At 49.7% G+C, this 56,764-nt stretch carries 60 protein-coding genes, 1 tRNA gene and 1 riboswitch (1 of these 62 cut by a window edge); of the genes, 31 read left to right on the forward strand and 30 right to left on the reverse strand.

Annotated elements, in window-relative coordinates; translation table 11 throughout:
• Positions 1 to 174 (reverse strand): co-chaperone GroES (locus tag ACJAYR_RS09195; RefSeq protein ID WP_415236391.1); only part of this gene is annotated, 174 nt, incomplete at its 3' end.
• Positions 175 to 462: 288 nt separating this feature from the next.
• Between ACJAYR_RS09195 and argS the strand changes: the two genes are divergently transcribed.
• Positions 463 to 2,232 (forward strand): arginine--tRNA ligase, encoded by a 1,770-nt coding sequence (argS, locus tag ACJAYR_RS09200; protein ID WP_415236332.1) that lies wholly within the window; start codon positions 463 to 465, stop codon positions 2,230 to 2,232.
• 112 nt (positions 2,233 to 2,344) lie between these two features.
• Here argS and ggt read toward each other — a convergent pair whose 3' ends face one another.
• The 3 genes from ggt to ACJAYR_RS09215 form a co-directional block, all read right to left on the reverse strand.
• On the reverse strand, positions 2,345 to 3,934 hold the full coding sequence (ggt, locus tag ACJAYR_RS09205; RefSeq protein ID WP_415236333.1) for a gamma-glutamyltransferase: 1,590 nt from the start codon (positions 3,932 to 3,934) through the stop codon (positions 2,345 to 2,347).
• A 108-nt stretch (positions 3,935 to 4,042) separates the two neighbouring features.
• Complete coding sequence (locus ACJAYR_RS09210) at positions 4,043 to 4,264, reverse strand: DUF4170 domain-containing protein (protein ID WP_169543408.1); 222 nt, start codon at positions 4,262 to 4,264, stop codon at positions 4,043 to 4,045.
• 152 nt (positions 4,265 to 4,416) lie between these two features.
• Positions 4,417 to 4,995, reverse strand: a complete 579-nt coding sequence (locus ACJAYR_RS09215; protein ID WP_415236334.1) for a hypothetical protein — start codon at positions 4,993 to 4,995, stop codon at positions 4,417 to 4,419.
• Between the two features lie 242 nt (positions 4,996 to 5,237).
• Between ACJAYR_RS09215 and ACJAYR_RS09220 the strand changes: the two genes are divergently transcribed.
• Positions 5,238 to 7,010, forward strand: coding sequence for an adenylate/guanylate cyclase domain-containing protein (locus ACJAYR_RS09220; RefSeq protein ID WP_415236335.1), 1,773 nt, complete (start codon positions 5,238 to 5,240; stop codon positions 7,008 to 7,010).
• A gap of 18 nt (positions 7,011 to 7,028) precedes the next feature.
• Here the strand turns inward: ACJAYR_RS09220 and ACJAYR_RS09225 are convergent, their stop codons facing one another.
• Positions 7,029 to 7,841, reverse strand: a complete 813-nt coding sequence (locus ACJAYR_RS09225) for a NifU family protein (protein WP_415236336.1) — start codon at positions 7,839 to 7,841, stop codon at positions 7,029 to 7,031.
• Between the two features lie 106 nt (positions 7,842 to 7,947).
• Here ACJAYR_RS09225 and ACJAYR_RS09230 point away from each other — a divergent pair, with 106 nt between their 5' ends.
• The 7 genes from ACJAYR_RS09230 to folE all read left to right on the forward strand — a co-directional run bounded on the left by ACJAYR_RS09230 (position 7,948) and on the right by folE (position 13,717).
• Positions 7,948 to 8,718: an enoyl-CoA hydratase gene (locus ACJAYR_RS09230; RefSeq protein WP_415236337.1), complete on the forward strand. Its 771-nt coding sequence runs from the start codon at positions 7,948 to 7,950 to the stop codon at positions 8,716 to 8,718.
• 146 nt (positions 8,719 to 8,864) lie between these two features.
• Entirely contained in the window at positions 8,865 to 10,034 is a 1,170-nt protein-coding gene (locus tag ACJAYR_RS09235) for a diguanylate cyclase (RefSeq protein ID WP_415236338.1), read from the forward strand.
• A 12-nt stretch (positions 10,035 to 10,046) separates the two neighbouring features.
• Positions 10,047 to 10,217, forward strand: a complete 171-nt coding sequence (locus ACJAYR_RS09240; RefSeq protein ID WP_169543414.1) for a hypothetical protein — start codon at positions 10,047 to 10,049, stop codon at positions 10,215 to 10,217.
• An 89-nt stretch (positions 10,218 to 10,306) separates the two neighbouring features.
• A riboswitch (SAM riboswitch) is annotated at positions 10,307 to 10,384 on the forward strand.
• A gap of 47 nt (positions 10,385 to 10,431) precedes the next feature.
• Entirely contained in the window at positions 10,432 to 11,622 is a 1,191-nt protein-coding gene (gene metZ, locus ACJAYR_RS09245) for an O-succinylhomoserine sulfhydrylase (RefSeq protein ID WP_169543415.1), read from the forward strand.
• Between the two features lie 127 nt (positions 11,623 to 11,749).
• Complete coding sequence (locus ACJAYR_RS09250; RefSeq protein ID WP_415236339.1) at positions 11,750 to 12,556, forward strand: OmpA family protein; 807 nt, start codon at positions 11,750 to 11,752, stop codon at positions 12,554 to 12,556.
• A 110-nt stretch (positions 12,557 to 12,666) separates the two neighbouring features.
• The gene (gene apaG, locus ACJAYR_RS09255) at positions 12,667 to 13,074 is read left to right on the forward strand and encodes a Co2+/Mg2+ efflux protein ApaG (RefSeq protein ID WP_415236340.1); all 408 of its coding nucleotides are present in this window, start codon (positions 12,667 to 12,669) and stop codon (positions 13,072 to 13,074) included.
• Positions 13,075 to 13,111: 37 nt separating this feature from the next.
• A complete protein-coding gene (folE, locus tag ACJAYR_RS09260) occupies positions 13,112 to 13,717 on the forward strand; it encodes a GTP cyclohydrolase I FolE (protein ID WP_415236341.1) in 606 nt (201 codons plus the stop codon).
• Between the two features lie 19 nt (positions 13,718 to 13,736).
• Here folE and ACJAYR_RS09265 read toward each other — a convergent pair whose 3' ends face one another.
• From ACJAYR_RS09265 to ACJAYR_RS09300, 8 genes are all read right to left on the reverse strand, one after another.
• Entirely contained in the window at positions 13,737 to 16,856 is a 3,120-nt protein-coding gene (locus tag ACJAYR_RS09265) for an efflux RND transporter permease subunit (protein ID WP_415236342.1), read from the reverse strand.
• Positions 16,856 to 18,100 (reverse strand): efflux RND transporter periplasmic adaptor subunit, encoded by a 1,245-nt coding sequence (locus ACJAYR_RS09270; protein WP_415236343.1) that lies wholly within the window; start codon positions 18,098 to 18,100, stop codon positions 16,856 to 16,858. Before ACJAYR_RS09270 ends, ACJAYR_RS09265 begins: the two co-directional genes overlap by 1 nt.
• On the reverse strand, positions 18,101 to 18,775 hold the full coding sequence (locus tag ACJAYR_RS09275; protein WP_415236344.1) for a CerR family C-terminal domain-containing protein: 675 nt from the start codon (positions 18,773 to 18,775) through the stop codon (positions 18,101 to 18,103). It abuts the gene before it with no gap.
• Positions 18,776 to 18,916: 141 nt separating this feature from the next.
• Positions 18,917 to 19,510 carry a hypothetical protein gene (locus ACJAYR_RS09280; RefSeq protein ID WP_415236345.1) on the reverse strand — a complete coding sequence of 198 codons (594 nt, stop codon included), beginning with the start codon at positions 19,508 to 19,510 and terminating at the stop codon, positions 18,917 to 18,919.
• 65 nt (positions 19,511 to 19,575) lie between these two features.
• On the reverse strand, positions 19,576 to 20,502 hold the full coding sequence (locus ACJAYR_RS09285) for an Hsp33 family molecular chaperone HslO (protein WP_415236346.1): 927 nt from the start codon (positions 20,500 to 20,502) through the stop codon (positions 19,576 to 19,578).
• Positions 20,503 to 20,520: 18 nt separating this feature from the next.
• Positions 20,521 to 21,456 carry an ornithine carbamoyltransferase gene (gene argF, locus ACJAYR_RS09290; RefSeq protein WP_415236347.1) on the reverse strand — a complete coding sequence of 312 codons (936 nt, stop codon included), beginning with the start codon at positions 21,454 to 21,456 and terminating at the stop codon, positions 20,521 to 20,523.
• Positions 21,456 to 22,625, reverse strand: coding sequence for an aspartate aminotransferase family protein (locus ACJAYR_RS09295; protein ID WP_415236348.1), 1,170 nt, complete (start codon positions 22,623 to 22,625; stop codon positions 21,456 to 21,458). Before ACJAYR_RS09295 ends, argF begins: the two co-directional genes overlap by 1 nt.
• Before the next feature lie 149 nt (positions 22,626 to 22,774).
• Complete coding sequence (locus ACJAYR_RS09300) at positions 22,775 to 23,611, reverse strand: ABC transporter permease (protein ID WP_415236349.1); 837 nt, start codon at positions 23,609 to 23,611, stop codon at positions 22,775 to 22,777.
• A gap of 116 nt (positions 23,612 to 23,727) precedes the next feature.
• On the opposite strand from ACJAYR_RS09300, the gene arsC reads away from it, so the two are divergent.
• From arsC to ACJAYR_RS09325, 5 genes are all read left to right on the forward strand, one after another.
• Positions 23,728 to 24,075 (forward strand): arsenate reductase (glutaredoxin), encoded by a 348-nt coding sequence (gene arsC / locus ACJAYR_RS09305; RefSeq protein WP_415236350.1) that lies wholly within the window; start codon positions 23,728 to 23,730, stop codon positions 24,073 to 24,075.
• Between the two features lie 17 nt (positions 24,076 to 24,092).
• Positions 24,093 to 25,022 carry a methylmalonyl Co-A mutase-associated GTPase MeaB gene (meaB, locus tag ACJAYR_RS09310; protein WP_415236351.1) on the forward strand — a complete coding sequence of 310 codons (930 nt, stop codon included), beginning with the start codon at positions 24,093 to 24,095 and terminating at the stop codon, positions 25,020 to 25,022.
• Positions 25,023 to 25,149: 127 nt separating this feature from the next.
• A complete protein-coding gene (locus tag ACJAYR_RS09315; protein WP_415236352.1) occupies positions 25,150 to 26,334 on the forward strand; it encodes an acetyl-CoA C-acyltransferase in 1,185 nt (394 codons plus the stop codon).
• 315 nt (positions 26,335 to 26,649) lie between these two features.
• Positions 26,650 to 27,141 carry a hypothetical protein gene (locus ACJAYR_RS09320; protein WP_415236353.1) on the forward strand — a complete coding sequence of 164 codons (492 nt, stop codon included), beginning with the start codon at positions 26,650 to 26,652 and terminating at the stop codon, positions 27,139 to 27,141.
• Between the two features lie 118 nt (positions 27,142 to 27,259).
• Complete coding sequence (locus tag ACJAYR_RS09325) at positions 27,260 to 28,162, forward strand: DMT family transporter (protein WP_415236354.1); 903 nt, start codon at positions 27,260 to 27,262, stop codon at positions 28,160 to 28,162.
• A 66-nt stretch (positions 28,163 to 28,228) separates the two neighbouring features.
• Here ACJAYR_RS09325 and ACJAYR_RS09330 read toward each other — a convergent pair whose 3' ends face one another.
• The 5 genes from ACJAYR_RS09330 to ACJAYR_RS09350 form a co-directional block, all read right to left on the reverse strand.
• Positions 28,229 to 29,101 (reverse strand): 3-hydroxybutyryl-CoA dehydrogenase, encoded by an 873-nt coding sequence (locus ACJAYR_RS09330; protein WP_415236355.1) that lies wholly within the window; start codon positions 29,099 to 29,101, stop codon positions 28,229 to 28,231.
• A 65-nt stretch (positions 29,102 to 29,166) separates the two neighbouring features.
• Entirely contained in the window at positions 29,167 to 30,096 is a 930-nt protein-coding gene (locus ACJAYR_RS09335; protein WP_415236356.1) for an electron transfer flavoprotein subunit alpha/FixB family protein, read from the reverse strand.
• Positions 30,096 to 30,845 (reverse strand): electron transfer flavoprotein subunit beta/FixA family protein, encoded by a 750-nt coding sequence (locus tag ACJAYR_RS09340; protein WP_169543432.1) that lies wholly within the window; start codon positions 30,843 to 30,845, stop codon positions 30,096 to 30,098. The genes ACJAYR_RS09335 and ACJAYR_RS09340 overlap by 1 nt, the downstream gene beginning before the upstream one ends.
• A 199-nt stretch (positions 30,846 to 31,044) precedes the next feature.
• Positions 31,045 to 31,608 (reverse strand): cob(I)yrinic acid a,c-diamide adenosyltransferase, encoded by a 564-nt coding sequence (locus ACJAYR_RS09345; RefSeq protein ID WP_415236357.1) that lies wholly within the window; start codon positions 31,606 to 31,608, stop codon positions 31,045 to 31,047.
• 8 nt (positions 31,609 to 31,616) lie between these two features.
• Positions 31,617 to 31,811 carry a twin transmembrane helix small protein gene (locus ACJAYR_RS09350; RefSeq protein ID WP_415236358.1) on the reverse strand — a complete coding sequence of 65 codons (195 nt, stop codon included), beginning with the start codon at positions 31,809 to 31,811 and terminating at the stop codon, positions 31,617 to 31,619.
• A gap of 70 nt (positions 31,812 to 31,881) precedes the next feature.
• Between ACJAYR_RS09350 and ACJAYR_RS09355 the strand changes: the two genes are divergently transcribed.
• The 4 genes from ACJAYR_RS09355 to ACJAYR_RS09370 are packed head-to-tail and all read left to right on the forward strand — an operon-like array spanning position 31,882 to position 34,714.
• Positions 31,882 to 33,054, forward strand: coding sequence for an NAD(P)/FAD-dependent oxidoreductase (locus ACJAYR_RS09355; RefSeq protein ID WP_415236359.1), 1,173 nt, complete (start codon positions 31,882 to 31,884; stop codon positions 33,052 to 33,054).
• 12 nt (positions 33,055 to 33,066) lie between these two features.
• Positions 33,067 to 33,261, forward strand: coding sequence for a 2-hydroxymuconate tautomerase (locus tag ACJAYR_RS09360; RefSeq protein WP_415236360.1), 195 nt, complete (start codon positions 33,067 to 33,069; stop codon positions 33,259 to 33,261).
• A 32-nt stretch (positions 33,262 to 33,293) separates the two neighbouring features.
• A complete protein-coding gene (locus ACJAYR_RS09365) occupies positions 33,294 to 34,163 on the forward strand; it encodes a YhjD/YihY/BrkB family envelope integrity protein (RefSeq protein ID WP_415236361.1) in 870 nt (289 codons plus the stop codon).
• Positions 34,160 to 34,714, forward strand: a complete 555-nt coding sequence (locus tag ACJAYR_RS09370) for a nucleotidyltransferase family protein (protein ID WP_415236362.1) — start codon at positions 34,160 to 34,162, stop codon at positions 34,712 to 34,714. Before ACJAYR_RS09365 ends, ACJAYR_RS09370 begins: the two co-directional genes overlap by 4 nt.
• A 71-nt stretch (positions 34,715 to 34,785) precedes the next feature.
• Here ACJAYR_RS09370 and ACJAYR_RS09375 read toward each other — a convergent pair whose 3' ends face one another.
• Positions 34,786 to 36,465 carry an acyl-CoA dehydrogenase family protein gene (locus tag ACJAYR_RS09375; RefSeq protein WP_415236363.1) on the reverse strand — a complete coding sequence of 560 codons (1,680 nt, stop codon included), beginning with the start codon at positions 36,463 to 36,465 and terminating at the stop codon, positions 34,786 to 34,788.
• A gap of 58 nt (positions 36,466 to 36,523) precedes the next feature.
• Entirely contained in the window at positions 36,524 to 37,828 is a 1,305-nt protein-coding gene (gene ccrA, locus ACJAYR_RS09380) for a crotonyl-CoA carboxylase/reductase (RefSeq protein WP_169543440.1), read from the reverse strand.
• Between the two features lie 252 nt (positions 37,829 to 38,080).
• On the opposite strand from ccrA, the gene ACJAYR_RS09385 reads away from it, so the two are divergent.
• Positions 38,081 to 40,096, forward strand: coding sequence for a protein meaA (locus ACJAYR_RS09385; RefSeq protein ID WP_415236364.1), 2,016 nt, complete (start codon positions 38,081 to 38,083; stop codon positions 40,094 to 40,096).
• Between the two features lie 46 nt (positions 40,097 to 40,142).
• On the opposite strand, the gene gluQRS is transcribed toward ACJAYR_RS09385, so the two are convergent.
• On the reverse strand, positions 40,143 to 40,994 hold the full coding sequence (gluQRS, locus tag ACJAYR_RS09390; protein ID WP_415236365.1) for a tRNA glutamyl-Q(34) synthetase GluQRS: 852 nt from the start codon (positions 40,992 to 40,994) through the stop codon (positions 40,143 to 40,145).
• Between the two features lie 129 nt (positions 40,995 to 41,123).
• Between gluQRS and ACJAYR_RS09395 the strand changes: the two genes are divergently transcribed.
• From ACJAYR_RS09395 to ACJAYR_RS09410, 4 genes are all read left to right on the forward strand, one after another.
• The gene (locus ACJAYR_RS09395; protein ID WP_415236366.1) at positions 41,124 to 42,404 is read left to right on the forward strand and encodes a S41 family peptidase; all 1,281 of its coding nucleotides are present in this window, start codon (positions 41,124 to 41,126) and stop codon (positions 42,402 to 42,404) included.
• On the forward strand, positions 42,394 to 43,038 hold the full coding sequence (locus tag ACJAYR_RS09400; RefSeq protein ID WP_415236367.1) for a DNA-3-methyladenine glycosylase family protein: 645 nt from the start codon (positions 42,394 to 42,396) through the stop codon (positions 43,036 to 43,038). The genes ACJAYR_RS09395 and ACJAYR_RS09400 overlap by 11 nt, the downstream gene beginning before the upstream one ends.
• 132 nt (positions 43,039 to 43,170) lie before the next feature.
• A complete protein-coding gene (locus ACJAYR_RS09405) occupies positions 43,171 to 43,722 on the forward strand; it encodes an HNH endonuclease (protein ID WP_415236368.1) in 552 nt (183 codons plus the stop codon).
• 97 nt (positions 43,723 to 43,819) lie between these two features.
• Entirely contained in the window at positions 43,820 to 44,548 is a 729-nt protein-coding gene (locus ACJAYR_RS09410; protein ID WP_169543446.1) for a hypothetical protein, read from the forward strand.
• A gap of 20 nt (positions 44,549 to 44,568) precedes the next feature.
• Here ACJAYR_RS09410 and ACJAYR_RS09415 read toward each other — a convergent pair whose 3' ends face one another.
• Genes ACJAYR_RS09415 through ACJAYR_RS09425 form a run of 3 tightly spaced genes read right to left on the reverse strand, consistent with a single transcriptional unit; the run spans position 44,569 to position 46,281 of the window.
• On the reverse strand, positions 44,569 to 45,147 hold the full coding sequence (locus ACJAYR_RS09415) for a demethoxyubiquinone hydroxylase family protein (RefSeq protein WP_415236369.1): 579 nt from the start codon (positions 45,145 to 45,147) through the stop codon (positions 44,569 to 44,571).
• A 45-nt stretch (positions 45,148 to 45,192) separates the two neighbouring features.
• Positions 45,193 to 45,678, reverse strand: a complete 486-nt coding sequence (locus ACJAYR_RS09420; RefSeq protein ID WP_415236370.1) for a disulfide bond formation protein B — start codon at positions 45,676 to 45,678, stop codon at positions 45,193 to 45,195.
• Positions 45,679 to 45,699: 21 nt separating this feature from the next.
• On the reverse strand, positions 45,700 to 46,281 hold the full coding sequence (locus ACJAYR_RS09425) for a YqaA family protein (protein WP_415236371.1): 582 nt from the start codon (positions 46,279 to 46,281) through the stop codon (positions 45,700 to 45,702).
• A gap of 347 nt (positions 46,282 to 46,628) precedes the next feature.
• Here ACJAYR_RS09425 and ACJAYR_RS09430 point away from each other — a divergent pair, with 347 nt between their 5' ends.
• Complete coding sequence (locus ACJAYR_RS09430) at positions 46,629 to 47,339, forward strand: response regulator (RefSeq protein ID WP_415236372.1); 711 nt, start codon at positions 46,629 to 46,631, stop codon at positions 47,337 to 47,339.
• Between the two features lie 90 nt (positions 47,340 to 47,429).
• Positions 47,430 to 47,515: transfer RNA gene (locus tag ACJAYR_RS09435), tRNA-Leu, on the forward strand.
• 140 nt (positions 47,516 to 47,655) lie between these two features.
• On the opposite strand, the gene ACJAYR_RS09440 is transcribed toward ACJAYR_RS09435, so the two are convergent.
• The 6 genes from ACJAYR_RS09440 to ACJAYR_RS09465 form a co-directional block, all read right to left on the reverse strand.
• A complete protein-coding gene (locus ACJAYR_RS09440) occupies positions 47,656 to 48,429 on the reverse strand; it encodes an SDR family NAD(P)-dependent oxidoreductase (RefSeq protein WP_415236373.1) in 774 nt (257 codons plus the stop codon).
• A gap of 30 nt (positions 48,430 to 48,459) precedes the next feature.
• Positions 48,460 to 48,858, reverse strand: a complete 399-nt coding sequence (locus ACJAYR_RS09445; RefSeq protein WP_415236374.1) for a Zn-ribbon domain-containing OB-fold protein — start codon at positions 48,856 to 48,858, stop codon at positions 48,460 to 48,462.
• Positions 48,859 to 48,863: 5 nt separating this feature from the next.
• Entirely contained in the window at positions 48,864 to 50,033 is a 1,170-nt protein-coding gene (locus ACJAYR_RS09450; protein WP_415236375.1) for a thiolase domain-containing protein, read from the reverse strand.
• Positions 50,034 to 50,162: 129 nt separating this feature from the next.
• A complete protein-coding gene (locus ACJAYR_RS09455) occupies positions 50,163 to 50,585 on the reverse strand; it encodes a response regulator (RefSeq protein WP_415236376.1) in 423 nt (140 codons plus the stop codon).
• Positions 50,586 to 50,600: 15 nt separating this feature from the next.
• Positions 50,601 to 51,137, reverse strand: a complete 537-nt coding sequence (hpt, locus tag ACJAYR_RS09460) for a hypoxanthine phosphoribosyltransferase (protein ID WP_415236377.1) — start codon at positions 51,135 to 51,137, stop codon at positions 50,601 to 50,603.
• Between the two features lie 46 nt (positions 51,138 to 51,183).
• Positions 51,184 to 51,906, reverse strand: coding sequence for a DUF3426 domain-containing protein (locus ACJAYR_RS09465; RefSeq protein WP_415236378.1), 723 nt, complete (start codon positions 51,904 to 51,906; stop codon positions 51,184 to 51,186).
• Between the two features lie 125 nt (positions 51,907 to 52,031).
• Between ACJAYR_RS09465 and ftsE the strand changes: the two genes are divergently transcribed.
• The 6 genes from ftsE to ACJAYR_RS09495 form a co-directional block, all read left to right on the forward strand.
• Complete coding sequence (gene ftsE, locus ACJAYR_RS09470) at positions 52,032 to 52,730, forward strand: cell division ATP-binding protein FtsE (RefSeq protein WP_169543456.1); 699 nt, start codon at positions 52,032 to 52,034, stop codon at positions 52,728 to 52,730.
• Positions 52,727 to 53,614, forward strand: coding sequence for a cell division protein FtsX (locus ACJAYR_RS09475; protein ID WP_415236379.1), 888 nt, complete (start codon positions 52,727 to 52,729; stop codon positions 53,612 to 53,614). The genes ftsE and ACJAYR_RS09475 overlap by 4 nt, the downstream gene beginning before the upstream one ends.
• A gap of 1 nt (position 53,615) precedes the next feature.
• Entirely contained in the window at positions 53,616 to 54,167 is a 552-nt protein-coding gene (locus ACJAYR_RS09480; RefSeq protein ID WP_415236380.1) for a D-glycero-alpha-D-manno-heptose-1,7-bisphosphate 7-phosphatase, read from the forward strand.
• On the forward strand, positions 54,164 to 54,772 hold the full coding sequence (locus tag ACJAYR_RS09485; protein ID WP_415236381.1) for a YdcF family protein: 609 nt from the start codon (positions 54,164 to 54,166) through the stop codon (positions 54,770 to 54,772). Before ACJAYR_RS09480 ends, ACJAYR_RS09485 begins: the two co-directional genes overlap by 4 nt.
• 53 nt (positions 54,773 to 54,825) lie before the next feature.
• Positions 54,826 to 55,497, forward strand: coding sequence for a lysophospholipid acyltransferase family protein (locus ACJAYR_RS09490; RefSeq protein WP_415236382.1), 672 nt, complete (start codon positions 54,826 to 54,828; stop codon positions 55,495 to 55,497).
• 104 nt (positions 55,498 to 55,601) lie between these two features.
• Positions 55,602 to 56,764, forward strand: partial view of an adenosylcobalamin-dependent ribonucleoside-diphosphate reductase gene (locus ACJAYR_RS09495; protein WP_415236383.1) — the 5' portion only. 1,159 nt of this gene lie beyond the right edge of the window; the window shows 1,163 of its 2,322 coding nt (coding positions 1–1,163); its start codon is at positions 55,602 to 55,604; its stop codon lies off the right edge, out of view.

Consider the following 56,764-nt stretch of genomic DNA (forward strand, 5'->3'; position numbering starts at 1 on the left):
GTCAAGAGCACGGATAGAACCGTCTTCTTTAACAGTGCCGCTACCAACAGCGATGACTTCACCTTCCATTGGTTTTTCCTGAGCGCTATCCACGAGGATAATACCACCAGAGGTTTTCTCTTCGCTTTCTAAGCGCTTGATCAGCACACGGTCGTGCAGTGGACGAAATGACATAAAAGCCTCTCCCTAAATTTTGAGGTCAAATCAATTTTCAGCTTTGTTTTAGCACTCACCATTGGAGAGTGCTAACAAATTACCTACCCGATTTATGCAATGGATGCCGGAGAGTCAAGGGATGGGGTAAAAAAACCCGGGAAATTTTTCTCAAACGACTATTTGAGCCGCCTATTTCCTTGGCCTTCAAACATTTTTACAGTAGATAATACCAGCTCGTTTGAAGTCCAAACCATGAGGCCCTGTTATAGGGCCCTTAACAAACAGTGTAAATCGAAAGATAGTCCTGTGACCACATCACTTCTTAATCAGCTTAGCGCCCTCGTGGGCGACGTTTTTTCTGCGCAAGGCCTGGAGGCTTCGCTTGGTCGGGTCGTTATTTCTCAGCGCCGGGAACTTGGTCAATTCCAATGCAACGGGGCACTGGCGGCCGCGAAAGCTGCAAAGAAGAACCCGCGGGACATTGCACAAGGGATTGTGGCTGGCCTTGAAGAAACAGGACATTTTTCTGACTTATCTCTGGCAGGCCCAGGCTTCATCAATATGCGCCTGACAGACGAATATCTGTCCCGCCATTTTGCAGCACTGTCCTCAGACCCCTATTTTGGTGCCCGGGCAGACCATACACCTGAAAAAGTTATTCTGGATTTTGGCGGCCCCAATGTGGCCAAAGCCATGCATGTGGGTCATCTGCGTGCAACCATCATCGGTGAAAGCCTGCGTCGTCTGCGTGTTTTCCTTGGCGATTCTGTTGTTAGTGACGTTCATTTCGGGGACTGGGGCCTTCCAATGGGCTTGCTGATCAAGGAAATCGAGCGGGCAAAACCGGACCTTCCGTATTTTGACGCCGACAATAAAGGCCCGTTTCCAGAAACGTCACCGGTCACAGTCGACGAATTGCAGGAACTTTACCCCGCGGCCTCCAGCCGTAGTAAAGAGGATCCTGCATTTTTGGAAGCGGCGCGCGCCGCGACTTATGAATTGCAACAGGGGCATGCAGGATACCGGGCTCTTTGGCAACATATGCTGAATGTCTCCGTAGCTGAGACCAAGATCGACTTTGATTTGCTGGGCGCGTATTTTTCTGAATGGAAAGGCGAAGCGGACACCAACGAACATATCCCTGCCATGCTGGAACGACTGAAGAACCAGGGGCTGTCCGAAGTTTCGGATGGCGCCGTCGTTGTCCGTATCGACGAAGACAACGACAAAAAGGACATGCCCCCGCTTATTCTGCAAAAGTCAGATGGGGCTGTCATGTATGGCACAACCGATCTTGCAACCATTGAAATGCGGGAAGCGGATCATCAGCCGAACACAATTCTGTATGTTGTGGACGCCCGACAAAGTCTTCATTTCGAGCAGGTCTTTCGGGCCGCCCGCAAATGCAAGAGTGTCAACGAAAACGCCCATCTTGAGCATGTCGGTTTTGGGACGGTAAATGGGAAAGACGGCAAACCGCTAAAAACCCGCGATGGCGGCGTTGTTCGGTTGCGCAATCTGATTGAAGACGCCATTGCAGAAGCCCGCAAGGTGGTCGTGGATGCCGGTATGGGCGACAAATTTGATGCTGCAACCCTGGATGACATTGCAACCAAAGTTGGTATCGCCGCAATCAAGTTTGCGGACCTGTCGAACCAGCGAATGTCCAACTATGTCTTCGATCTGGAACGCTTTACAAAATTTGAAGGGAAAACGGGCCCTTACCAGATGTACGCTGCGGTTCGGATCAAATCGATGCTGCGTAAAGCCACAGAACAGGGCCTTAATCCGGGCGATCTCAAAATCACAGCGGATGCAGAGCGCAATCTTATTCTCGCTCTGTCTCAACTACCGGAAGCCACAGAAGCAGCGGCCGAGAAGAATGCCCCGCACATTCTTTGTGATCATGTTTATACGCTGACCCAGGAATTCAACAGCTTCTATCATGACTGTCATGTGCTGGGAGAAGAAGACCCGACCGTTCGGGCATCTCGCCTGACCCTTTGCTCGATCACGTTGCAGCAGATCGAAGCCGTTTTATCTCTTCTGGGAATTGATGTACCGGAACGGATGTAACCGTGATCCGCTGCTTGTCCTAAGACCATCTTCGTCGCACACAAAAAAGGCCTGGCGACTTTTCGCACAGGCCTTTTTTAAACTTCATGACTATCCGGGAGACCTGAAGACCTTAATAGGCTAAGGCACAACCGTCTTTACGGGGTTCAGATGCTGCGGACAAAACACCGGATGCTGAATTCATTGCGATCATTTGACCGCCCCCCATAGCGATTTCTGGGATCTTAATCTCATATCCCATATCCGAAAGTTCCGCCAAAACGGTCTCCTCGACGGTTTCTTCGATCTCCAACACCCCTTCGTTATAAAATGCTCTGGGGCAATCGATTGCTTCCTGCACATCCATTCCGAAATCATACAGATTCGACAGAACATGCGCGTGGCCAACCGGCTGATACGCACCGCCCATAACGCCATAACACAAGCTTGGGACACCTTTTGTTGTTACCATTCCGGGAATGATCGTATGCAACGGCCGTTTGCCCGGCGCAACACAGTTCGGATGATTTTTATCCACAACAAAGCCGGCACCTCTGTTTTGGAAAATCACACCCGTTTCAGCGCACGCAATACCGGATCCGAATGGATGGAACAGCGAGTTAATAAAAGAAACGGCCGTCCCGTCCTTATCCACCACACTCAAATAAACAGTGTCTTTATGCTTATCAAAAGCGCCAGCCCCACCCGGATCACCGGCTTTTCCAACCTCGATAAAACCGCAGAGATGGTCCGTGAACTCTTCCGATAACAGCATCTCGACAGGAACCTCAGCATGTGCCGGGTCGGCCACATATATATCCCGCGCCAGATAGGCTAGACGTGCGGCCTCCGCCTGCAAATGAAGTCGCTTGGATCCAACGGGATCAAGATCTGCCACATCATACCGTTTCAGGATATTCAGCATAATCAGCGCCGTTATTCCCTGTCCGCTTGGCGGAATCTGCCAGACTGTATTGCCCTGAAATTCTGTATTGATCAGATCCACATAATCGGCAGAAGTTTTACCAAAATCATCAACCGTGTGCTGCGCCCCCGCCGCATTCAGACAGGCGACCATTTTTTCAGCAATCGCCCCGTCATAAAAGGCCGAACGTCCCTGCTTGGCGATCGCCTTCAGGGTTTTGGCAAGTTCAGGCAAATGCCATTTAGTGCCCGCATTCGGGGCTTTTCCATTTTTCAGATAGAGTGACGCTGCCGCTTTATTAGCTGTCAGTTTGTCTGCCGCGCTTTGCCAGTCATAGGCTGTCCGTTGGGTTACAATGAAACCGTTCTCGGCACAATCAATGGCAGGTGCCAACAGATCGGCGAAATCCATTGACCCGTATTGCTCATGCAACCGGGTCCAGGCGTCAATCGCCCCCGGCACCGTCACAGCGTGAGGACTGGTCAGTGTAATTTCATCAATGCCCTGCCCAAGAAGTAAATCGGCATCAAGACCGGCTGGCGCTTTACCTGAACCATTCAGCCCTTCAATTTTTCCAGAACCCTTCGGTGCAATCAATGCAAAACAATCACCCCCAATGCCGGTTTGCATTGGGTCAACCACGCATTGCACCGCACAGGCGGCGATCGCCGCATCCATGGCATTACCGCCTGCCTTCAGAATAGACAGGCCGACCTGTGATGCATGCTGGCTGGAAGATGCGATTGCACCATTTAGTCCGTATGTTACGGAGCGTCCGGGATAAGAAAAATTTCGCACGGGTACCTACCTTGAACAATGTTTTTTCAAACAATAATCCAGTTAGACTGATTGTTCCAATTAAGAATTAAAATTTTTCCAGAATTAGCAGGAACACCCAATGCAATCCTACCAGACCCGTACAATCACATATTTGGTAAACGCGTCATCCACATTCATTTGACTGGCGGCCCGCCATGCACCCAGCGCCTCTTCATGGCTTTCGTAAAAGCCTTTCACATCCATTTTTGAAGGATCGATAAAATCACGCCCTCTGGTGTCGGTCACTTTTCCACCGAAAACAACAAAAAGCTCTTTTTTCGAAACGTTCGCTGACGGCAATTCAGTCATTTCTAATGCTCGCTATAAAATAAATTTGTCCCTGACCGTGGCTCGTTCAAAGCCCTCTGCAAAGTAAAATTAGATATAAAGGTTTCTTCTGAAATTTTGATTAATGCTCTTAACCCTATGCCGTAGCGTTTGCAAGGCCCTTTAAGCGCTGCCTATTCCTTCGCTGCAAAGGCCCCAAAACTCAGAACACCAACAGACAGCAAGATATGATACACATTCAAAGATTGCATCTGTGCCAAAGACGAAATCCAGTGGCTGGCAAGACCGGCCCCCGCAAACGCGACAACGCCAAGAACCAGAAAGACACCAGATCCGGGCCGCATGAACATGCGATATAACGCGCACAAGCCAAGAATACCGACCAGCGCGTACTGACCTTCTTTTGGTAAAGCCCATTTATCAAACAACAGAATGCCGATCAGCACACAAACCGAGATCAAAACGATCCACCAGCCGGCGGCATGAAACTGTCTGGCGAACACACCCCCCAAGGCGGCAAGGGCAAAACAGGCCAAGCCGATCGACCCCGCGAAGGCAGACAATTCAGTGTGATAAGATTTAAAGCCTGCGATCCCACCGTAAACCAACGCACCAAGGCCTGCGGCTGCGCCAATAAGAACCACCCCGACCGCCCAAAAAAGGTTCATCGGGAAATAGGTGCGGCGCATCAGGAACAGAGCAACCAAGGATGAAAGAACGAGAACAAGCTCGAATATGACCAATGTATTCATGGTTCATACATACCCAGAAGAAACAACAATGTCCAACATCTCCGTTTGCAACATTCAAGCACCCCAAGAATGGCCTTCGAACTCATGAAATGAAGCAGCCATCACATGTTGTACAATAGACCTTATTGGCAAAAGGTATTAAACTGCAAACAATACAGGGATGAAGGAACGGCAGTATAGGCCGAACGTTCCGAAGCGGGAGCAAAAAAATTTCAGTTGATCAACAAAAACGCCGCAGTCGGGTGACCATTGCCTCTGCTCTGGCCATGAGTTTTGGCCCCCTCATTTGTATTGCAATTTTAGCAGTTCTTGGTGTCAGCCTGATTACAGGCCTCACCAACACGCGTGACCTTTTGTTGGAAAAAGTAACCGCTGAAATGTCCGCGGTTCGATCCAACCTGACCAATCTCCTGGATCCGGTAGAATTACAGGTGCGCTATTTGTCTGATCTGATTTACAGCGGCCAGATCAATATTCACGAGGAAAAAAGCTTTGATGAAGCCTTGCTGGCCGGATTGGCCGGGAGCCGGAAAATCAAGGGCCTGATCTTTGTTTACCCAAATTTTAAAGTAAAAATTGCAGACAGAAGCACGCGTAAAGTCACAAACTTTAACAAAGCCAATGACCCGGTTGCCAACGCAACGATGAACGAAATGTCCCACGACACCGTCGGGTCATGGGCAAAACTGATTTTTACACCGGAAACAAGAGAAACAGTTCTGAGCTTCAGACAGCCAATCGTCAAGGAAGGTGTCTTTATTGGTGTTCTGATCGCGGCTATTCCCGTGTCTTCTGTGAATGACATCGTGAAAACAGATGGCCTTGCCCTCGACGAGGATCGTTTTATTCTTTACGGGCGCGATCATGTACTGACGCAAAAGAACCTGAGCTATGATACGACGATGCTTGTAACGGAAGGCACTGTGCCCCGGTTAGACGAAATTGCCGATCCTATTCTGTCGTCCATATGGACCGCGCCCCGCACCCCGTTTCGCCTGTTTGGGGATAAGCTGGATTTTGAAGGCCATTTCACAAATCTGAACGGCGAACGCTATCAATTCTTTTATGCAACCTTGGAGGGCTATACGGATCGCCCACTGATCATTGGCTATCGCGTCAAATATGAAGAAGCCACCCGCGAAATCAGGCGTCTCGCTTATGCCGGAATGGTGGGTCTGGCGATCCTGATAATTGGTATCATTATTTCGGTCGTTATCGGCCGTAAAATATCGCAGCCGATCCGCGCCCTTTCCCACGCTTCCAGAAAAATATCTGACCTAGATTTTCGCAACGTGAAAACCCTGCCATCCAGTCGATTGAAAGAGCTGGACGAGGCTAGCGAGGCCTATAACACAATGTTACGGGGCTTAAGCTGGTTTGAAAACTACGTACCCAAGAGTTTAGTGCGTAAATTGATGGAAACTGGTGATGCCCATTCGGAAAGTCGCTCCGTTACCGTAATGTTCACTGATATTGTCAGCTTCACCCCCCTTGCGGAAAGAATGAGCTCTGAAGAAGTCGCCGACATGCTCAATCATCATTTCGAGCTGGTAACCCGCTGCATCGAAGACGAAGGCGGGACGGTGGACAAGTTTATCGGGGATGCTGTCATGGCATTTTGGGGCGCCCCCGAAAATCAGACTGACCACGCGGCAAGAGCCTGCAGGGCGGCCAAGGCAATTCGTGAAGCCATTATGGCGGACAACAAAATACGCCTGGGAAAAGGCCTCGACCCCATCCGGATGCGTATTGGTATTCACTCCGGGACACTCGTTGTCGGAAATATTGGCTCATCAGGCCGGATAAACTATACCGTAGTGGGGGATACCGTAAATATTTCCCAGCGTATCGAACAGCTCGGCAAAACCCTTTGTAGTGATGACGGTCAGGAAGTGACGATCCTGTTGTCAGAAACGACAATGAACCAAAGCAATGATTGCCTGGCGCTCGAAAGCGTAGGCAGTCATCCGATGAAAGGGCGTAATCAAAGCATTGTTTTGTATAAGGCTTCGTAATCTGTCGGGCTGAAAAAATCAGCCCGGCTGATAATACGGGTTTGTCCCGCCGGCATGATCCGTTACATCCAGAACTTCTTCAATGCTGGGGATCAGACTCTTGATCTCGGTGGCAACACCCTGTTTCAGTGTAACGTCAGCCATCCCGCAGCCCTGACATCCGCCTTCCAGGCGGACATAAGCTTTGCTGTCCTGAACATCCACCAGCGTGATATGACCACCATGGGCCGCAATAGACGGATTGATTTTAGCCTGCAAAAGTTCCCGAATGGCTTTGCCTTCATCAGTCTGCAAACCGGGGCGCGGAAGCGCTTCACGGTGATCCAGGATCGCCTGGATTTCCGGCACATAATGTTTCAGCATGTTTGTGATACCGTTCAACATGCCAAATGCGGATCCCTGCAGCTTCAAATACAGATTGCCGTCTTTGTAGCTGTGAAATTCAACGTCGCCTCCGGATTGGGTTACCGCTGGAACAATCCGGGTGGCCAGCAGATCTTTTACCTGTGTGATAATTTCTACATCGAACTCACCGGCAGGCTCTGAGGTAATCAGGGCTTCTTTTCCACTTTGATAGTGAGCAACAATCGCTGAAAAAATTTCGGTCCGGCACTGATCCCAGTCCGCAGCCTCTGTTTTTGTCAGCACAATACTGTCCGGTTGCAGCTCAACACCCTCAATACCATCAACCGTATAAAGGCGTTCTGCAAGAGGGGAGCGCTCGGCGGCTTCCTCTCGGGACACACGCACGGGTCCTGATTGGGACACTGCTTCTCCGGGGAAAAATACCATTTCAGCCAATGTATCACCGGCTTTTGTCTGTATAAACATTGCTTCTTCTCTATTTTCTTTACACGCGTTAGGGTACCACAAACACGCCCTGAATTTGTGGTGTCTACCTAATATATAATGCCAAATAATAAAAAAGGAGAGAAGAATGGCAGAATTTGTGACTACGGTACGTTCAGAAACTGATCGAGGAGCCGTCTACACGGTTACAATCGACAATCAAAAAAAGCTCAATACGCTGAATTCTGACATTCTAGCCGCTCTCAAATCGAGTTTTGAAGATTTGAAAACCAAGGAAGATCTGGCCGTTGTTATTTTAACGGGCGCGGGGGAGAAATCCTTTATCGGCGGAGCCAACATTTATGAAATGGCAACCCTCAACCCTGATACGGCCCGAACTTTTATAACAAACCTCCATCATGTTTGTTCCGCCATCCGCGATATTCCCGCCCCTGTTATCGCCCGCATCAATGGACTTTGCCTTGGGGCGGGTATGGAGATCGCAGCGATTTGCGACCTTGTGGTTGCCATCGACAGTGCTGAATTTGCCATGCCCGAAGTACGGGTCGGCATCCCTTCTGTCATTGAAGCGGCCGTTCTACCGCAAATTCTGGGCGCAAGCCTGGCCCGCGATCTTGTGATGACGGCCCGCCCGATGTTTGCCAAAGAAGCCCATCGTGCGGGTCTTGTTCACAGACTTGCAACCCCGGAAAATCTCGACGAGGTAACACAGACTGTTGTGGACGATCTGCTCGCCGGAGGGCGCAACGCGCTGCGCCTTCAAAAAGCTCTGTGCAACGCGTGGGAAAATCTGCCAACCGACAAAGCAATCCAGCTCGGGATCGATCATTTTTCCGATGCCTATACCGGGCCCGAACCGCAGGAAATGATGAACGCGTTTATCAATCGAAAACGATAAACAGGTTCCTGTCGTCTTCTTTCCTTGCACCTTCGAGGGGAGAATTAACCAAAATCCTGTTTTTTGGTACGCTTTTCGGAAAATTTTTGGTACTACTTTATCCCCATAGGGTAATTTTCTTATCCTGTGGGGGGATTTTAAGCGCAATGTTTGGTTTTCTGTACAGTGCTTTAGCGGGTAAGCACCATACGCCATTATCTGATGAAAAAATTGCAAACCTGCTTTCAAGTCAAGGACATAGTCCTTTGCTGGGTCGGTATCGGGCAACTGTCATTTTGTCTCGGATCCGGATCATTGCTCTCGTCGCAGCCGCCCTTTATATCGGCGGTATTGCCATCGACGGAACGGCCTTCGATGGGGACCATTTTGAACTGCTTGTCATTTTTCGCGTAACTGGGGCCCTCCTTCTTATCGCTTTGGTCTTCGCCATCCGAAAAAGCGAAACAATGGCTTCTGCCTATCGGGCCCTCGCCCTGTTTTTCTCGATAAACCTGGTATTCCAGGCGCTAAGTCAGCCACTTATCCTGCCCCAATATATAGCGTCAATCGATAGCCTGCCAACCGCAGGTTATGCACTCTTTCCTTTCTTAGTTATCTGCTGCCTTGCAATCTTTCCGCTAACTGCCAAAGAAGGCTTTATGGCGGCTCTTCTTTGTTTTTTGGGGGAGTTGATTGCGATCAGCTTGATGCCCAATCAGGTGAACCCTGCCCCAGGGCTGGGCGTATTGGCGTCTTTGATCATTGCAAGCGCCATCTGTGCGTTTTCTGCAATCAGCCAGTTGGCCTATATGGTATCCCTGATAGAGCAGGCGTCCGTTGATGTTCTGACCCATTGTTTTAGCCGCAACAGCGGTGAAGAAATTCTGGAGGTCCAATTCAGGATCGCCCGGCGCCAAAAAACGCCGTTATCAGTGATTTTCATGGATCTGGATGACTTTAAAGAAGTAAATGATCATCACGGCCATGATGCAGGCGACAGAGTTCTTTCTGCCGCATCCGCCGCCCTACGACGAAACTTACGGGATTCTGATATTCTTATTCGGTGGGGCGGTGAAGAATTCCTGATGCTGCTTCCCCATACGGATGCAAAAGGGGCAACCAACGCGATCCGACGCATGCGCACCAACGGGCTTGGAACCCGACCCGATGGCCGCAAACTAACGGCCAGTATTGGTATCGCGGAATTGCAGGAATCAGAAGCGGAAACCTGGATGGATCTTGTCGATCTGGCGGATGAGCAGATGTATTGTGCGAAAACCAGTGGAAAAAATGACTATTCTGTTTACCAGCCCCGTAAGAAAGTGGCCCTCGCCTGAGAGACTTCGTAAATGTTATTAAAGCTCCTGCTGTTGGCGTTCATCGCCCTGTTTATCGGCCGCATTCTTTTTGCCAAGAAGTTGAAAGAAATGGGAAAAGCGGCTGACCGTACACTCAATCTTTGCATTATTGCGATTGCGATCTATCTGGCTTTACAGGCAGTGCTTTTTTATACCTTTTAAAATACCTCTACTATTCAGGCACAACTTCATCGGTTTTTTTGAAACCTGTCCCGGCAGCAGGCTTGACAAAAATCTGTGTATTTTATATCCATCTCACTCGTGGTGATTTGTGCCGACCGGCTTGCGGCCACGTTAAATGAACGCTAAAAGGTCGGGGCTCGTAGGAACCCTGACTGATGGTCGGGGTTTTTTTATGCCTCGAGGATCTGACTAAATGACAAAAGATACGCCCAAAAAACCTCAGCTGGGGGTTGCAACCAAACTGGTTCATGGTGGAACCAACCGTTCTCAATTCAAGGAAACATCAGAAGCCATCTTTATGAATTCCGGCTTCGTATACGATAGCGCCGAAGAGGCCGCGGGACGTTTCAAAGGCGAGAATGAAGGCTTCATTTATTCCCGGTACGCCAATCCAACTGTCAATATGTTTGAAGAGCGGATCTGCATTTTAGAAGGGGCTGAAGCCGCAAGAAGCACATCAAGCGGTATGGCTGCCGTCAATGGCGCCTTGATGAGTTTCCTGAAAACAGGCGATCATGTGGTGGCGCCCAAAGCCATGTTTGGGTCCTGCATTTATATCATTGAGCAAATTCTGCCCCGCTTTGGTATTCATTACACCTTGGTTGACGGTACTGATATTGATCAATGGCGTAACGCGATCACCAGCAAGACGGCAGCGCTATTTTTGGAAACACCCTCCAATCCAACGTTGGAAATCGTCGATATTGCGGCCGTATCCGAGCTTGCCAAAAAAGTCGGTGCCAAGGTTATTGTGGATAATGTTTTTGCGACACCAGTTTTCCAGAAACCGCTCACCTTAGGGGCCGATATCGTTGTCTATTCTGCAACCAAACATATTGACGGACAGGGACGGGCGCTTGGCGGCGCTATTCTTGGAAGCGAAGAATTTGTTGAAGAGACATTGGCACCGTATTTGAAACATACGGGCCCTGCCCTCAGTCCGTTTAATGCCTGGAACCTTTTAAAAGGGATGGAAACACTGGACTTAAGGGTCAATAAGGCCACCGACAATGCGGAAGCCGTCGCCGATTTCCTAGCCGGTCAGGACACTATAAAAATGGTCCGTTATCCGGGTCAGGAAGGCCATCCCCAGCGGGCGCTGGCCAAACAACAAATGAAACGGGGAAGTACCCTTGTCAGCTTTGAGCTTAAAGGCGGACAGGAAGAAGCCTTCGCGTTTCTCAACCGCTTAAACATTATTGAAATCAGCAATAATCTGGGCGACTCCAAAAGTTTGATCACCCATCCAACAACGACAACCCATTCCAGTGTTTCAGATGAGTTGAAACAACAGTTGGGCATCACGGAAAGCCTTGTGCGCCTGTCCGTCGGGTTGGAGGATGCAAATGATCTTATTCAGGACTTGGAAGCCGCACTCGCCTGATCAGGTGCTATCGGAAAGGTCGGAAATCCGACCTTTTCCCGCCACATTTTTTCATATCCCCACCTGATTTATGCCAAACATTACACCAAATTCTTTTTTATTCTTTTCCTAATAAAGGAGAAAGAACATGAAGAATATCCGCCACACCAATACTGTTTTGGTTCTCAGCATAACGCTTTCCGGCCTGCTAGCCGCATGCGGCACCGGCCCCGGTCCCTATAACGCGCTGAAAGAGAGCGACAGCTATCCGGGGTCCTTTTCAAAGGCGCTGGCTCAGGAATATCAAGCCTTTGCCCAGTCTGAAATCGAACAATATGACTGGCCCGATCAGTACTATATTGCGCAAAAAGGCCTTAAGGCGGTGTCAGGCACCCAGCCGCTACCAGAGAACCTGGAAAACTGGCGCTTATCAGAGGATGATAAAGCGTTTATGATCCGGTACCGGAATGATCTTGTCCACTGGCTGAATACCGACGCCCGAACAAAAGCTCCTCTCCGTTCAGCACGGGCGCAGGCGCGATTTGACTGCTGGGTTGAACAAAAAGAAGAAAACTGGCAAACCGCTGACATAAAAGCCTGCCAAAATGACTTGCAGCGAGCCTTGCCCAAAATCTCTAAAGTTCACTTTGCGTTCGACAGTAGTCTGCTCAACCAAAAATCACGCACGGCCCTTGAAGCAGTTGCCAGTGACTGGCGCAAAAATCCTGGTGATCTCATTATTCTACAGGGTCACACGGACCAGATGGGCAGTGTGCCATACAACTACAAACTGTCTCGAAAACGCGTTATTGCGGTAAAGAAGCAGCTTGTCAAAGCTGGCATTCCCGAGCAGCGTATTCAGATGGAAATTTGGGGGAAATCACGTCCACGGCAAGAAGAAGGCCGTCGCCTCAACAATGAAATGAACCGTCGGGTTGAAATTCTGAAACTTTAGGATCCGCTGGCTTTTTTTGACCCTTTTGTTTTTTCCGTGTAGGTATGATCCATAGCACTGTTAGACCCGTATTAATTCCATGATCGGGTTGTTTGGGAAAGGATGGTTTCATGAACTGGGAAACTGCCTATAAAAAAACAACTAAAAATATCGAGGTATCGGTTCAGCCCATTTTTCTGAGTGATCGCTCCGAACCGGAAGATGAACTATTCGTGTGGGCTTACAAAGTGCATATTCAAAATAACAGCGATCAACAGGTAACACTGCGTCAACGCTGCTGGCACATTACGGACGCTTATGGAAACACCGAAGTGGTTCGTGGGGAAGGCGTAATCGGGGAACAACCCGTACTGGAACCCGGCCAGTCTTTTGAATATACAAGTGGGACACCTCTTTCAACACCATCTGGTATCATGGTAGGTACTTATGATATGGAGGTTGAAGGCGGGGGCTGGATTTCGGTGGAAATCCCGGCCTTTTCACTGGACAGCCCTCACGAGTCGTCACGGCTCAATTAATGTTGTTAATTTCAACATCCTAACTTGATGGAATAGTATGGAAAAGAATATCCCGGCCCTCGTTGGCACCGACAACAAGCCAACAAAAGAAGAAGCAGAAGAAGCGGTCAGAACCCTTATTCGGTGGGCTGGCGATGACCCGAAACGTGAAGGTTTGCTTGGCACCCCGGACCGGGTAACGCGGTCTTATCTTGAATTCTTTGCCGGCTATGAAGAAGACCCGGCCGCTTATCTGGAACGCACCTTTGAAGAGGTCGCCGGATATGATGAAATGATCATCCTCAAAGACATTCGTATGGAAAGCTATTGCGAGCATCATATGGTGCCCATCATTGGTGTCGCCCATGTTGCCTATATGCCTGACAACCGCGTTGTTGGTATTTCCAAGCTGGCTCGGGTCGTGGATGCCTTTTCAAAACGCCTGCAAATACAGGAAAAGCTCACCCAGCAGATCGCTGACACCATTGATAAGGCGCTAAAACCAAAAGGGGTCGCGGTTATCATCGAAAGTGCCCATCAATGCATGACCACGCGCGGCGTTCATAAAGACGGCGTGACCATGATCACCAGTTCCATGCTGGGTTCTTTCCGAAAATCAGACATTACGCGCAAGGAATTGCTGGCGTTTATTGACCGACGGTAATGTGCCGCTGAACCGGAAATCAAACTTCGGCCGGCTGGTTCTTTTTGCCCGTTACGAAGTTTGACATCCGCCTGAAATCGTCTTGAATAACCAGCAAGGCGGGCACAAGAAACAAAACCAGAAATGTTGCGATCATTAACCCAAAGACCAGTGTAATGGCCATTGGGATCAAAAACTGCGCCTGCAGGCTTGTTTCAAACAACAGCGGTGTCAAACCGCCAATTGTTGTAAGAGACGTCAGCAGAACAGCCCGAAGCCTGTCGCAGGTACCATCAATTACCGCCGCCCGATATTTTTCTCCCCGGCTCAGACGTTCATCGACCACACTCACCAGAATAATCGAATTATTCACTAGGATCCCGGAAAGACCCAGCAAGGCAATCAACGACAGGATCGTCAGATTGTAGCCAAGCAGGTAATGCCCGGCAATCGCCCCAACAACACCAAAGGGGATGATCGACATCACCACAACAGGCCGCCAATAGGACGCGAAGACCCAAGCGAGGATCAGATAGATAGCGGTCAGGCCGATCATGGCGCCCAACCGCATATCTGCAAGGGTTTCGGCCTGTTCTTCTGATTTACCAGCAAACCGGTATTTCAATCCATATTTTTGAGCTATAGCAGTCAGGCCATCTTTTGGCAGGACAGCCAACACCTCGTCAGAGGAGGTTGTATCTTCATCAATTTCAGCTGTAATTGCCACTTCTCTGACACCATTTTCCCGTTTAATACGGGCGTATCCCTGTTCGGTATAGGTCGTGACAACTTCAGACAGGGGCACTTCAGAACCATCAGCGCTGCGCAGGTAGAAATTCTGCAATGCGTCCGCTGCAACCTGTTCGCGAGGATACTGAACACGGACCGTTACTTCTTCTTCACCGCGGGCAAATTTGCGGGCGACCACCCCTTCAAAAGCAGCGCGAACCTGAAGGGATATGTCTTCGGTCGTAAAGCCCAAAGACCGTCCCTGGGGTGTCAATTTCAAAATGACTTCCTGTTTACCGTTCGGCAAATCGTCTTCAATATCCGACACGCCCTGATATCGTTTCAGCAGTTCTTTGACCTCCAGCGCGGCGGTCTTGAGATCGTTCGTATTTGTGCCTTTCAGACGTATATCCAGTTCACGGCCGGGAGGACCGCCAATACGTTCAGTCAGTGCAATCCGTTCAAGGCCTGCAGCTGGAACAATCTCGGCGCGCCAGGCGTCGATAAATTCAGCTGTGCGCACACTTCGCTGGTCTGCAGGAACAAGTTCGATCTGCATCCCGGCCCGATGATCTCCGGAAACAGAGGTGAACTGGCTACCGACGCTTATTCCAATTTTTGCAAAGGAAGATACGATCAGGCCGCCTTTTCCGTCCGTCAGATCCTGTTCAACCTTCAGTAACGCACGGTTCATTTCCGAAATCATATCTTCCGTCGCATCCCGCTGTACACCCGGCGAGAACACGATATTGGCGTTCACCACATCCGCCTCAGGTGACGGGAAAAAATTAAACCCGATGCGGCCCCCTGCCAGAAGGCCAAATGCAACGAAGAGCAACGCGACAGCCATTGCAAGTGTCGCATAACGCCAACTGACAACGGTACTAACGGTTCTTCGAAACAGGTGGGTCTGGAAATAGGTGAATTTCGTATCAAACCAGATCCGGGCTCGACTGTCGGCTCCTTTATGGCGCAGCGCGCCCCGCATATGCCCCGGCAAGACGAAAAAGCATTCGATCAAGCTGGCGGCAAGGACAGCGACAACGACCGCAGGGATGGCTGAAATAATCTGACCAATGACATCTCCGATCATGAAAATAGGCAGAAAAGCTGCAATCGTCGTTAAGCTGGATGCAAATACAGGCGCCAACATTCGAAGCGCCCCTTTTTCCGCTGCTTCCAGCGGCCGCAACCCCTGCGCCTTCAGATAACTGCTATGCTCGCCCACCACGATCGCATCATCCACGATAATGCCCAAACTCATGATAATGGCGAACAGGCTGATCATATTGATGGACTGGCCAGTAAATAACATCACGCCTGCCGTCGCGAGGATGGCAACCGGAATACCAACAGCAACCCACAGGGCAACCCGGATATTCAGGAAAATAAACAAGACCACCAGAACCAGCGCCAGCCCCCCCAGACCGTTATTCAGCAACAGGCGGATCCTGTCTTCAATAAGGTTCGCCTGCACATCATATTGAGTAATGGTGAGTTGTTCGGGCCATCTCTTTCGTTCGGTCTCGATATACTCGCTCACGATTTTGGATGCATCTAACGCATCTGTCGACTGGGAGCGCTGAATAAAAATCTCAACAGCCTGCTGACCATTCAGCAAGCCAGTTTTCCCCGTTTCAGAAAACGCGTCCGTCAGGACCGCAATATCCCGCAAATATACAGTTTGTCCGCTGGGGGTCGCCTTGATCTCAAGCTGCCCCATAGATGGCGCATCATTCTTTTGCTCAAGGGATCGTAACTGGCGTTCATACTGCCCGCCCATCGTTCCAAGCGGAACATCTTTTGAATTATTGCGGATAACCGTCGCGATATCGCTTAGGGTAAGATCATACCGGCGCAGCGCCCGGTCATCGACCGTCACCCAAATTTCCTCATCTCGGGCGCCAAAAAGGCTGATTTTGTCAATCCCCCGATCCAGCAAATCGTCCCTGATCGTTTTGGCAATCGCTTTTAACGACGCTTCAGAATAGGGTCCGGAAACGGACAGCCGGGAAATCGGATCATAGATCACAATTCTTTTCGTAACGGGCGTTTCAATGGTTTCAGGAAAAGTCGTTATCTGCGAGACGCCCTGCTCAACGTCAGAAAGGGCCTCCTGCATATCGGTGCCCGCTTCGAACTCGACAACAACTGTACTATTCCCTTCAACCGAGAAGGACTGAACTTTCTTCACCCCATTGAGAAAACGCACTTCGGGCAACAGGGCCGTTGTAATATTGGTATCAACGTCTTCTGCGCTTGCCCCGGGCCATGCAATCGAAACACTGACGATTTCAGTCCCAAAATCAGGAAAAAACTGGGTGTTTAATCGCATCAGGGAAAAGCCGCCGACGACGATCATCATGATCATCAACAGATTTGCAGCGTTCTTGTGCTTTACAAAAAGCGAGACGAGGCGCGCGAGGTCCATTAGCGCACCTCGACCTTGAGGCCCGGGCCAATTTCCGCAAAGCGTGTTGTAATCAACTGTTCACCGTCTTTCAGGTCCCCAGTGACCAGAAGGGTCGCACCATTATTGTAGACAATCTCGACGGTGCGCTCTTCAATTCGTCCGTCAACAATCACATATACTTTTTTGCCCTCATAGACGGCATGCTCAGGTAACTGAAGGGCGTTTGGATATTTTTCACCGCTTAAGATCACATCAACGAAGGCGCCGGGGCGCACCTTATTGGTTCCGCCATTTGGTTGCAATACAGCATATAACTGAAGTCCGCCGGTGCTCGCGCTGATCTCTGATCCGATGCGGGCGATCCGGCCGTCAAACAAATGATCTTTGTCACCCGCAACCCATTTTACAGTGACAGGCCGTCCGATCACGCCTTCTTTTGACGCCTGCAAAAGACCAAATTGCCGGTCGGACAAATGAAACTGGGCTTCAAGACTACTTGCATCAATTAGCCGCGCAACTTTATCGCGCGCGTCCACGCGCTTGCCAAGTTCCACCTCGATCTGGTCCACATATCCCCTGAAAGGTGCGCGAAGTTCTGTGTTCTTCAAATCCCGCTCGGCCCTTTTGATACCGATTTCCAGACGGGCCAGCACCGCTTTCTGCTGGCCGATGCGGGCCCGCTGGATATCCAGCTGGGCCGCCCTCTGTTCAACTGTCTGGCGTTGGCGACTAAGGGCGTTCTTGGCGTCGTCCAATGATTTAACCGAAATATTCCCCTTTTTTCTAAGGGCCTCAGATCGTTCAAGGTTTCGAAGTTCCAGCGCCAAAATCTCTTTATCACGAACAAGAGATGCCTTCTCTGAACGCTCCACCGCCTGCAATTCCTCCAGTCGGGATCGCGCTTCGAGGGCACTCGCTTTTTTTTCGGCTAGACTGGCATCATATTCGAATGGATCGATTTCGATCAAAAGATCCCCTTTTTCAAGGATCGACCCTTCTTTCAATTTATCACTCACGCGGATAATTTCACCTGCAACAAGCGAGCGCAATTCTACTTCGCGCGACGCCATCAATGTTCCAAACAGCGAAATACGAGGCGCCAGAGTTTCCCGTTTTACGGTTTTAACGGCAACATTCCAGACACGTTCTTTCACCGGAACTGGCTTTTCTTCAACTTTCGTATGTTTTAGATACGAATACGCACCGAAGCCGACTGCCAAAATCAAGACAGGAAGAACGATTTTAAACTTGCCACTTAGCATCTACAGGCCCTCTTGTGCAGTCATGGGCGGGAGTCCCAACATCCGAAACACCATATCAACGGTTTCTCGTTTCAAAATCGCGATTTCCGGTTCTTTAAACCCCTCCCAGCCCAACCGGTGGGAAAGCAGAGGTTCGTTCAAAGAATATTGAAGGCACAAACTGATCAGGGAATGACTGACCAGTTTGACAGACACACTGTCTTCAGGTTCCTTTTTTATCACAGAGACCAGGCGTCCAGCCAGATCATGCATAATGTCGATATGACCGGACATGACCTTTTCAAAACATGGTCCAACGCTTTGGATTTCACGCAGCATCAAACGCATCTTCCATCTTGGGTTCAGATTGGATGTGATCGCATCGATCAGCAGACAGACAAATGTTTTTAGTATTTGGCGTTGCAGGTCGGGATTATCCTTGGCCGCGGCGAGACCCGCATCCAAAAAATTCTTAAAGCCGTTCCGCACTGGGGCCAAATCGTTAATCAGATTGGAACAAACAGCGTCATACAGGCCTTCTTTACTACCAAAATGATAGGAAATCGCAGATAGATTAACCGACGCGGCCCGCGCAAGTTCGCGTGTTGAAACGGCGTCAAAGGGACGATCCGCAAATAACGGACCAGCCATTTCGATCAGGCGGGCAGCGGCCGGTTGTTTTTTTGTTGCTTGCATAATTAGGTCAATCGTTTGATCTATTTCAACATACATATAAAGGGCCCACTAAAAAATCAAGTTTTCTAAGGGCCCTTATATGTACGAACGGAATAGTGATCAGATGTGTGACGCCAGTCACACCGACCCGCAGAGCATGATCTAACGCAGGAACGGTGTTAGAAAATTCCGGATATTTTTTTCCATTTCCTTGTCGAAATCTTGCATAATTATTTCTGTTTGATTGAAATAAAGGCGGTCACGTTCGTTCAAGGTTGCCTCTTCCGAAATGGATTTCTCGCGGCGGGCTTGCGCCAGTGCCAATCCTTTTGACCCGTTTATTGTGACCACCTGCAACTCAACATTTACGTTAAACTCATACGAAACCACCTGATCTTTCGTAAAAAGACCGGTTAAACCTGTTGTTTTTGGCAATTCTTTTTCAACAACACTGGCATCTTTGATAGTTAAGACAGCGTACGCATTGCTATTGCCTACGGCGCGCAGCCGGTCTTGCGACCAGCGCTGGATGGACTTGTCCAATTTTACTGGCAGCTCATGCTCAACATGCGGCGCTTTCAGCGGTGAGCGAAACTCATTGATCACCCGAATTTCACCAACATCCAGCTTGATAGGCGCCAGATGCTGAAACGTAATATCCGCATATTGCTGTTTTTCAGGAACCGACACACAAGAGACCAAAATCGCCCCCAGGACGCTCACGACAACAATACGAAAAACAGAAATTATGGCCATTATGTACCTCTTGGTCCTGAACTCACTTTAATCATTAATCAGTGTGAAGAAGAAAAAAGGCAATCCTATGATCCCTGATCGGCCCCAACAATATCAGACACTTTAAAGACATATTGCGCACTACAGAACTGACAATCGGTTTTAATAACGCCGTCATCCGCAAGATCTTCGACTTCGGTTGCACCGAAAGTCTGCAAGGTTCGGAAAAACCGCTCTTCACTACAACTGCATTTATCCTGCAAAATCTGGGGATCATGGAGCCAGACACCATCCTCATGAAACAACCGATAAAGAAGCTCTGGTGATCGCATATTCCGATCCGTCAATTCCTCAGACTGAACCGTACTCACAAGGGCCTCTGCATTTCGCCAGGCTTCATCATGGGCATCCTGATTAAAGATACGGCCATCTTCATTCGGAAGGCGCTGAATCATTAACCCGCCGGCCCGCCATTTACCATCGCGTTTTTCAACACTCGAAATAAGCTTTGTTTCCAGTTGCTCGGATTTATCAAAATAGTCTTCCATACACTGAGAGAGACTTTCCCCTTCCAGCGCGACAATCCCCTGATAGCGTTGATCCGTATCTTTTGCATCGATTGTAAAGGCGATATATCCCTTGCCCAGATACTGTTTGACCAGATCCGTTGACGGGACCCCTTCTGCCACTGCAAGCTTGTCAGGATCGAAGGCTGCATATCCGCGTAAATGACCAGGCGTGGTCATATCTGATGCCAGCATTGTAATGGCGCCGTCACTTTTCGTCTGAACCGTAAAAATACCCTCAAATTTCAGCGCCCCGCCAAGGACCGCTGACAAAACAAGCGCTTCCCCCAAAAACCGGGCAACGACCTCAGGGTAGTCGTGCCTGTTCAATATATCATCGACACATTTTCCAAGCCGGACGAGACGCCCGCGAACACCCGCTTCAGCCATCTGAAAAGGCTGAATGAGATCATCCGTTAAAATGACTGTATCCTGTTTGTCAGACATTGGTAGATCCTACCTGTACTATTCGCCGATTTTACCGAGGCACCAACGCAGCACGGCCTTTTGGGCGTGCAAACGATTTTCGGCTTCATCAAAAATTACCGATTGCGGACCATCCATCACAGCCGCAGTAGCCTCCTCCTCGCGATGCGCAGGGAGGCAATGCATGAATATGGCGTCTGTTGCCGCTTTTTCCATCAATTTTTCATCAATCTGAAAAGGCGCGAGCATATTGTGGCGATCGCCCGCATCATCCCCCATGGAAACCCAGGTATCTGTAACCAGACAATCTGCCCCTGCGGCAGCTTCTTCGGCGCTTTGAGTTACATAAACCGAAGCCCCCATTTCCTTGGCCCAGTCCAGCGCCCGTTGATCTGGTGTCAGCTCTTTCGGGCAGGCGATGCGAAATTCAAAGTCAAACTGGCCGGCCGCATGGATCCACGAAGTGACCATGTTATTGCCATCCCCGCTCCACGCCACAACCTTATTGGTAATCGGCCCTTTATGTTCTTCAAACGTCATAACATCGGCCATCAACTGGCAAGGATGACTGTTGTTGCTCAGACCATTAATGATCGGGATAGACGCATTCTCAGCCAATTCAATCAGTTTTGAATGATTGTCTGTTCGCAACATGATCGCATCTACAAAGCGGGACAGAACCTGTGCTGTATCCGCAATGGATTCGCCGCGTCCCAATTGCATGTCTGCGCTGTTCAGAACCATCGTGTCCCCGCCCAGCTGACGCATGGCCATATCGAAGGAAACACGGGTCCGTGTTGATGGAAACTCAAAAATCGCTGCCAGCGTATGCCCTTCAAGGGAACGTCCGGTATCTGCTGTGCCTTTAGGAAAACCCGCCCGCGCTTTTTTAACGGCGATGCCGTCATCAATCATCGCCCGCAGGTCACTTTTCGATACTTCATGCAAATCCAGAAAATGTGTTGGGTTCGTCATTAGGCCAGCTCCTCACAGGATTTTTCCAGTGCCGCAATAAATTCGTTTATCTGTTTTTCTTCAATGATGAGCGGAGGCAGCAATCGCACAACATTATCCCCCGCCTTTGCGGTTAGAACGCCGTGTTTTTGCAGCATGTTGATAAGTGTTCCGTTTTCAACCTTGCATTTCAGCCCCAAATGCAAACCGACCCCTCGCAACTCTTCCAGAACTGTTGGGAAACGATCGACCACACCGCTGAGGGACTGCTTCAGATGGCCTGAAATCCGGTTTACATGTTCCAGAAATCCATCTTCTGTCATGACATCGAAAACCGTCGTTGCCACGGCCATAGCAAGCGGATTCCCGCCATAGGTTGACCCATGACTGCCAACCGTCATGCATTTGGCGACTTTTTCCACCGCCAGGCAGGCTCCGACAGGGAACCCGTTCCCCAAGGCTTTGGCTGATGTCATGATATCCGGCTCAACGCCTGTTTGTTCGTATGCAAAAAGCGTCCCTGTCCTGCCCATGCCTGTTTGAATTTCGTCAAACATCAAAAGCAGTCCCTGCTCATCGCAAAGAGTGCGTAATGCTTTCAAAAAGGCAGGGTCCACAACTTTAATGCCACCTTCCCCGAGGATCGGCTCAATGATGATCCCGGCGGTCTCTGGCGTGATCGCAGCTTTAACCGCTTCGATATCACCAAGCTCGACATGATCATAACCGTCGGCAACCGGACCAAACCCTTCAAGCAGTTTGTCCTGCCCTGCGGCGGCGATCGTTGCCAGGGTGCGCCCATGAAAAGATTGATTAAAACCGATCACCCGGAATTTTTCAGGCTGCCCATTTGTGCTGAAATATTTACGGATCATTTTCAGACCGCATTCATTTGCTTCAGCCCCCGAGTTACAGAAATAGACGGCATCTGCAAAAGTCGCATCCACCATTTTCTGAGCCAGAATTTTCTGTTCCGGAATGGTAAACAGGTTTGCAACATGCATTAGCTTAGTTGCCTGTTCCTGAACTGTCTTGACGATCGCCGGATGGGCATGTCCCAGTGACGTAACCGCAATTCCGGCGTAAAAATCGAGATATCGTCGGCCATCATTTCCGATCAAGTACGCGCCCTCTCCTTTTTCAAAGGAAAGTTCTGCAGGGGCATAGTTTGATAACAAAGCGGGAATCATGTGCCTTCTCCACGACAAATCGACAAAATGTCATTTAGTGAATGGCTCCGAATCATCCTATTTGATGAATTGCCGGAGCCCAGAAAGCGCGGAAGTATTGACAGGCGGATCAATCCTGTCAATCAAACTCTGCTTTTGAAGGGCGTTTTCTATGCTTTTAGTTTAAAACCTTTGCGAAAAAGCAACCAAACGACAGCGTAGAGAAATAAATCCAGCAATCCGACGATTATTGCGCCTTGCACAAGAGAGCTGTCGGATGTGCCGATAAATCCATAGCGGAAACCATCAATCATGTAGAAAAAGGGATTAATATGACTGAGATCGTACCAGATGCCGCTCAATCGCTCGACCGAATAGAATGTCCCTGACAGAAATGAGAGCGGCATAATCACAAAATTTGTCACCGCAGCAATATGATCGAATTTGTCTGAAATGATGCCACCAATGATGCCAAGCAATGACAGCATCAAACCCGCTGCAATCAGGAAATACAAAATGGCTGGCAGGGAATGGATTTGAAGATCGATAAAGAACCACATGCACACGGTCACAACCAGCCCGACAACCATTCCCCGGGCAAGGCCGGACAACGCATAGGCAAGTGTCAGCTCAGAAGCCGAAAGCGGTGGCATCAAGACATCCACAATATTCCCTTGCACTTTAGCAATCACCAGTGAAGAAGATGTATTCGCAAAAGCATTTTGTATGACCGACATCATAATGAGGCCTGGCGCCAGGAAATTGGCAAAACTGACGGCGCCGTCATAGCGTTCGCCATTACCAAAAGCGAGCGTGAAGATGGCCAGAAACAGCATAGTGGTCATCATTGGAGCAAAAACGGTTTGCAGGGGAACCTTGAGGAACCGTTTAATTTCCTTCGAAAGGAGCGTATAAAGACCCAGCCAGTTTAAAAAAGCGGCGCGACCTGTTACCGGCCGATCAGCATTTGAAAGGGTGGTCTGATTTTCTGTTGTGCGGATTGTCATGGGCCTTTAAATATTCCCTATAGACAAAAGGTGCAAGCTATCCTTGTCACAGTTTTTGTGAAAATTGGAACAATCAAGCATATAGACACCATCATTACGACAGGTTGGAGAAGGTTATGTCCGTTAAAATATTACACAATCCAAGATGCAGCAAATCCCGCCAAACACTCGAACTTATTCGGGAAAAAGGGATTGAGCCGCTGGTCATCGAATATTTAAAAACCCCGCCAACCAAACAGGAATTGACTGAAATTCTGTCAAAGCTTGGTATTAAACCCCGGGATTTAATGCGCAAAGGGGAAGCCGAATACAAAGAAAACAGCCTTTCAGATCCCTCTCTTAGCGATGATCAGCTTATTGACGCAATGGTCGCAGTTCCCAAATTGATTGAGCGCCCCATTGTTCTTAACGGGGACAAAGTGCGCATTGGTCGCCCGCCTGAATCTGTCCTTGAAATTCTATAAAAGAAACGGCTCAGACATTGGCGGACACAACAGACGATCTCGTCATCGGCCTGCGAGCAGGTAACCGGGCGGCCCTGGCACGCGCCATAACCCTTGTTGAAAATAACGGCAAGGGAACCGGCGACCTGCTGCAAAAGCTGGCGCCCTCTCTTGGACACTCGATGGTTGTTGGCTTCACCGGGGCCCCGGGGGCTGGCAAATCGACGTTGGTTGGCGCGTATGTCAGGGAATTGCGAAGCCGGGGGAAATCTGTTGGTGTGATTGCGGTCGACCCGTCCAGCCCGTTAAGCGGCGGCGCCGTTCTTGGCGATCGCATTCGGATGAGTGAACACGCGACCGATCCCGACGTTTTTGTGCGTAGCCTCGCTTCTCGCGGACATTTAGGAGGTCTGAGCCGATCAGCGTCCCATGTGATCGACATAATGGATTCTTTCGGCAAGGACGTTATTGTTCTGGAGACTGTGGGAGCAGGTCAGTCTGAGGTTGAGGTGGCCGATATTGCCGATGTCAAAGTGGTGGTTTGCGCGCCCGGCCTTGGAGATGATGTTCAAGCGATTAAAGCCGGTATTCTGGAGATTGCGGATATTCTTGTGGTCAACAAAGCGGATAATCCGCTGGCAGAGCGCACCGCCCGCCAGCTTGAAGCCCGGACGACCGGTGCGTTAAGCCGCAAAATCCCGGTCCTTAAAACGATTGCCGTGGAAAATCAGGGACTGGACCTATTATCGGAAGCGATTGAAACACAGCACCATTTACGAGATCACGCTCAGAAAGAAAAAGACCGGCCTCGCAAACTGCTTAAAACCACGACACTGGAATTTCTGTCGTCAAAACTGGACGAAGACAATCAAGCTCTTGATTTAATATCAGAAAAACTTGTGCGGGGGGAAATCAGCTTTGAAGAAGCGGCCCGTCAGTGCCTCGAAATAGCCTCCAAACAAGTGTGATCTACGCCTCTTTATGCGCATTTCTCAACTTCCAGCTTTTCATTGCAGCGCACAATATATAAGCTGTCGCACAAGCCAGGGCGCAAACACCCCGGAATGATAATAAAACATAAAGAGGAGATTTCTCATGGCAGAAGCCGTCATCGTTTCCACAGCAAGAACCCCCATTGGTAAAGCCTATCGCGGCGCCTTCAACAACACCCATGGCGCAGATCTGGGTGGCCATGTGATCAAGCATGCCGTCGAACGGGCTGGAATTGATCCCGCTGAAGTAGAAGACGTCTTAATGGGCGTTGCCAATCCAGAAGGCGCAGCAGGTGGCAATATTGCCCGGCAGGCCCTTTTGCGCGCCGGCCTTCCAATCACAACATCCGGTGCAACCGTCAATCGCTTTTGCTCCTCAGGATTGCAAACAATCTCAATGGCCGCTCAGCGCGTAATTGCAGACGGGGTTCCGGTAATGGTTGCCGGTGGTCTGGAAAGCATCAGCCTTGTTCAAAACGAACATATGAACCAGTTCCGCTATCAAAATGAATGGCTGGTCGCGAATAAACCTGCCATTTACGACCCAATGCTGAAAACAGCTGAAACTGTTGCAACACGGTATGGCATTTCTCGCGAAGCGCAGGACGAATATGGTTACCAAAGCCAGATGCGAACCGCAGCCGGCCAGGAAGCCGGCCGCTTCGACAAAGAAATCGTGCCAATGACCACCAAAAAACTGTTGGTCAACAAGGAAACTGGCGAAACACTTGAAGAAGAAGTGACCCTGACCAAAGACGAAGGCAATCGCCCAGAAACAACACTGGAAGGCTTGCAGAGCCTGAAACCTGTTATGGGTGAGGACTGCTTTATCACCGCCGGTAACGCAAGTCAGCTTTCTGACGGCGCTTCCGCCTGTGTTGTGATGGACTCAAAACTTGCCCAACAGCGCAATATCGAGCCACTCGGCACTTACCGCGGACTTGTCGTCGCTGGCTGTGAACCAGATGAAATGGGAATTGGTCCTGTCTACGCTATTCCAAAATTGCTGGAACGCAACGGTCTGAAAATGGATGACATTGGTCTTTGGGAACTCAACGAAGCCTTTGCTGTTCAGGTTCTGTATTGCCGTGACAAACTGGGCATTCCAAACGAACTGCTGAACGTTGATGGCGGCGCAATTTCCATCGGCCATCCCTACGGTATGTCCGGTGCCCGCATGACAGGCCACGCCTTGATTGAAGGAAAACGCCGCGGCGCAAAATATGTTGTGACAACAATGTGTATTGGCGGCGGAATGGGCGCAGCAGCCTTGTTTGAAGTCAACTAAGCAACGCACCAACCCATAAAACCGGCCCCGTTAAAAGGGCCGGTTTTTTGTGCCTTCACAGGAAATAATCGATCCTTGCGTCATCATAGGGTCGCCTGTTTTTGAACGCTTATCCCCTTCAGAAAAATTGCTTTAATGGCGGACATGCCCACTGATCGGCCCATGCCCTTTTGGGTAGGTAACAAACAAATCTTTGACGGCAAGGATCCTTCCTTCATTTTCCTAAAAACGCCAAAAAAATTTTAGTCGCTTGCCGGACCTTCCCCTTTTGTATTTCTTTATAGTTTTTTCATTATATTAGAGTACCTTAGCACGATGGCACAGGATTTTGAGGATACAGAAGGGGAGCTTGACCTGATCCCTTCTGATTTGGACGAGGCAACCCATGCGGAAATGCTGGCGCTTTACCGGGAAAGTACGCGAACCATGCTGTTTGCAAAAACCCGGCAATGGCGGACGCTGGGGGCGGCGTGCCTGTCCCATGCTGCGTTGGTAACAATCGGACATTTACTCGCCAAAGAAACTTTTCATCATCAGGCATTGGTCATTCTCTCATTTTTGATTTCTGCCATCAGTGTGTGCATTTTGGTCATCTATCAATTTTGGCAGCATACTGAAATGCAAAAGCTGCGCCGGATAACAGGTTTTCTATCCAGTTATTTTCAACATATCCGGCATATAAAATCCCGGAGTGAAGCAAACATTCACCGGTATATCCTGCTGGTAATCATGATTATTTCCATCGTCGTGTCGAATACGATTGCGTATATTGCCTACCTGCCATTACTGTCTGTTGGCACCCCGTAGCATCAGTATTTGGTAAATTTTTCTTTGTATCACTTCCCCATTACGCCCTATGACAAGAACCGTCAGGCGCTCTCCTTCTGCTGGTAAAACGCCTAATAATAAAAAACAGGGATCATGAATGCGCCCCGCACCAACAAAAAAAACGCTTGGCTATCTTGCCGCTTTCACAATTGTATTTCTTTGGTCCGGATGGATCGTGACCAGCCGTTTCGGCGCAACCTCGGCTCTTACCATTTATGATATTACCGCCATGCGATACGGCATATCCGGACTGATCGTTCTTCCGATCGCTTTTTATTTTAAGCCATGGCGAGGTTTGACAATCCGGCGGATTGCCGCCGTTTCTTTGTTCTCCGGCTTTCCTTACACACTCGTGGTCTATCAAGCCTTCACATTGGCCCCCGCCGCCCATGGTGGGGTCTTTATGAACGGGGTTCTGCCGGCCATTACGGTGGGGCTTGGCTGGCTTTGGTTTAAAGATAAGCCGCACCGGGTTCAAATAGGAGGAACCGTCTTGATCATCATCGGGGCCTCGGTGACATTGTTTGGCAGCGATACCAATCAAATGGATACCAGTTGGCAGGGCGACCTGCTGTTTATGCTCGGGGGCTTATGCTTCGCCCTTTACATGGTAATGACCCGGCTTTGGTCGCTTACGGCTACCCAGGTTCTATTCTGCTCCTCGGTTGTGAACGGGGTAATTTTTACGCCCCTCTGGTTTTTCTTCCTGCCAAGTGGGCTTTCCGAAGCAAGTGCTCTGGATATTGGTTTGCAGGCCCTGTATCAGGGAATATTGGCAACATTGTTCGGTATGGTCATCGTGGCCTTTGCTGTCCGTCATATCGGTGCGCCGCCAACCGCTGCTTTTATGTCAGGCGTGCCTGCCATTGCGGCCTTTCTCGGGGTTCTTCTATTGGGGGAAGAATTTGGCCTGATGGGCTGGATCAGTATTCTCATTCTGACGCCCGGAGTGTTGATGACAGCCCTTTGGAACAGCCATACACCCACACAGAAAACCTGAATAAGTCCAATAAAAAGCCCCGGCAAACTGTCCGGGGCAATCCATCATTTTTAATCTGTGAAGTCCCTAGCGAGTAGGTGTCGGAACATCGGTCGTGTAATCGTAAAAACCACGGCCGGTTTTTTGGCCCAGCCAACCTGCTTCAACATATTTCACAAGAAGCGGGCAAGGACGGTATTTCGTATCCGCCAACCCTTCATACAGAACCTGCATGATCGAGAGGCACACATCCAGACCGATAAAGTCCGCCAATTGTAACGGCCCCATTGGGTGATTTGCACCCAGACGCATCCCGGAATCAATTGCCTGAACAGATCCCACACCTTCATACAGTGTATAAATCGCCTCGTTGATCATCGGAAGAAGGATCCGGTTCACAATAAAGGCAGGGAAATCTTCTGCCGGTGTTGGGGTTTTGCCCAGTTTAGCCGTCAATTCGCGAATGATCGAAAAAGTTTCCTCACTTGTCGCAATTCCGCGAATAAGTTCGACAAGTTTCATGACCGGCACAGGGTTCATGAAATGCATGCCCATGAACTGCGCCGGACGATCAGTGACCGCGGCAAGCCGGGTCACTGAAATCGAGGATGTATTGGTCGCGATAATTGCCTCTGGCTTCAGCTGCGGTCCGAGAGGAGCAAGAATGGCTTTCTTGATTTCCTCATTTTCGGTGGCCGCTTCGATGACCAGATCAATTTCCGAAAGATATGTATCGTCCAAGACCGGAGATATCCGACCGAGCGCCGCTAGCATATCTCCTTCATCAAGCTTACCGCGGGCAACCTGCCGCTGCATATTCTCTTCAATAACCTTCAGACCTTTGTCCAGTTGATCCTGGGAAATGTCTTTCAAGAATACGTCGAGACCAGCAATGGCCATCACATGGGCAATACCATTGCCCATCTGACCCGCTCCGATAACGCCTACTTTTTTAATCATGCTTGCTGTCCTGTCACATCCAATTCAAACGGATCATGCGCCGGAATTATCGCTATTACAACCCATTAAAGGGCTTCTTCCAATTCAGGCAGAGCCTTGAAGAGATCTGCAACAAGACCATAATCAGCCACCTGGAAAATAGGGGCTTCTTCGTCTTTGTTGATCGCAACGATCACTTTACTGTCTTTCATACCGGCCAAATGCTGGATCGCACCGGAAATACCAACAGCAATATACAGCTCAGGCGCCACAACTTTACCGGTCTGACCAACCTGATAGTCATTGGGAACAAACCCGGCATCAACCGCGGCGCGACTTGCACCAACAGCAGCACCCAGTTTATCTGCAACAGCTTCGATCAATGGGAAGTTATCGCCAGACTGCATACCCCGACCACCAGAGATCACGATCTTGGCAGCGGTCAGTTCAGGGCGCTCGGATTTAGAAAGCTCTGCACCCACAAATGTGGCAAGACCACTATCTGCTGCAGCTGAACCATTTTCAACCGTTGCAGACCCACCTTCAGCAGCCGCAGCAGCGAAAGCAGTTGTCCGGACGGTAATTACCTTCTTGGCATCGGATGACTGAACCGTCGCCATCGCGTTACCCGCGTAGATCGGACGGACAAAAGTGTCAGCAGAGACAACGGCTGTGATTTCTGAAATCTGAGCCACGTCCAACAAAGCTGCAACACGCGGCAAAATATTTTTGCCGGATGTGGTTGCAGGGGCAACAACAGCATCGTAATCAGCGGCAAGGCTAACGATCAGATCAGCTGTATTTTCTGCAAGCGCATTTGCGTATGCAGCGTCGTCAACAAGAACAACCTTTGCAACACCCGCAACTTTCGCAGCTTCGTCTGCAACAGCAGCACATCCACTACCGGCAACCAAAATATGCACATCGCCGCCCAATTCAGCGGCAGCTGTAACAGCGTTCAGGGTCGCCGCGCCCAATGCGGCGTTATCATGATCCGCAAATACAAGAACAGTCATTAGATAACTCCCGCTTCATTTTTGAGTTTCTCTACCAGTTCAGCAACGCTTTCGACCATAACACCGGCTTCGCGTTTTGCTGGCTCTTCGACTTTCAGTGTCGTCAACCGCAGGCCAACATCTACACCAAGATCCGCAACTGATTTTTCATCAATCGGTTTTTTCTTGGCTTTCATGATGTTTGGAAGAGAGGCATAACGAGGCTCGTTCAGGCGCAGATCTGTCGTAACAACAGCAGGCATCTTCAGATCAACGGTTTGCAGACCGCCATCAATTTCCCGGGTTACCTTGACAGAGCCTTCGCCCAGATCAACTTCAGATGCAAACGTGCCCTGAGACCAACCGAGAAGCGCGGACAGCATCTGACCGGTCTGGTTGCTATCATCATCGATAGCCTGTTTACCAACAATAATAAGATCGGGTTTTTCTTCCTCGGCAACCGCTTTGATCAGCTTGGCAACACCGAGAGGTTCAACCTCATCATCGGTTTTCACCAGGATACCGCGATCAGCACCCATCGCAAGTGCGGTGCGAATGGTTTCCTGAGCCGCTTGCGGGCCAACAGAAACGGCAATAACTTCAGTTGCTTTGCCAGCTTCTTTTAAACGGAGGGCTTCTTCAACGGCAATTTCGTCGAAGGGATTCATAGACATTTTAACGTTTGCTAGGTCTACACCTGTGTTGTCCGCTTTAACACGGATCTTCACATTGTAGTCTACGACACGCTTTACAGCGACGAGAACTTTCATGGATCGGTTATCTCCCAAGCCAAATTTACCCTTCGGTCCTGTTAGTCTTTCACAAACCAACATCCGTTAAGGGGGGGTTTTACGGTTATTTCGGCGGTGCACAATAATTAGCAAATGACAATCTGTCAAATTACTGACGCTGCCTTTTTATTCATTGGCCCCGACAGTACTTTTAACGGACATTTCAAGCCTGTAAAGACTATCTATTTTCTCCCGGAACCCAAAGAACGTCCTTTGTCCCTTTTTCATTGTTATAGCGGGCCAAAACAAACAAAAGATCAGAAAGTCTATTCACATAACCTATTGAAATACTGTTTATATTTTCAATTTCTGAAAGTGAAACCATTCTACGCTCTGCCCTGCGACAAACTGTCCGGGCATGATGAAGATGCGCTGAAAGCGCCGATCCTCCGGGAAGAATAAACGAATTCAGAGGGGCCAAGTCGGAATTTAGCGAATCAATTTCCTGCTCAAGCCGATCGATCTGGACCTGAACCATCCGCAGAGGTGGATATTTGGGATTCTCGACTTCAGGGGTGCAAAGGTCCGCCCCCAAATCAAACAAATCATTCTGAATTCGGCTCAACAACCGATCCATGTCGCCATCCGCGTGAAGGCGTGCAAGGCCAATGACAGCGTTAAGTTCATCCACATCACCGTAGGCATCCACGCGAACGCTATCTTTGGTAACACGCTCACCAGAGCCGAGAGACGTTTGCCCCTTGTCCCCACCGCGGGTATAAATTTTCGTAAGTTTCACCATTTTATTTTTTATCCACCGGACGATTTCAGCCAAATGCTGATCATGATGAGAAGGATCGCCAGCGCCTGAAACGCAATTCTCCAGCGCATCAAAATATTACTGGTGCTTCGATTGTTATCTTTCTTGCGGCCAAGGTTTAGTATACCCAGCAGAACAACAAGTGCGGTGGCAGCGAAGGCTGCGATTATAAAATAGTCAAGCATAGGGGTTCGAATAGCATATTATCCGGCCCCGACCAAGAACAACGCAGACAAAAAGGACAGCGGTCACAGAATGAAGTTTGATATTGTTATTATTGGCGGCGGGGTTATCGGATCAGCGATTGCGTATTTTCTATCTGCTCAGGCCCCAGCTTCTGTTAAAATAGCCGTGATCGAAAAAGACCCGAGCTATCAGGAAGGCTCCACAGCCCGCTCTGCCGGTGGTATTCGCCAGCAATTCTCCACGCCGGAAAATATTCGAATTTCGCAATTTGCGACCCAATTTCTCCGCACCATCAACGACCATCTGAGTGTAAATGACGATCCTGTCGATGTGTCTTTTCAGGAAAAAGGGTACCTTTTTCTGGCGCAGGATCATCAAATTCCAGTTCTATATGGCAACCATCAGGTCCAAACCCGTGAAAATGTACCTGTTCAACTGCTTGATCCGGAAGACCTTGCCCGCGTCTATCCGTGGATGACGGTATCCGATCTGGCCGGAGGATCGATCAGCGCAGAAGGAGAGGGCTGGCTTGATGCCTATAGTTTAAATCAGGCATTTCGTAAAAAAGCGATCTCTCAAGGGGTCCAGTATATCCGGGATACGGCACAGGGTTTACTGCGTCAGGGCCAGAAAATTGACGCGGTGCTGCTTGAAAATACTGGGGCCGTTCACTGTGGAACTGTTGTAAATGCTGCAGGCCCTCATGCTGCCACGATTGCCGAATGGGCAGGCATATCGTTAAATGTACGGCCTAGAAAACGGTTCATCTATTCTTTTACCTGCCGAACAGTGATTGAAAACTGCCCCCTGACAATTGATCCAAGCGGCGTTTATTTCCGCCCAGAAGGTCATCAGTTTATTACAGGCTGCTCACCCGCGCCGGAAAACGATCCTGATTGTCTGGATTTCAACATCGATTATGGCTGGTTTGAAGAACATATCTGGCCCATTCTGGCGCACCGGGTACCCGCCTTTGAAGCCATTAAACTGGAGAATGCCTGGGCCGGACATTATGCCTATAATATATTGGATCAAAATGCCGTCCTCGGCCGTCACCCTGACGTTCAGAATTTTATCTTTGCCAATGGGTTTTCCGGCCATGGGTTGCAACAGGCCCCTGCTGTAGGGCGCGCCCTCTCGGAACTTATTTTACATGGCCAGTACCAAACACTTAATCTTGACCGTTTTTCCTATCAACGTATGGTAGAAGAAAAACCGCTTTCTGAAATAAACGTCGTTTAAAGGATACCTTCAATGCCCATGATCCGCGTTGAAATGTTTGCTGGCCGGTCTGCCGAACAGAAAAAGACATTGATAAAATCACTCACTAAGGCAACATCAGAAGCAATCGGTGTTTCCGTAGCCAGCATTGATGTCGTGATTACAGAAGTCGCAAAAGAAAACTGGGGATTAGGCGGCGAACCTGCCAACGAAAAATTCCCGGACTGACCATCTAAACCAGCAGGGATTTTATTGAGGAAATGGGAAAAGAATTTTTAAACCTCATGCTCTCAATCGCTCGGCATTTTTCAAACCAAAACTGCCCCCGGATGGCAACTGCGCTCAGCTTTCAAACTCTTCTTGCCATTGCCCCGGTTGGTATTCTTGCGCTGTCGATGCTGACTTATGTGGATGCCTATTACAGTTTTCAGGAAGACCTGATTTTTTTCCTGTTTGAAAATTTACTGCCGGGTGCCATTTCTCAAGTCCATGACTTTTTACAGGATCTGATCCTGAACGCACAAAACCTGACCTATCTGGGTATCGCGGGTCTATCCATCACCGCCTTTTTGCTGCTTTCGAGCATTGAAACCGTTTTTTCGCAAATATGGCAGGTCAAAACAACACGGAACGTCTTTAAACGTTTTCTGGCCTATATGCTGATTACACTCCTTGGACCGATCGCACTGTCCACGAGCCTGACCCTCGCCAAATGGATCGCAACCCTGACGCAGGAAGCAAGTGGTGTGGACTTTACCTATCTGGTTTCCTATTTCCGTTTTCTGGTACCCTTTCTTGTTATTTTCATTGCCTTGTTTTTACTTTACCGGTTGGTTCCGGCAAGCAAAGTCAAATGGCGCCATGCCGCAATAGGCGCGGCGATCGCAGCGGCCCTGTTCATCCTGGGGAAGCATTTTTTTCGCCTCTACCTTCTATATTTTCCAAGTTATGAAGTCATCTACGGGGCGTTAGCCATTCTGCCCTTATTCCTGATATGGCTTTATTTCAGTTGGGCAATTGTCCTGCTAGGGGCCAGTGTAACCGCAGTACTTGGCTTTAATTATACCGGAAAAATGACCAAAAAAGGCGACACAGTCGATGTGGACAAACTTCCAAAAGCCAATTCATGACCCACGCCGAAACCCTGCGGAGCCTGATCCGCACAGATCCCCTTTGCATGACGGTTCTGAAAAATGCGCGTCAATTGACGCTAGCGGACTGGGCGATCGGTGCGGGTTTTATTCGAAACCGTGTTTGGGACCACCTGTATCACAAGGGCACGAGCCTTCCTGGTGATATTGATTTTTTATATTTTGACGCGTCTGATCTTTCTCCTGCCGCCGATAAGACAATTGAAAAAAGGATCCTGGCACAGGCTCCTGATTTTCCGTGGTCCGTCAAAAATCAGGCTCGTATGCACCTTAAAAATAAAGACGCGCCCTACAAAAATACGGCAAACGCAATTGCCCACTGGCTGGAAACCCCAACCGCTATTGCTGTCCGGCTTGAAACAGACGATCGCCTTACTATTCTGGCGCCGTTTGGGTTGGAAGATCTGTTCTCGGGAACTGTCAGGCCAACGCCTTCAGGACAGAAGAAAGCCGATCAGTATTCAGCGCGTCTTAAGGGGAAAAACTGGCAGGCCCGTTGGCCGGACCTTACCATCATCAAAGCGGCCTGAAGATCAGGCAGGAAAGACTTAATTTGAAAACTGGATATGGCCAACAGATTGGCCATATCCAGAAACAAGTATCAGTTCGCACCTTCAAGAAGACGGCGCGCAATAACCTGGGCCTGAATTTCGCCAGCCCCTTCAAAAATGTTCAGGATCCGGGCATCACAGAGAACCCGACTGATCGGATATTCCAATGCAAAACCGTTCCCGCCGTGAACCTGCAAGGCGTTATCGGCCGCCTGCCACGCGACACGCGCGCCCAGAAGCTTTGCCATTCCGGCTTCCAGATCACACCGCCGACCCTCGTCTTTCGCACGGGCCGACGCATAGGTTAATTGACGCGCCATCATGATCTCAACAGCCATCCAGGCCAGCTTACCTGCCACCCGGGGAAACTCAATAATCGGGCGGGAGAACTGAATACGGTCCAGCGAATAGCGAAGACCAAGCTCCATGGCGTTCTGGGCAACTCCCAGCGCACGCGCGGCAGTTTGAATACGGGCGCTTTCGAACGTCTGCATCAACTGCTTAAAGCCATTACCTTCCTCTTCGCCCAGAAGATTTTCTGCCTTTACCTCGAAGTTATCGAAGCCAAGTTCATATTCCTTCATTCCGCGATATCCAAGGACTTCAATTTCGCCTCCGGTCATCCCTTCCGTTGGAAAGTCCTCGTCTTCGGTCATATGCTGTTTTTCAGCAAGGAACATGGACAAGCCTTTATATCCGGGCTCATTGGGATTGGACCGCGCCAGCAACGTCATAACATCTGCACGGGCCGCGTGGGTGATCCAGGTTTTGTTACCGGTGATTTTATACACATCCCCGTCCTTCACGGCGCGGGTCCGCAAAGAGGCAAGGTCAGATCCCGTATTCGGTTCCGTGAAAACCGCTGTTGGCAAGATCTGACCGGTTGCGATCTGAGGCAGCCATTTGGATTTCTGTGCATCTGTACCGCCAGTCAGAATAAGTTCTGCCGCAATTTCAGAACGCGTACCCAAAGAACCCACACCGATGTAACCGCGTGACAATTCTTCCGACACCACACACATGGACATTTTTCCAAGGCCCAGGCCGTCATATTCTTCAGGCACGGTTAGTCCAAAAACACCCAGCTCGGACATCTGATCGACAACGCTGCGCGGAATAAGTTCATCTTTAAGATGCCATTCATGGGCGTAAGGAATAACCTCTTCATCCGCAAATCGGCGGAACTGATCCCGGATCATGGAATAGGTCTCGTCCAGACATGGATTTCCGAAATGGCCCGTATCCATCCCATCGGCGATCAAGCTTGCAATACGTTCCCGAACGGCAGGTGTATATCCTTCGGCCATTAAGGTCTTTACTGCGGCGGTTTTGAACGCGTCCACATGCTCAGATGCAACCCCCAAATCAAGAGGGCGAATAATTTCACCCAGCGTCATTGGGATACCACCTTCAAGCTGGTGAAGATATTCGGCAAAACCGGCCTGAAGCATCAACTGCTCCAATTCCCCAAGCTTGCCTTCCGCATTGAGCGCGCGCGACCATTTTAAGGTTTCTTTCAATGTCTCGACATAGGTAACAAGCCAGGCAAGACCATGGGTCGCATACTGGTTTTGTTCAACCAACTTGGCACTAATTCGGCCGTTTTCACCGCGGGTAAAAGAGGCGACAGACTGAATGGCTTGCTGTTTTAAAGTTTCAGCCGCATTCAAGGCCTGAGCGCATAGGTCATCCAACCCATCCAGAATGAGGGGCGTGTTCTGATCAGTCATAATATTCCAGTTACTGTTTTTCTTATTGTTTCATCTACCAAGAGAAACTGGAACGCCCTTAGGCGTTCCCTGCTTCGATTGCATCCTCAATGGTCCGCATACCAGGATACTTGGCAGATACCAGAACAGCCATGTTACCCGGTTTATGCTCGTTCTTCATCATTTTTGTATGTGCCCGCGGAATATCTTCCCACGCAAAAACTTCAGACATACAAGGATCGATACGCCGCTCAATAACCATGTTGTTGGCTTGTGCTGCCTGTTTCAGGTTCGCAAAGTGGCTACCCTGAATACGTTTCTGACGCATCCAGACAAACCGAGCATCCATTGTCAGATTGAAACCGGTTGTGCCTGCACAGAAGACAACCATGCCGCCCCGCTTCACAACATTACAGGATACTGGGAAGGTTTTCTCGCCAGGATGCTCAAAAACAAAATCAACATCGTTGCCTTTGCCTGTAATTTCCCAAATGGCTTTACCAAATTCACGGGTCTTTTTCATATAAGCGCCGAAACCGTCACCGTTCACTTCTGGAAGCTGCCCCCAGCAATCAAAATCATTCCGGTTAATAACGCCCTTGGCCCCCAAAGACATCACAAAGTCACGCTTTGATTCGTCTGAAATAACACCAATTGCATTTGCCCCTGCCGCGGCGCAAATCTGAATAGCCATGGATCCAAGGCCGCCAGACGCGCCCCAAACCAGAACATTGTGACCCGGACGCAGAATGTGAGGCCGATGGCCAAACAACATCCGATAAGCTGTTGCCAATGTCAGTGTGTAACAGGCGCTTTCTTCCCATGTCAGATGTTTTGGACGCGGCATCAACTGCCGATCCTGCACACGGGCGAACTGGGCGAATGAGCCATCGGGTGTTTCATATCCCCAGATCCGCTGGCTCGGTGAGAACATCGGATCGCCGCCGTTACATTCTTCGTCGTCACCATCATCCTGATTACAATGGACAACAACCTCATCACCGATCTTGAACCGGGTTACCTTGCTGCCAACCGCATAGACAACACCAGACGCATCAGAGCCAGCAATATGGTATGGCTGTTTGTGAACATCAAAAACAGAGATCGGCTCGCCGAGCGCAGCCCAGACACCGTTATAGTTGACCCCTGCCGCCATCACGAGGACCAGCACATCATGGCTGTCCAGTTCTGGCGTATCCACGACTTCTTCCAACATGGCGTCTTCAGGCTCGCCGTGACGATCCCGGCGAATTGCCCAGGCATACATTTTTGATGGAACATGTCCCAGCGGTGGAATTTCACCGACTTCATAAAGATCTTTCAACGGAGCCTCCGCATTTTTTTCGGAAGGTGAACTTGTTTTGGCAACTTCTTTAGCAGACATCACAACTTATCCTCAAACTAGTGTCAGCGCGCATAAGCGGTCCCAACTTTACGTCTTCGACGAAAACAATTCCGCAACGCATCATTTTTTTTCTCGCCAGATCTGCCTCCAGCGTCAATAATGGGGATGATTACTGACCTTAAGCGCGTTAGCAAGTTTTTTTTGCACTGCAAAACAAAGTTATGTTATTGCTTATGAAGTACCAAAAAAGAAACAAGCGTCCATTTTATTGAGTGAAGACGAAAGAATATTATGAGCGAAACTACGCCTACTCCCTCGGGAAACGCTCCGGAAGCCAAAAAAGACCGGCCATGGCTCTTTAGAACCTATTCAGGTCACTCCTCGGCCGAAGCCTCCAATGAGTTATATAAAACAAATCTCGGCAAAGGCCAGACAGGTCTTTCTGTTGCGTTCGATTTGCCCACCCAAACCGGATATGATTCGGATCATATCCTGGCAAAAGGGGAAGTAGGCAAGGTCGGCGTCCCCATCTGTCATCTGGGAGATATGCGCACCCTGTTTGACGGGATCCCGCTCGAAAAAATGAACACATCCATGACCATTAATGCCACTTCTGCTTGGTTATTGGCGCTTTATGTTGCCGTTGCTGAAGAGCAGGGTGCGGACAGAAGTGCTCTGCAAGGGACCGTTCAAAACGACATTATTAAAGAATATCTGTCCCGCGGGACGTACATTTTTCCGCCTGCGCCCAGTATGAAACTGATCACCGATGTTGTCAGTTTCACCTATCAGGATATGCCGAAATGGAACCCGACAAATGTCTGTTCCTATCACTTGCAGGAAGCTGGAGCGACACCGGTTCAGGAACTCTCCTTCGCACTTGCAACAGCGATTTCGGTTCTCGATGCTGTCCGTGATTCCGGACAGATCAGCGCGGCCGATTTTCCAGCGGCGACGGGCAGGATCAGTTTCTTTGTTAATGCCGGAATTCGGTTTATTACCGAAATGTGTAAAATGCGCGCGTTCGTTGATCTATGGGATGAGATCCTGCTCGAACGGTATCATGTGGAAAACGAAAAATTCCGGCGGTTCCGCTATGGTGTCCAGGTGAACTCACTCGGTCTGACCGAGCAGCAGCCGGAAAATAACGTTTATCGCATCCTTCTGGAAATGCTCGCGGTTGTCTTGTCCAAAAAAGCACGGGCCCGCGCCGTTCAGTTGCCTGCCTGGAACGAAGCCCTTGGATTACCCAGACCTTGGGATCAGCAATGGTCTCTTCGCCTGCAGCAGATTGTTGCTTTTGAAACGGACCTTCTGGAATATGGCGACATCTTTGAGGGCTCTGTTGAAATCGACAAAAAGGTTGAGGCCTTGAAAGCGGAAACACGCGAAGAACTTGCACGTATCGAAAAGATGGGCGGCGCCGTCAGTGCGGTGGAATCAGGATATCTAAAAGAATCACTGGTGCAATCCAACACCAACCGCGTTCAGTCGGTTATTTCAGGTGACATCCCGGTAATCGGCGTGAATAAATTTACGGAAAGCACCCCTTCTCCCCTTACGCAGGAAGGGGATGGCGGCATCATGACGGTCGATCCGAAAGTAGAAGCCGAACAGATCGCGCGCTTGCAGGAATGGAAGGCAAAACGCAATCAGGCTGAAGTCGACGACGCCCTTAGAGCGCTCAAAAATGCTGCGGTAAACGGCGACAATATTATGCCTGTCTCCATTGAAGCGGCAAAAGCAGGCGTCACAACCGGCGAATGGTCTGAGGCTTTAAGATCAATTTATGGCGAATATCGGGCACCAACCGGTGTCAGCGGGGCTATTTCAAATGCGGCAGGGGATGCCATTGACGCTGTGCGCGCTGAAGTATCCAAGGCAGCCGAGCAATTGGGTCGCCCCTTGAAAATTCTGGTCGGCAAACCGGGCTTGGATGGGCATTCAAATGGCGCCGAACAGATTGCGGTTGCCGCACGGGATAGCGGCATGGAAGTAGTCTATGAAGGCATTCGCCTGACCCCGGAACAAATTGTCAACGCCGCGCTTGAAGAATCGGTTCACCTCGTGGGCCTTTCCATCCTGTCCGGTTCCCACATTTCACTAGCCTGTGATGTGGTGGAACGCCTGAAAGAAGCGGGTTTATCGAACCTGCCGGTTGTCGTGGGCGGCATTATTCCACCCGAAGACGCTGCAGAATTAAAGTCTCGAGGCGTTGCTGCGGTCTACACCCCAAAAGACTTTGATATGCTCGGCATCATGTCAGACATGGTTGGCATCATTCTGTCCCATGACGAAACCGCATAAAAACGGTCAACAAGTATAGTCGGACCGGCTCTTAAAGGTCGGTCCGTTATTTGGTATTAAAGCCCGCCAATTTTCGAACTTCTGCCGGCGAATAGCCATTTTCCCGCATGGAACGAATGGTGGCATCTTTATCCCGCTTGGAAAGCCTGCGTCCCTTCATATCAGACACCAACCCGTGATGCAGATAATCAGGGGTCGGTAATTCGAGGAGATGTTGCAACAAACGGTGAAGATGAGTGGCTTCAAATAGATCCTGCCCGCGAACAACCAAAGTCACACCTTGCAAGGCATCATCCAGCGTTACGGCAAGATGATAGCTGGTTGGCGTTTCTTTGCGGGCAAGCACGACATCCCCGAATTTTTCCGGCTGGCATTCAATGACCCCTTTGTCCATTTCCCGGAAGGTCAGGTGACGGGCGCCCGGCTCTTCTAATGCCTTTTGCATATCCAGCCGCAATGCATAGGGTTTTTCTTCAGCGAAATACGCCTGCCGTTCAGCCTCTGACAAGCCCTTACAGGTCTGAGGGTAAATCGGTCCGTCCGGCCCATGCGGCGCAGAATCACTTTGAGCGATTTCCGCAGCGATTTCCTTGCGCGTACAAAAACAGGGGTAAATCAACCCTCTTTCGTGCAACCTTTCCAAAACGGCTGCATAGTCCTCCATATGATCACTTTGCCTGCGGACCGGTTCTTCCCAGGTTAACCCTAGCCATTTAAGATCTTCCAGAAGGGCGGTTTCGAACTCATGGCGGCATCGAACCCTGTCGATATCCTCAATTCTGAGTAAAAAATGACCCTCTGTCTCAACGGCTTTCTGATAGGCCAAAGACGCCGAATAGGCGTGTCCTATATGCAGATATCCGGAAGGGCTGGGCGCAAATCGAGTGACTATATTCATGGGCCTAACTTACGGTAAGAATTGGAAATTAACAGAAAAAATCGCATTTGGCAGGTTGTTTTCCTTGCCACTGGGCCTGGCAGTGATTAGCTTAGTTTAACGAATTGTTAATAATGTAAACTGTGATTGATGCTGAAGAAACCTCTCGCCTTTTTGAGTTTAGTTCTGTTTCTCGCTGCCTGCGCCTTGCCGTCTTCCGAAGACAAGGCGATTATCAGCGCGCTCGATCGCTATGAAAAAGCTTATTTTCAAATTATCGGAAAATCAGACAACTGGCCCGAAGAGCGGGACACGATCTCGACAGCTTTGCAGCGGATCAATCTTCAGTATGTGGATGCCGTTGATACAGATATTTTGATCGATGAAGCAATAAACGGGCTTCAGGATACGAATTCATCCATTGAATCACCAACAGAACGCGCCTTGACCGCATTGACCGCTGCGCTCGACAAAAATTCAGGATATATGACCCCTGCGGCCTATAAGCGATATCAGGAGAATCTGGATGGGCATTTTACCGGATTTGGATTTCGGATTGAAATGCGGGACAACCGGATCACTGTTATCACACCGTTGGAGGGGTCCTCAGCGAAAGAAGCGGGAATCTTACCGGATGATGTCATCACTCACCTCAATGGTGAAGATTTATCGAAATACAGCTTTCAGGAAGCCATCGCCAAAATGCGGGGGCCGGAGGGAAGCCATGCTGTTCTCACAATCGAACGCCCGGGTGTAGACACCCCTATCAAACTTGGATTGGTGCGCCGTCCAATCGACATCACAGTCGTCGAATATAAAGTTGATGGGACGGTCGGCTACATCCGTATTCACACATTCAACCGCAAAACAGCGGACAAAGTCGATGAAGCCCTGACCCATTTCAGCGAAAAGCTGGGCACGAAACTTTGCGGCGTCATTCTGGACATGCGCAACAATCCAGGCGGGCTGGTAAACGCTGCCGTTGATGTTGCCGACCAGTTCCTTGAAGAAGGCAATATTTTTGCGGCCATCAACCGGGGACGGAGTTTTTCAACAGAAAATGCGCATGCCGGTGACAGGATAAATGGCCGTCCGATTTTGGTCATGCTGAATAAAGGCTCCGCCTCAGCTGCAGAGATTGTCGCCGGCGCGTTACAAAGTCAGGATCGCGCGAAAATCTTTGGTCAGACAAGTTATGGCAAAGGCACCATGCAAACATTGTATGATCTGGACAATGGCGGCGGTCTGAGACTGACAACAGGCCGTTTTACCGCAGGGGGCGGCATCTCTTTCAACGGAACAGGCCTTAATCCCGATATCCCGGACGACGTTGTCAAAGGCGAAAGCACCCTGGCACCAATTGCCCGGGCCGGGAAAGCGTTGGCCTGCGCGGTCTCCGTCCAAACAGCCGCCGCAATGAATGCCCAATAACCTCCTTCTTTTTCCTGAAGAACACCATCTAATCAGTGGTTTGGATCATATCGCGCGGCAAGACCCTGATTTTGCCTTGGCCCTTCAGCAGATTACCCCCATTCCACCCCGCACTAAGCCGGCTGGCTTCGAAACGCTGGTTCGGATTATTGTCGAACAGCAAGTCTCACTGGCCAGTGCCGCCGCGATTTGGAAACGCCTGAAAGCCGCCATTGACCCTTTCACTCCTGCCGTTGCACTGACCTTTGACGAAACCGCCCTTCGCGCGCTGGGGCTAAGTAAACAAAAAGCAGTCTATACCCGTGCCCTTGCTGAAGAGATTGTAGGCGGGCAGCTCATTTTAGAAAAACTCCATACCCTGAGTGACGCAAAAGCGATGGAGATGCTCATGCAGGTCAATGGGATTGGTCGCTGGACAGCGGAAGTATATTTGATTGCCTGCCTCCAGAGGCAGGACATCTGGCCCGCAGGGGATGTGGCCCTCAAAATTGCCATGCATCATCTCAAAACCCTGCCGGAAAGACCTTCTGTCAAAGAAATGGATGAGTTAGCGGCCCCCTTGCGCCCATACCGCACGCTCGCAGCCCGCATTTTATGGCGATATTATGCAGATGTGGTCAAAAAGAAACCCTGACGCTTTGTTGAGGGCATCGACATACAGTAGGGTCACAAATATTTAACACAAAATGCTGTATTAGTATTTGATTTTTCACACAAAACGCGCCACACTTACTTCTAGAGACCATCGCAATGAAGGCCTTCTGAAATGCTCGCAAGTGCAGAAAAATTTCCGGCACTCGTTTTAAATGCCGACTACAGACCACTGAGTTACTTTCCTCTTTCTTTGTGGTCATGGCAAGATGCACTCAAATCCGTTTTTTTAAATCGAGTAGACATCGTTTCAGAATATGACCGGGTGGTTCATTCACCCAGCTTCGAAATGCGCCTGCCAAGCGTTATTTGCCTAAAACGGTACATTCAGCAGGATAAACGCCCCGCCTTTACCCGATTTAATCTTTTTCTCAGAGATGGCTTTCGCTGCCAATATTGTGGCTCTCTTGACGATTTGACGTTTGATCATGTTCTACCGCGCCGGCTTGGCGGTCAGACAAGTTGGGAAAATATTACAACGGCATGTGCGCCTTGCAACATGCGCAAAGGAGGGCGCCTCACCAGAGAAGCTCATATGTTCCCCGAAGTAAAACCCTACATCCCGACAATGCAACTTCTGAATGAAAAAGGACGTGGTTTTCCGCCCAATTACTTACACGAAAGCTGGCGGGATTTTCTGTATTGGGATGCTGAACTGGAAGAATAGAAGAAACGCCCAATTCTCCTCTCTTGCTATTGGCCGTTCAGATGGTTAAATAACAGGAGTTGATGTTCCCGTTTTTTTTCACCAGATGTGATGGACTATGAGTTACGGATTAGGCCTTTCCGAGAAAAAGAGAGCGCGCGAGCGTCGCAATCGTTTTCTCAAAACAGTATTTTATCTTGCACTGCTGAGTGCTGCAGGGGCGTATGGCTATTTTGAAGGCCAGGCGCAGGCAGATCGGCGTGTTGCAAATGTAGAAGACCAGGTTAAGGTTTTATCGCTGAAAAATCAGCGCCTGACTGACCAGACAAGAGACGCGCTGGAAAAACAGAACTCGGCACTTGCAGAAGCCCGGGGCTGGCGCCATAAATTCGAACAGGAAATTCCAACAGGAGCGACCCTCGAAATTCTGGAACTTGTCAAACAGCGGGTGGATGAAGGACTGGATCCGGAACGCCTGATCACATTGATCGGTCTAGCCCAAAATCAACAAAACTGCGATCCAACGCCAGAAACCAAACGATTTATTGTCAATACGCCCATCTATACACAAATCGGCAATTCGATCAGCCTTGCAGACGGCTCCATTACGGTCACTGGCAACGGCATTTCCACTCTTAATGCGGAAGGTAAGCCAGAGGCATGGTACGATCCTGCCAAACCGGTTAGCATTACGTTCACGAAGATTGGCGGAAAATCCGAAAAGGTCGAAGGCGTCCTGCCTATTCACAAAAGTGTTGTGTTTGGCGGTAAGGAATATCGCTTTAGCATTCTAAGCGGCAAACAGAGTTTCGCCAGTATTTCGGCGACGCGCTGCGATTTTCCATAGGGCTTGGATACGACGAAATCTTATACCCGTGAAGACAGCCAAATCGCGAGTTTTGAGCCTGTTTTCACCGCCGTCGTCAGCAGTTCATAACCAGGGGCCTCATGGGCCCCTTTTTCCCGGGCGATGTCCCGGTGCTCAATTTCTTCATCGCGAAACTTTTTGATCGTTTCCTTCAGTTCGGCTTCGTCGTCCCCCAATTGCTCAAGTTGGTGTTGATAATGTTCGTCAATCACCTCTTCGACCGCCTCAGTACACGCCATTGCCGCTTCTTTTCCAAGCAAGGCAGTTCCTGCACCAAGGGCGAAGCCTGCCACATTCCAAAAAGGGGTCAGCACGGTTGGGCGAACCCGCCGATCTGCAAGAAGTTGTTCAAATTTCTCCCTGTGAACCTCTTCCTGTTCTTTCATATGTTGAATGGTTTCGGCTTCTTCTGAATTTTTCAGAACCGCATATTGCCCTTCATAAATTCGAACGGCGCCAAACTCTCCTGCATGATCAACCCGGATAATCCGCTCTATCAATTCTTCGGCACGCAGATCTCCTGGTTGACGACCCGCAGCCGTCTTGGAAGAACCTGCTTTACTGGAGGATGTTGTCATACTAAATCCCTCACTCATAAAAAGAGAATACGGAAGCCATCTTCATCACGCACGATTATTGAATAAGGCCTTGATCATAAAAATCATTAAAAGAGCCGCAAAAAGAGCATTATAGCCTGCCATTGACACGCCGAAAAGCTCCCAGGCGATTTCATCGCATTTGACGACCGGTGCCGACATGATTTGCGCCCGTAACTCCGCCATGCTGGAAGTCACTGATGTATCTGCAGCACACCCATCAAAGCCTTCCCACCAGCCTTGTTCAACGCCCACATGAAACGCACCGATTGCCGACGTTGCAAAAAATCCAAGGGCCGCCAACCCGTCGAACACAGCCCGAAAGCCGAACTTACGGCTCAACATCAAACCGGCGCCAGACACAACAATCACGGCGGCATAGGGCCAGCGTTGATACAGGCACAGGACACAAGGGTGAAGGCCAAACCCAAACTGTGCGACAAAGGCCGTTGCCAACGCCCCCACGCTCGCAAGCAAAGCAATATGCAAAGACTTTAGATAAAGACCGATCAATGTGTTTTCCTCACCCAGATTTCACACAACATATTTAAGGACGACAAAGGATCCAAACAACAGGACGAAAAAAAGAATGGTCAAAAGGCCCAGATATTTCTCAATGAACATTTGGATAGGTTCACCAAAATATCGCAGCAGCCCTGCAACCAGAAAAAACCGTGCACTTCTTGAGAGAACCGATGCCGCGATAAACACTGCCAAATTAAGCTGGACAGCCCCGCTGGCAATCGTAATCACTTTGTAGGGAAACGGTGTCAGGCCGAAAAAAGCAACAATCCATCCCCCCCATTCCGTATATCCATCACGAAAGCCCGCAAATTTTTCTTCATACCCGTAAAACCCGATGATCGCCTCTCCGACCAGTTCGAAAAAATAGTAGCCGATCAGATAGCCCAGAAGGCCGCCCAGAACAGAACAGACTGTGCAAATCATTGCAATCCGCCAAGCCTGCGCCCGGTTCGCCAGAACCATCGGGATCAGCATAACGTCAGGGGGAATCGGAAAAAGAGAGCTTTCAATGAAGGCAACGCCACCAATAAACGTTTTCGCCCGCGGTCTGGCCGCCAGCGACATCGTAAAGTCGTATAATCTTCTAAGCATTAAAAACGGATCACTCTCTTTGGCGGTATGGTCTAGGCATTGTAGAAGATGCCTGACAGATTTCACTCTATTTTACGATATTCCGGTTTTTTATCAGCCCGCCTCCTTTTTTTGGCGTGCGCCACCTCGCACTTAACAGGATCTTAATGATTTTTCCAGTTAGGTGAGAGAGGCAACAAAAATACTGGAATTTTTGTATTTTTTCTTGTTACTTAAAACGCTATGAAAGATGCCCAATATAGTAAAGCAATCTAATTTGTTGATCTTGTAACTTTTTTATTACATCATGGCATATGTGATTGGATAACTCGTCAGTTGTTTAAATAATTAGGGAAACACCGGCAACTATGAAACAGAAAATTCTGGTCGTAGATGACGAGCCTGAACTACGACAGGTATTACGAACCACGCTGGAAAAAGAAAACTACGAAGTTGCCGAGGCAGGCGACGCCGAAGAAATGCGGCAGGTCTTCGCCTCTGATGATTTTGATCTGGTTATTCTGGATCTGATGTTACCGGGTGAAGATGGCCTGAGCCTTACTCGTTATCTCAAAGAGCGTTCGGACGTGGGTGTCATTATCCTGACGGGCAAAGGGGAAAGCGTTGACTTGATCATCGGCCTGGAAATGGGTGCCGACGATTATGTGGCCAAACCCTATAACAGGCGAGAGCTTCTAGCCCGCATAAAAAGTGTCATGCGGCGCAGCAACAGACAGGCTGAGGTTGCTGCTGCCGGAAGTGTCAAATCTCAGATTGTCTTTTCCGGATGGTGCCTTGATCTTCCGCACCATAAGCTGGCCTCTCCTGAAGGGGATGACATCCCTTTGACAATGGCCGAATTTCAGCTTCTTCGGGTCCTTTTGGAAAATCCGGGCCAACCGGTCGACCGAGAAAAGCTCAGCTTGAAAATTTTCAACAAAGAACTGAAAGAAAACAGCCGTAACATTGATGCGCTGGTCCGCCGTCTTCGACTGAAACTGGAGGCCGACGAAAACCAACCTCAGATGATCAAATCGGTTCGTGGTTCCGGCTATACTATTTTGACAACATTGGCGTGATTTTCCGCGAAATGCATAGAAAATAAATTTCACGCATTTGCTCTATTGACCCGCGAGTTTTCATCGCTATAGTGCTGCTACTTCCACACAGCCCCTGTGGCGGAATTGGTAGACGCGACAGATTCAAAATCTGTTGTCCTTAGGGCGTGCCTGTTCGAGTCAGGCCAGGGGCACCATCCACTTCGTGGATCATTTCCAAAGACCAATATGTGTAAAAATGCAAATGCGCACGGCGCATCAATATGCTTTTGCACGACGCTATAAGGGATATCTGCCCTGATCAAATAATGTGGGACTGACGCGCCCCACACTCAATTCAAAAGCCGATATGCAAGCCGCCATCAATCGAAATATGCTGGCCAGTAATATAGCTTGCCGCATCGCTTAGCATGAATACAACGGACTTCGCGACCTCTTCAGGATCTGAAAAGCGCTGAAGAACAATTTGTTTCATATAGGCATCGCGAAATTTTTCGGACCGGACAACCTCTGTCATTTCAGTTGAAACAACGCCAAAACAGGCGCTGTTAACCCGAATGCCGTGCCGCCCCCATTCTTTTGCGGCCGCCATGGTCATTCCCAGAACACCCGATTTGGCTGCAGCATAGTTGATCTGGCCAACGGCCCCGCGGCGCCCTGCAACAGACGATACATTCACAATTGCGGCAGGGGCTGTATCACCGTCCTTGATCCGCTCCAACATATGACGGCCCACTGTTTGCAGGCACAAATAAACACCCGTCAAATTAACGTCGATAACCTGATCCCAATATTCCTTGGACATCTTCTCAATCATCGCCGTTCGAATAATACCAGCATTGTTGACCAAGCCGGTAATGGCGCCATATTTTTCGGCAGCCTGCCGAACGGTCGCCTCGACAAAGGCGGGGTCCGTGACACTGCCGACATAGGCCGTCGCTTTTTCCGAACCAAGTCTGTCGGCAAGCGCGCGGAGTTCGTCTTCTTTAACGTCCAGTAAAACAACGTTACCGCCAAGTTCAACAATTAGTTCTGAGACCGCAGCCCCGACCCCCTGTCCAGCGCCGGTAACAAGAACGGTCTGGCCCTGCATGCTCATTGGATTTTTCATGACATTTTCCTTTTTTTATTATCGTCACATTCAAAGGGGTGTGAATGTCGGCACAGGCGGCCCGTCCCCTTCTGTTTCAGAAAAGACAAGCTTAACCGGCTGGCCGATTTCCAGTCCATCCAGATCACAATCAACCAGATTGGTCATCATTGAAATATCCGCTTCATCAAGCGTCACATACGCGATAGCATACGGCACGGGAACCCGTCTCATCACACTATAGGAATAGATAACCCCGGTCCCTTTGCTGGGACGATATTCCGTATCATCGCTGCCGCAATGCGGGCAAATTGTCCGTGGATAATGGTGCGCAGACTGACATCCATTACAATACCGGATCAATAAAACGCCCTCTCGTGCGGCTTGCCAATATGCGTCAGTTTCAGGATCAACATGCGGCGCAGCAATTGTTCTTTTTTGGTCTACCATGATGCTTACTCCCGCTCCAGAATTAGGGTTGCGCTGCCGTGTCTTGTTCCCAGCGACCCGCCAGTTCCCTGAGCAACGGCCAGATCACAATTGGGCACCTGAACGGCAGGATGCGCTTCTCCGCGAAGCTGGCGAACCGCCTCAACGACCTTTGTCATTCCGCCGCGATTGGCCGGGTGGTTGTTGCAAAGTCCACCGCCATCCGTGTTAAACGGTAATTTTCCAACGCCAGAAATCAAATTGCCATCAGCAACGAACTTTCCGCCCTCTCCCTTTGCACAGAAACCCAAGTCTTCCAGCTGCATCAGAACAGTGATCGTAAAACTGTCATAGATGGAGGCATATTTTATATCTGCAGGGGTAACACCCGCTTCTTCAAACGCCGCAGCGCCCGACCAGGCGGCTCCGGAATAGGTTAAATCAATACGGCCGCCGTTCTGATGTTTCGGCGCTTCGCCCGCCCCTTTCAATTTAACCAATGGCCGGTTCAGGGATTTGGCAATTTCTGGCGCGACAACAACCAAAGCGCCACCGCCGTCACTGATCACACAGCAATCCAGACGGTGCAAAGGATCGGAAATCATTGGTGAATTGACCACCTCTTCAACGGTCACCACCTTTTGCAACATGGCATTTGGATTGTGCTGCGCATGATGCGACGCGGCCACTTTAATCCAGGCAAGTTGCTCGCTTGTCGTTCCAAACTCATGCATATGCCGCTTGGCACACATGCCATACATATTTGAAATCGTTGGAGAAAACGGAAATTCAAAAGCGACATCAGGCGCAGACATTCCGTAATTGCGCGGAGCCGTCCCCGTCGCCATCCCTTCCGCCCGGGGTCGCCCGGCCAGCGTTATCAGGGCGACCTTGCATTTTCCAAGGGCAATGGCTTCCGCCGCATGGGAGACGTGAATAAGATACGAAGACCCACCGGTTTCGGTACTATCCATATGACGCAGCTTCAGGCCCATATAGTCGGCAAGCGACAGGGGCCCGAGGCCGGGGGCGTCACCTGCGCAGAAATATCCGTCTACATCGTCTTTTGTAAGACCCGCATCCGCAAGAGCCCCTTGGGCGCATTCAGCATGTAGTTGGGCAAGTGATTTATCGACGGCCTTTCGTGTCGGATGCTCGAAAGCACCCGCAATATAGGCCTGACCATTTAAAGACATGGCACATCATCCCTTTCTCTCATTTATTGTTGTTTATTGACGCTAGGGAATCGCGTTTTCATGCATTAGCGGTATCAAAACCACTGTCATTTATCAATAGTTTATTCGGTTATTCGAACCGGTCAGCCCTTAACCTTTATGGTCTGGAAGCCCCAGATCTTTTGTGGAAACCGGAGAGGACGCCTGTTCTGATCCTTGCAACGCTTCTTCTACTTTTTTGCAAATCTCATCCAGCGTAAACGGTTTCGGGACCACATCATAAATCAGATCTTCAAGATTATAGGCCCGCTGACGCTCCGCCGCATAGCCGGTCATAAGAAGGATCTTAAGATCAGGCTGTTCTTTTGCCACCTTCAGGGATAGTGCAATCCCATCCATAATCGGCATCACGATATCGGTCAGCAATAAATCAAACGGCTCTTCTTCCTGCAACGCATGAAGCGCCTCTGCCCCATCCCGCACGGACACCACCTGGTGCCCGTGATGGGTCAATGCACGTTCGACAAATTCCCGCAATGAGGCTTCGTCATCTGCAACAAGTATCCGTGCCATCGAATGCTTAAACCTTCATTTATCCAGGATATGGCCAATATACGGCAATTCCCGGTAATAATGCGCGTAATCCAGACCGTAGCCAATAACAAAAAGATCGGGACAGTCAAAACCCACAAAATCGGCTTCGAAATCGACGACCCGTTTACCTTTTTTATCCAGCATCAAGCAGGTTTTTACAGTTTCCGCACCACGAGACATCAGTTCGTCCCGTGCAAATTCCATAGTCCGACCGGATTCCAGAATATCATCAATCAACAGAACTTTCCGTCCTTTGACCGTGTCCATAATATCGCGTGTGATGACAACTGTACCGCTACTGATTGTTTTATCACCATAGGACGACAGGGCCATAAAATCGATTTGGGGGCGGACACCTGCATGATGCAGGGACCGGATCAGATCCGCTGCAAAAACAAAGCTTCCCTTCAGAACCGCAATAACCAGAATGTCCTGACCCAGATCAGACGCAATCTGTTCAGCCAGTTCTTCATTTCGTTTTGCGATCTGTGCACTTGAAAACAGGGTTTCAATATTTGGCTCAGAAGCCATTTTATTCTCCAACTCAGGTTCGGCGATTAGCCTTCATAAATTCAGTTTATTGCGCAGCTTCTGGTTTCTTTGGAACCACAAGATCCGCTTTAACGCGTTTGGCCTCTTCAGGGGGCTGGTTCATACTGGATGAGAATTCCACTGTTCCCCAGGGCGCAATTTCTTTTTCGTCAAGTTCTTTGCTCCAGCTGTAAACATGCTGTTTTTTTGCGTCGAGCAATTGAATGGCAACTCGGGGAAGCGGTCGCACCGTTCCGGTAACATTCACAATCTTTCCCGTAACGGTCAGGCGAACAACCCCTTTTTCAAGGATTGACTTGGATGTTACTTCCCGAATTTCCAAACCAAGCTTATTCGAGGTTTGCACATCAATTTTAAGCATCTGATACAATTTTGCAGACGCCGGCAGGAACTTCACAACGTAATCACGGCCATAAAATGCCCCGGCGCCAATCCCGCCCAGAATCACCAGGAACAAAAGCCAGCCGATCCAGTTTCTTTTTTTCCGGGGCGGTGCCTCCGTCGTCCGGCGACGGGAAGACGACGCCGACATCTCGCGAATACTCATCTCGGGAGTGGGCGCGGCTCCTTCTTCAACAGTGTCCGTATTTTCGACACTCTCTTCTGTTAGCACTTTCGGGACATCAGCGGGAGGATACTCCCGCCATTTATGACCACATTTGGCGCATTTGACTGTTCGGCCGTCTGGTCCGACAGAAGCCGCGTCGATCAAATAACGCGTTGAACAGGAAGAACAAGTTAATATCATGAGCAGGAAACATTCAGTCCACGGGTTAAACGTACTTTTTTATAGGCATTTGATTGAACATGCACAAGACTGGCTGATAAATCTACGTTAGTTTATTGTTCAATTGTGTTTTTGGGGAGGCTTTATTGATCAGATTTGAAAATGTCGGCATGAGATACGGCATGGGGCCGGAGGTTCTTAGGGATATTAATCTTCATCTGGGACCTGGCTCGTTTCATTTTCTGACCGGCCCCACCGGTGCTGGCAAAAGCTCTTTGCTCAAACTTCTTGCTCTTTCCCATCGACCAAGCCGCGGGTTGCTGACATTGTTTGGACAGGAAGTCAGCAGTTTAAGCCGAAAGGATCTGCCTTCGTTTCGACGCAAGATCGGCGTGGTGTTTCAGGACTTCAGATTACTCGATCATCTGTCGACTTTGGACAATGTGGCGCTTCCCTTGCGAATCGCAGGTGCCGACGAAGACCAGATTTATAAAGATGTTGCTGAACTTTTGGACTGGGTGGGTCTTGGCGCCCAGATCGATGCCAAGCCCCCCACGTTATCTGGCGGTGAAAAACAACGGGTCGCGATTGCCCGGGCCGTAATCAACCGACCTCAGCTTCTTATTGCTGACGAGCCAACCGGCAGCATGGATCCCGAAATGGGTCTTCGACTCATGCATCTTTTTCAGGAATTGAACAAGATCGGCACGACCGTTGTTATTGCAACCCATGACATAGGACTGATCCGACGTTTTTCCAATCCTGTGATGTATCTGAAAGACAGCACCCTTCATTTCAGCCGGTCAGACGAGTATCTGGAACAATATCATCGGAGTACCTTGTGATAAGTGTATTTGGTAAATCCGCAGAATTGCAGCTGGAAAAGGACGTTTCCAGCAAGTATCTGCCTGTCGTCATTTCCTCCATGATTTTTCTGGCAAGCCTTGCTCTGGCCGGGCTTTTTTCCATCCATTCTGCTGTTCAGGACTGGTCGAACGCGGTGAGTGGCAACCTCACGGTCGAAATTGCTTATGAAGAAGGCACCAATCTGGATAAGAAAGTCCGGATCGCAACCGATTTTCTACAAACCTTCCCGGGCCTTGAAAAGGTGCGACCGTTAGACAAGTCAGATACAGCCAAACTGCTGGAACCGTATCTTGGACGGGCCGACGTGATTAAGAACCTGCCCCTTCCCCGGCTGATTGAAGTTACCATTGCAGAAGGAAGTTCTGTCGATTTACTGGCTGCTGCCAAGAAATTGTCGGATGCCGTTCCGGGCGCTGTTTTAAATACGCACCGGCCTTGGTTGAACAAGATGATCCTGCTGGCCCGCTCGGTGCAGATCCTTGCCGGTGCCATCATGCTGCTAATCAGTATTGTCACGGTCATTATCGTTATTTTTGCCGCGCGAACAGGTATGGTGATGCATCAGGACATCATTGAAGTTCTTCATCTGATCGGTGCTCAGGATAAATATATCGCCCGCCAGTTTCAGAATTATTTTACCCGGCTCAGTTTTCTGGGTGCCCTGCCCGGCCTCTTTCTTGCGCTTCTGGTCATGCAGATATTTTCCTTTCTCGCCGGCCGTCTGGATGCCAGTTTGATCACCGCGCCAACAATGATATTGGAAGGATGGATTGCTTTGTCTATGCTTCCCGTTCTGGTAGCACTTCTGACGAGATATACAGTGCGCTGGATCGTATTGGGCTCACTTAAACGGATGATGTAGCGTGCTGGTTTTACTGGATAGAGATGGCGTCATAAATGAAGACCGGACTGATTTTGTCAAATCACCGGACGAACTGGTTTTTATTCCCAACGCCCTTAAAGCCATTGCCGCACTTAATGCAGCCAGACATTATGTTGTGATCGTTACAAACCAATCCTGTATTGGCCGGGGGCTTATCACGGAAGAGACCCTGACCAGCATTCACAATAAGCTGCGCACGGAATTACGCCGCCAAAACGGGAAAATTGATCAGATTTTCTTTGCTCCGGATGCCCCGTGGGAAGCGACTGAAAACAGAAAACCCGGTGCCGGCATGATCAGGAGTGCCCTTAGACAATTTCGAACAGCCCCGGAACAAGCGGTCATGATCGGGGACAGCCTGCGGGATTTGCAGGCAGCTCACAAAGCGGGGTGCCATCGCATTCTGGTGCAATCGGGCAAGGGACTTAAAACCCAGAAAGATGGATTTGATCCCGAAATGCTTCCCATCACCGTTGCGAAAGATTTATCTGAGGCGACCCGTTTCATTCTGGACGGACGTTTTGAGCCATGAAACCCAGATCCCGCATCTTCATACAGCTTCTTTTGATCCTGATCGCGCTATGGGCTGGTGCTTTTCTGTTTTATGTCCGGGAAATTACAAGCGGGATATATTCCAATAGCGCCAGTGCAGACGGTATTGTGATCCTGACCGGAACCCCGGGGCGTCTGAAACTGGGGTTCGAACTACTAAAGACAGGGGCCGGCAAACGCTTGCTGGTCTCAGGCGTTCATACCAGCGTTACAAAAACACAACTTGGCAAAGCAATGGGAGAAAGCACCGTTCTTATGGATTGCTGTGTTGATCTTGGGCGAATTGCAAAAGATACGGTAGGAAACGCCTATGAAGCATCGCTCTGGGCCGAGGAGCATGGTTTTAACGACATTCTGGTTGTGACCAGCGCCTATCATATGCCCAGGTCCCTTGTTGAGTTGCGTCGGCAACTTCCGGACAAAAACCTGATCGCCTATGCCCCTGCTGATGATACCGATGCACTAAAACGCTGGTGGCGCAGCCCCAAGTTACTGTATGTACTGGTTGCTGAGTTTAACAAATATGTCATCAGTCTGGTTCGAGCCAGAATTGAAATGATTGCTATGAGTGGACCCAATACGTGACTTTTTTAAGATCAACTCTCTTTTTTCCGTGTTTTTGGCTTTGGTCCATTTTCATGAACCTTCTGTTTCTGCCTGCCCTGGCATTTGACAAAAAATGGATTGTGCTGGGCCAATCAATCTGGACTCGTGGGATTATGTTCCTGATGCGCACGATCTGTGGCCTTAAAGTCGAGATTCGCGGACAGGAGTATATTCCAAAAGGAGCGGGCCTCATCGCGGCAAAACATCAGTCCGCTTTTGAAACCATGGTTTTTCACGCGTTGCTGAAAGATCCGGCCATGGTCTTGAAAAAAGAACTGTTGAGCATCCCGATTTACGGATGGTATTGTAAAAAGACCGAAATGATCGCTGTCGACAGAAACGGCCATGCTGCCGCTTTGAAAGCGATGATCAAACAGGCGCAGGATGCGTTGTCAAATGACAGGCCCATTGTCATTTTCCCAGAAGGTACGCGCAGCGCGCTGGACAGTGATCTTCCATATCAGCCGGGTATTGCGGCCCTTTATTCCAAACTGGATACCCCCGTCACACCGATGGCCCTGAATACGGGTGTTTTCTGGCCGCGGAAACAGTTCGTCTGTAAACCCGGTACCATCATAATTGAATTCCTTCCTCCGATTCCCGCTGGTTTGAAACGCAAAGACTTTATGGCGCAGCTGAAAGATACAATCGAGCCAAAAACAAAAGAGCTGGTTGAAGAAGGCCGCAAAGCCCATCTCTCCTAAGGCAACCAATCAAAACGGTTTAATATATAGATCGATCATTTCATTTATCGGGGTGTTTACTATATACTGTCGTAAATTAGAGTTTTGGTTAGCCAGGAGTTCCCATGTCTTCAGTCGCCCCGATCTCACAGCAAATCTGGGATATGAAATATCGCTTTAAATCTGCCGATAACAAGCAGGTTGAACGATCCATTGAAGACACTTGGAAACGCATCGCAAAGGCACTTGCAGCCCCTGAAAAAAGCCCTAAAAAATGGGAAAAAGCTTTTTACGAAGCGCTTGAGGACTACAAATTTCTGCCCGCCGGCCGAATTATTGCGGGGGCTGGCACCAAGCGAAAAGTAACCCTGTTCAACTGTTTTGTGATGGGCGATATTCCAGATGATATGTCCTCAATCTTTGACAATCTGAAGGAAGCCGCCCTTACCATGCAACAGGGCGGGGGAATCGGTTATAATTTCTCGACATTGCGGCCCAAAGGTGCCCCTGTTCACGGAATGGGGTCCGATGCATCCGGCCCCTTAAGTTTCATGGATGTTTGGGATAGCATGTGCCGCACCATAATGAGTGCTGGATCCCGCCGGGGTGCAATGATGGCGACCATGCGCTGCGATCATCCGGACATTCAGGATTTCATTACTGCCAAACGCGAACCGGGCCGCCTTCGCATGTTTAATTTATCGGTTCTGGTGACCGACGCCTTTATGGAGGCAGTAAAGAAAAACGATTCCTGGGATCTTGTGTTTGAAGGGACTTTATATAAAACGGTCAGCGCGCGGACCCTGTGGGACGAAATCATGCGCTCCACCTATGCCTTTGCTGAACCGGGGGTCATCTTTATCGATCGGATCAATCGGCGTAACAACCTGCATTATGCGGAAACCATTTCGGGAACCAACCCATGCGGCGAACAGCCTTTGCCACCCTATGGTGCCTGCTTACTTGGCTCTGTCAATCTGACAAAACTTGTCAAAAAACCATTTGAAACAAGCGCCCATCTCGATCTGGAGCAGTTGGACGGCCTTGTTCGCACAGCAATTCGTATGATGGATAATGTGATTGACGTGTCCGGCTTTCCCTTGGAACAGCAGGCACAGGAAGCCAATGCAAAACGCCGGATCGGTCTGGGTATAACCGGGTTGGCTGATGCCTTGATCATGTGCGGGATCCGCTACGGCTCTGATGAGGCCGTTTCAATAACCCGCCAATGGATGGCGGCCATTCGGCGGTCTGCCTACCTTGCCTCAATCGATCTGGCCAAAGAAAA

It is taken from the genome of Sneathiella sp. (assembly GCF_047631475.1).
GTDB lineage: Bacteria > Pseudomonadota > Alphaproteobacteria > Sneathiellales > Sneathiellaceae > Sneathiella.

Bases quoted from the DNA above. Each gene is read 5' to 3' on its own strand.
- ACJAYR_RS09210 (WP_169543408.1), bottom strand. From the start codon at position 4,264: ATGACTGAATTGCCGTCAGCGAACGTTTCGAAAAAAGAGCTTTTTGTT.
- ACJAYR_RS09215 (WP_415236334.1), bottom strand. From the start codon at position 4,995: ATGAATACATTGGTCATATTCGAGCTTGTTCTCGTTCTTTCATCCTTG.
- ACJAYR_RS09225 (WP_415236336.1), bottom strand. From the start codon at position 7,841: ATGTTTATACAGACAAAAGCCGGTGATACATTGGCTGAAATGGTATTT.
- ACJAYR_RS09230 (WP_415236337.1), top strand. From the start codon at position 7,948: ATGGCAGAATTTGTGACTACGGTACGTTCAGAAACTGATCGAGGAGCC.
- ACJAYR_RS09235 (WP_415236338.1), top strand. From the start codon at position 8,865: ATGTTTGGTTTTCTGTACAGTGCTTTAGCGGGTAAGCACCATACGCCA.
- ACJAYR_RS09240 (WP_169543414.1), top strand. From the start codon at position 10,047: ATGTTATTAAAGCTCCTGCTGTTGGCGTTCATCGCCCTGTTTATCGGC.
- metZ (WP_169543415.1), top strand. From the start codon at position 10,432: ATGACAAAAGATACGCCCAAAAAACCTCAGCTGGGGGTTGCAACCAAA.
- ACJAYR_RS09250 (WP_415236339.1), top strand. From the start codon at position 11,750: ATGAAGAATATCCGCCACACCAATACTGTTTTGGTTCTCAGCATAACG.
- apaG (WP_415236340.1), top strand. From the start codon at position 12,667: ATGAACTGGGAAACTGCCTATAAAAAAACAACTAAAAATATCGAGGTA.
- folE (WP_415236341.1), top strand. From the start codon at position 13,112: ATGGAAAAGAATATCCCGGCCCTCGTTGGCACCGACAACAAGCCAACA.
- ACJAYR_RS09265 (WP_415236342.1), bottom strand. From the start codon at position 16,856: ATGGACCTCGCGCGCCTCGTCTCGCTTTTTGTAAAGCACAAGAACGCT.
- ACJAYR_RS09270 (WP_415236343.1), bottom strand. From the start codon at position 18,100: ATGCTAAGTGGCAAGTTTAAAATCGTTCTTCCTGTCTTGATTTTGGCA.
- ACJAYR_RS09275 (WP_415236344.1), bottom strand. From the start codon at position 18,775: ATGCAAGCAACAAAAAAACAACCGGCCGCTGCCCGCCTGATCGAAATG.
- ACJAYR_RS09280 (WP_415236345.1), bottom strand. From the start codon at position 19,510: ATGGCCATAATTTCTGTTTTTCGTATTGTTGTCGTGAGCGTCCTGGGG.
- ACJAYR_RS09285 (WP_415236346.1), bottom strand. From the start codon at position 20,502: ATGTCTGACAAACAGGATACAGTCATTTTAACGGATGATCTCATTCAG.
- argF (WP_415236347.1), bottom strand. From the start codon at position 21,456: ATGACGAACCCAACACATTTTCTGGATTTGCATGAAGTATCGAAAAGT.
- ACJAYR_RS09295 (WP_415236348.1), bottom strand. From the start codon at position 22,625: ATGATTCCCGCTTTGTTATCAAACTATGCCCCTGCAGAACTTTCCTTT.
- ACJAYR_RS09300 (WP_415236349.1), bottom strand. From the start codon at position 23,611: ATGACAATCCGCACAACAGAAAATCAGACCACCCTTTCAAATGCTGAT.
- arsC (WP_415236350.1), top strand. From the start codon at position 23,728: ATGTCCGTTAAAATATTACACAATCCAAGATGCAGCAAATCCCGCCAA.
- ACJAYR_RS09315 (WP_415236352.1), top strand. From the start codon at position 25,150: ATGGCAGAAGCCGTCATCGTTTCCACAGCAAGAACCCCCATTGGTAAA.
- ACJAYR_RS09320 (WP_415236353.1), top strand. From the start codon at position 26,650: ATGGCACAGGATTTTGAGGATACAGAAGGGGAGCTTGACCTGATCCCT.
- ACJAYR_RS09325 (WP_415236354.1), top strand. From the start codon at position 27,260: ATGCGCCCCGCACCAACAAAAAAAACGCTTGGCTATCTTGCCGCTTTC.
- ACJAYR_RS09330 (WP_415236355.1), bottom strand. From the start codon at position 29,101: ATGATTAAAAAAGTAGGCGTTATCGGAGCGGGTCAGATGGGCAATGGT.
- ACJAYR_RS09335 (WP_415236356.1), bottom strand. From the start codon at position 30,096: ATGACTGTTCTTGTATTTGCGGATCATGATAACGCCGCATTGGGCGCG.
- ACJAYR_RS09340 (WP_169543432.1), bottom strand. From the start codon at position 30,845: ATGAAAGTTCTCGTCGCTGTAAAGCGTGTCGTAGACTACAATGTGAAG.
- ACJAYR_RS09345 (WP_415236357.1), bottom strand. From the start codon at position 31,608: ATGGTGAAACTTACGAAAATTTATACCCGCGGTGGGGACAAGGGGCAA.
- ACJAYR_RS09350 (WP_415236358.1), bottom strand. From the start codon at position 31,811: ATGCTTGACTATTTTATAATCGCAGCCTTCGCTGCCACCGCACTTGTT.
- ACJAYR_RS09355 (WP_415236359.1), top strand. From the start codon at position 31,882: ATGAAGTTTGATATTGTTATTATTGGCGGCGGGGTTATCGGATCAGCG.
- ACJAYR_RS09360 (WP_415236360.1), top strand. From the start codon at position 33,067: ATGCCCATGATCCGCGTTGAAATGTTTGCTGGCCGGTCTGCCGAACAG.
- ACJAYR_RS09365 (WP_415236361.1), top strand. From the start codon at position 33,294: ATGGGAAAAGAATTTTTAAACCTCATGCTCTCAATCGCTCGGCATTTT.
- ACJAYR_RS09370 (WP_415236362.1), top strand. From the start codon at position 34,160: ATGACCCACGCCGAAACCCTGCGGAGCCTGATCCGCACAGATCCCCTT.
- ACJAYR_RS09375 (WP_415236363.1), bottom strand. From the start codon at position 36,465: ATGACTGATCAGAACACGCCCCTCATTCTGGATGGGTTGGATGACCTA.
- ccrA (WP_169543440.1), bottom strand. From the start codon at position 37,828: ATGTCTGCTAAAGAAGTTGCCAAAACAAGTTCACCTTCCGAAAAAAAT.
- ACJAYR_RS09385 (WP_415236364.1), top strand. From the start codon at position 38,081: ATGAGCGAAACTACGCCTACTCCCTCGGGAAACGCTCCGGAAGCCAAA.
- gluQRS (WP_415236365.1), bottom strand. From the start codon at position 40,994: ATGAATATAGTCACTCGATTTGCGCCCAGCCCTTCCGGATATCTGCAT.
- ACJAYR_RS09395 (WP_415236366.1), top strand. From the start codon at position 41,124: ATGCTGAAGAAACCTCTCGCCTTTTTGAGTTTAGTTCTGTTTCTCGCT.
- ACJAYR_RS09400 (WP_415236367.1), top strand. From the start codon at position 42,394: ATGCCCAATAACCTCCTTCTTTTTCCTGAAGAACACCATCTAATCAGT.
- ACJAYR_RS09405 (WP_415236368.1), top strand. From the start codon at position 43,171: ATGCTCGCAAGTGCAGAAAAATTTCCGGCACTCGTTTTAAATGCCGAC.
- ACJAYR_RS09410 (WP_169543446.1), top strand. From the start codon at position 43,820: ATGAGTTACGGATTAGGCCTTTCCGAGAAAAAGAGAGCGCGCGAGCGT.
- ACJAYR_RS09415 (WP_415236369.1), bottom strand. From the start codon at position 45,147: ATGACAACATCCTCCAGTAAAGCAGGTTCTTCCAAGACGGCTGCGGGT.
- ACJAYR_RS09425 (WP_415236371.1), bottom strand. From the start codon at position 46,281: ATGCTTAGAAGATTATACGACTTTACGATGTCGCTGGCGGCCAGACCG.
- ACJAYR_RS09430 (WP_415236372.1), top strand. From the start codon at position 46,629: ATGAAACAGAAAATTCTGGTCGTAGATGACGAGCCTGAACTACGACAG.
- ACJAYR_RS09440 (WP_415236373.1), bottom strand. From the start codon at position 48,429: ATGAAAAATCCAATGAGCATGCAGGGCCAGACCGTTCTTGTTACCGGC.
- ACJAYR_RS09445 (WP_415236374.1), bottom strand. From the start codon at position 48,858: ATGGTAGACCAAAAAAGAACAATTGCTGCGCCGCATGTTGATCCTGAA.
- ACJAYR_RS09450 (WP_415236375.1), bottom strand. From the start codon at position 50,033: ATGTCTTTAAATGGTCAGGCCTATATTGCGGGTGCTTTCGAGCATCCG.
- ACJAYR_RS09455 (WP_415236376.1), bottom strand. From the start codon at position 50,585: ATGGCACGGATACTTGTTGCAGATGACGAAGCCTCATTGCGGGAATTT.
- hpt (WP_415236377.1), bottom strand. From the start codon at position 51,137: ATGGCTTCTGAGCCAAATATTGAAACCCTGTTTTCAAGTGCACAGATC.
- ACJAYR_RS09465 (WP_415236378.1), bottom strand. From the start codon at position 51,906: ATGATATTAACTTGTTCTTCCTGTTCAACGCGTTATTTGATCGACGCG.
- ACJAYR_RS09485 (WP_415236381.1), top strand. From the start codon at position 54,164: ATGAAACCCAGATCCCGCATCTTCATACAGCTTCTTTTGATCCTGATC.
- ACJAYR_RS09490 (WP_415236382.1), top strand. From the start codon at position 54,826: ATGAACCTTCTGTTTCTGCCTGCCCTGGCATTTGACAAAAAATGGATT.